The organism is Bradyrhizobium sp. AUGA SZCCT0169 (assembly GCF_018130085.1).
Classification (GTDB): Bacteria; Pseudomonadota; Alphaproteobacteria; order Rhizobiales; family Xanthobacteraceae; genus Bradyrhizobium.
In genome coordinates this window covers 1-57,671 of the sequence record NZ_JAFCMC010000043.1, presented here as the reverse complement: position 1 = coordinate 57,671, position 57,671 = coordinate 1, and the positions used below count along the sequence as shown (strand labels likewise).

Below are 57,671 nucleotides of genomic sequence, written 5' to 3'. Positions count from 1 at the left end.
TAGGCCGCCTCCAGCGCTTCAAACTCCAGCGGAAGCATATCGCACAAGACCTGGACATGCGGAATGATGTTGGCGCCGGCGATGAAGCCGAAATCGAGCTGATCGCGATAGCTCTGCACGGTGATGTTGAGCGCGAGCCCGTGGGTCGAGATCGACACCGGGAAGATATGCAGCAACTCCGCGCCGGCGGCGTACAAAGTCTGTCGCGGTCCCGGCACGTTGGACACCGTGATGTTGGCCGCCGGCGGCAGCACGTTCGAGAGGTCGGAACGGCTGTAGAGCAGCGCCAGGATCTGAACCAGGATCGGCGCGCCCAGCATCGAGATGTTGGAGACCTGCGGCATCAAGGCTCGCAGCGGATGCGACATCTCCTTGGACTTGGTGGATTGCGCGATGATCGCTTCCAGCCGCCCCTTGGGATCCTCGAGGTTGGTGGCAATCGAGCAGATCATGCCGAACACCTGGTTGTTGGCCTCGGTGTTACCTTCCTCGCGCAGCGAAATCGGCACCGCCGCCGTCAGCGACTTGGTCGGCAGCGCGCCCTGCTGCAGCAGATAGCGCCGCACCACGCCGGAGGACAGCGCCAGCACGACATCGTTGAGCTTGCCGCCGGAGGCTTTCGCCACCGCCTTGGCCCGCGACAGCGAGATCGAGGTGCCGGCAAAGCTGCGCTCCGACGAGATCGCCTTGTTCAGGATGGTCGGCGGCGAAACCATGCTGGCGATGCTGTCGCGTGACTTCGGATCGGAAATCTTGCCGACCACTTCGGAAACGCTCTTGAGCATCGTCGGCACGCTGGCGGCGAATTTCACCGCGCTCTCGATCTGGAACATGGCGTTGTCGAACAGGATCGATCCGAGATCGCTCTTGCCCGAGCGCGGCAATTCCAGGCTCTTCGGCGCCGACGAGGAATCCAACGGCTGGCGCCAAAGCTGCTGATAGGAATCGATCAAATTGGCGGCGATGTCGCGCGGCTCCTGCGCGACCTTGCGCGCCGTCGGCGGTTCGACCTGGCGCGGCACCGGAGTCAGATCGTAGATCATGTTGGTGAGCGCCGCACCGGCGCCGCCGTCGATGCAGGCGTGGTGCATCTTGGAATAAAGCCCGATCTCGTTGTCCTTCATGCCCTCGAAGACATAGAACTCCCAGAGCGGACGGGCGCGGTTGAGCAGCTTGGCATGCATCCAGCCGACGATGCGCTCCAGCGTGGCGCGGTCGTAGGGGGCCGGCAGGCTGCCGCGGAAAATGTGGCGGTCGATGTCGAACTGGTCGTCCTCGACCCAGGACGGATGATCGATGTCGAGCGGCGCCTTTTCCAGGCGCGCTTTCAGGATCGGCGCAAGGTGCAGCCGCGAGCCGATCATCGCCTTGAAATCCTCGAAGAAGTTGCCGTTGTAGTTCTCGGGCAGGCGGAAGATCGCCATGCTTCCGACATGCATCGGCATCTCAGGCGTTTCCAGGTACAGAAACGACGCGTCCATCGAAGACAGCTTCTTGGCGTCAGTCATGTTTTCCTCCCGCAGAGATCACGCGACGCCTTGATGGCGCTTCTGGCGTTCAGATGGTCCTGAAGACGGGGGTTGGGTGTCCCCGGTCTTCAACGACATTGGTCAGGATAGTGCATTTTCCGGGGTCCCATATGCAATGGCAAACGGGCCCGAACGATCAAAATGCTTAAATTCGCCTTCCCTTTGCGCCAGCCGGTCGGCCACCGCCCACAAGGCGGCCGGGTTGACGCCTAGGCCGATATGGCTTGCGAGATGCACCTCGATATTTTCGGCCGTGCTGGAGGGGCGCAGCAGGCTGGTACGCCAGTTCACGATGCCATCGGTGCGAGAATAGATCGAGGTCGCGGGCACCGGCAGGTCGCCGGCGATCGCCTCCCTGATCTCCGGGTTGTCGTGGATGCTTTCCCCCGACAGCGCTTCGTACAATCGCGTCGCATTGGTCGCTGTGATGTCGTTGGCGAACGGGCTGCCGAGCGTGATCACCGATCGCACCATGTCCGGCAGTTGCAGCGCGAGATCGCGTGCGTAGACGCCGCCGAGACTCCAGCCAATGATGCTGACCTTTCGTCCCGTGGTCTCGTGGATTCGCTTGACGAGGTCGCGTAACGCACCGCGCTTGCTGGCGACGCCGCCGAAATTGCGGCCCATGTTCCAGGCATAGCTGTCGTAGCCAAGCTCCTTCAGGTAGCGCCGCATCGGCGCCATCGACAAATCGCTGGCGAGAAATCCCGGCAGCGTCAGCACCGGATGACCGTCGCCCTTCGGGGCGCGCATCAACAGCGGCGACAGCAGCAGGCTCGAATTCAGTTCGAACACGCTTCTGGCTTCGGCGAGCATCAGGAACAGGCTCGGCGGACGAAGCTTGCGTTCTGCCGCCGGCGCGCCCTCCGCGACGGCCACTATTTCTTGTCCTTCTTGGCCATGCCGCCGAGACCGGCCATGGTCACGAACATGTCCTGAAAGCGTTCAGCGATCTTGGGGTCGAAGGTGAACCAGGACTGCATCAGCGATTCCGGCGAGACCTTGTCGATGTTGGCCATCATCTGCTGCTGCAACTTGTCCATGACCGCGGTCTGCATCGGCTGAACGTCCGGAAGTCCGAAGAACTGCCGGGCCTCGAGCGGCGTGCAATCAATTTCGACGTTTACCTTCATGGCCGCTCCTTCATTAATGGCTTGCCGCAGTATCACCGTGACCGGCTGAGTCACGCAAGGACAAGACCGCCTTCCGGGCCCCCGTTCGCCCCCTATGGTCAACCAAAACGTTCGACAGCAAAAGGGGTAGTATCGGCAAACGGGGTCTCGCCGGTCATCATTTCCGCCAGCAGCCGGCCGGTTGCAGGTCCGAGCGTCAGGCCGTGGTGCTGGTGGCCGAAATCGAACCACAAACCGGGATGGCGGGGCGCCTTCCCGATCACCGGCAGCATGTCCGGCAAACAGGGCCGCGCCCCCTTCCACGGCCGGGCAGGTGCAGCGCAGCGCCAACGCCGACCATGCCCGCCCCCAACACCAGAACGTCGGCCCTCAGTTCCGCCACCGGCGCTCCAAAAGTTTAATGTAACGAATTCGCGCCCACAGCCTAAGGTAAAGCTAGCCATTGCCGCATCGCGGTGCAAACCGATCCACAGAGAGGGATCGCGCCTGCGCGGCGGCTGGACTTTGGCAACAGGGATCGGCAATATCCGCCGATATTGCGGAATTAGGCTGATCAAAGCGGGGAAATCGAACAAATGTCTTTACGTCGGAGTTTGCTTGCAGCGGCTACGGTTACAATGCTCGGCTTTGCGGTTGCGCCGGCATCGGCCCAGACCCTGCGCTACGCCAATCAAGGCGATCTCAAATCGCTGGATCCATATACGCTTAACGAAAGCACGACCCACGCCCACCTCGGACAGGTCTATGAAGGCCTGATCGCGCGCGACAAGGACCTGAAGATCATTCCAGGACTGGCGGAGCGCTGGGAGACCCCCGAGCCGACCCGCTGGCGCTTTCATTTGCGCAAGAACGTCAAGTTCCAGAACGGCGACCCCTTCACCGCCGACGACGTGGTGTTCTCGGCCGACCGCGTTCGCGCCGCCGGCTCCAACCTGCAGACCCGCATTCCCAAGGATGCGAAGGTCGTCAAGATCGACGACTACACCGTGGATTTCATCCTGACTTCGCCAAATCCCATCCTGAACTCGCAATGGGATACCTGGTACATCATGGACAAGAAGTGGGCCGAGGCGAACAATGTCGTCGCACCGACGCCCGCCGCGGCAACCACGCCGAGCTATGCCTCGCTCAACGCCAACGGCACCGGCGCCTTCAGCATCGAAAGCCACCAGCCCGGCGTCAAGACCGTGTTCAAGGCCAACCCGAACTGGTGGCAGAAGCCCGAACATAATCTGAAGGAAATCATCTTTACCCCGATCGGCTCCGACGCCACCCGCGTTGCCGCGCTGCTGTCGGGTGAAGTCGACGTCATCGAACCGGTTCCGCTGCAGGACATCTCGCGCGTGGATTCAACGCCGACCGCGCAGGTGCTCAAGGGGCCGGAAATCCGCACCATCTTCCTCGGCATGGACCAGGTCCGCGACGAACTGCTGTATTCGAACATCAAGGGCAAGAACCCCTTCAAGGATGTCCGCGTCCGCGAGGCGTTCTTCAAGACGATCGATGTCGAACTGATCAAGACCCGCGTCATGCGCGGCCTTTCGACGCCTTCCGCGCTGATGATCGCGCCGCAGCTCTACAAGCTCGCCGGCGATTTCACCCGTCCGAAAGTCGATCCCGAAGGCGCCAAGAAGCTGCTGGCGGAAGCCGGTTATCCCGACGGCTTCGAAGTTTCGATGGACTGCCCGAACGACCGCTACGTCAACGACGCCGCGATCTGCCAGGCGGTGGTCGGCATGCTGGCTCGCATCGGCGTCAAGGTGAACCTGCTGGCCCAACCCAAGGCGCAGTATTTCGCCAAGGTTCTGAAGCCCGGCGGTTACCAGACGTCGTTCTATTTGCTCGGCTGGACGCCCGGCACCTCCGACGCGCACAATGTTCTGTACGACATCATGGGCTGCCGCGACGACCCGAAGGTCGCGCGCGGTGAGGCCAATCTCGGCGGCTACTGCAACAAGAAGATGGACGAAATCACCGACAAGGTGCTGGTCGAAACGGATACAACCAAGCGCGATCTGCTGATCAAGGAAGCGTTCCAGATCGCGGCCAAGGATTTCGCCTACATCCCGCTGCATCAGCAGGCGCTGGCGTGGGGCGTATCGAAAAAGGTGAAGCTCTCGCAGCGTGCCGACAATCAGGTGCTGCTGTACTGGGCGACCAAACAGGACTAAGCACTTCGTCTATCAAGGTCCCGGCAGCCTGATGCTTCCGGGACCTTTCCTTTCCGGCTGACAGCGACGTCGGCCAAGAAGACGTCGCACCGGAAGAAAGTGAAAGGAATACATGCTCGCTTTCACTCTTCGCCGGGCGATTCAGGCTATCGGCGTCATGATTGCGGTCGGGGTCATCTCGTTCTCGATGTTCCGCTTCGCAGGTGACCCGGTCAACCAGATCGTCTCGCTGGACACGCCCGCCGCCGAACGCGAGGCGGTTCGCAAATCGCTCGGTCTGGACGATCCCGTCGCGGTGCAGTTCGCGCGTTATTTCGGCAATGCCGCCCAGTTCAAATTCGGCGTGTCCTATCAGTTCCGCCAGCCGGTCTCGAGCCTGCTCGCAGAGCGGATGCCCGCAACACTCGAGCTCGCGATCTGCGCCACCATCTTCGCAATGGTGTTCGGCATCCTGATGGGGGTCTATTCGGCGCTCAAACGCGACACCGTGCTTGCCAAGATATTCCAGGCCGTATCGCTGATCGGAATCTCGCTGCCGACCTTCCTGATCGGTATTCTGCTGATCTACCTGTTTTCGGTGACCCTGGGCTGGCTGCCCTCGTTCGGCCGCGGCGAGGTCGTGCGGGTCGGCTGGTGGACCACCGGCCTGCTGACCCTCTCCGGCCTCAAGGCGCTGATCCTGCCGTCGATCACGCTCGGCCTGTTCCAGCTGACATTGATCATGCGGCTGGTGCGCGCCGAAATGCTGGAAGTCCTGCGCACCGACTACATCCGCTTCGCGCGGGCGCGTGGCCTGACCACGCGCGCGATCCATTTCGGTCACGCGCTCAAGAACACGCTGGTTCCCGTCATCACCGTGGCCGGGCTGCAATTTGGCTCGGTTATTGCTTTCGCCATCATCACCGAAACCGTCTTCCAGTGGCCGGGCATGGGGTTGCTGTTCGTGCAGGCAGTGCAAAACGTCGATATCCCGATCATGGCGGCCTACCTGTTGATGGTGTCGCTGATCTTCGTCACCATCAACCTGGTGGTCGATATCCTCTATACCGTCGTCGATCCGCGCCTGCGCTCGACCATCCGCCGTCCGGCTTGAAAGAAGGATCAGAGATGTCCGACGCCGTCGTTCCCCACCGAGCCGAGCCGAGCGCAGCAGTGGCGCGCGCCGGCACGAGCTGGTTCAGGCGCGCGCTCGACAGCGACATCTTCTATTCGTTCCGCCGTTCCAAGCTGACGATGGTGGCGGCAGCCGTCACCATCCTGTTTTTCCTGCTGGCGATCTTTGCTTCGGTGCTTTCGGTGCAGAACCCGTTCGATCCGGCGCAGCTGCAGCTGATGAATTCGCGCATTTCGCCGCTATGGACCGCCGACGGCCAGAGCCCGTTCCTGCTCGGCACCGACGAGCAGGGCCGCGACGTGTTCTCCGCTATCCTCTACGGGCTTCGGATCTCGCTCGTCGTCGGCGTGCTCGGCGTCGTCTTCGCCGGCGCGCTCGGAATTACGCTCGGGCTGATTGCGGGCTATGTCGGCGGCGCGGTCGATGGCCTGATCATGCGTATCGCCGACGTGCAACTCACCTTCCCCGCCATCCTGATCGCGCTCCTCGTCAACGGCGTCGCCAAGTCGGTGTTCGGCAACCGGCTGGACGCCATGAGTACGCTGGTGGTGCTGGTGGTCGCGATCGGACTGAGTTTCTGGGTGCAGTATGCCCGAACCGTGCGCGGCTCCGTCATGGTCGAGAAGAACAAGGATTATGTCGCGGCCGCCCAGTTGATCGGGCTCCCCGCCCCCATCATCATGCTGCGTCACGTGCTGCCGAACACGATGGGTCCGATCCTGGTGATCGCCACCATCAACCTGGCGCTCGCCGTCATTACGGAAGCCACGCTGTCGTTCCTCGGCGCCGGGATGCCCGACACCATGCCCTCGCTGGGCACGCTGATCCGGATCGGCAACAATTATCTGTTCGCTGGCGAATGGTGGATCGTGGCCTTCCCGGGCTTTGCGCTGGCCGGGCTGATCCTTTCCATCAATCTGCTCGGCGACTGGCTGCGCGACGCGCTCAACCCGAAGCTCCGATGACCAGTCCTGTCCTTTCCGTGCGTAACCTCGAGGTGGAGTTCCACACCCGCCGCAGCGTGTTGCACGCCATCAACGGCATCTCGTTCGACATCGCCAAGGGCGAGGTGCTCGGCGTGGTCGGCGAATCCGGCGCGGGAAAATCCGTGACGGGCCTTGCCGTGATCGGCCTGATCGATCCGCCGGGGCGGATCGCAGGCGGCGAGATCCATCTGTCGGGGATGCGGATCGATCATCTGCCGCCGGAAGAAATCCGCCGCATCCGCGGCAAACGCATCGGGATGATCTTCCAGGATCCTCTCACCAGCCTCAATCCGCTCTACAAGATCGGCGACCAGATCGTCGAAACCATCCGGACCCATCTCAATCTCTCGGAGACCGCGGCGCGCAAGCGCGCCATCGACCTGTTGGCGGAAGTCGGCATTCCCGCGCCGGAAAAACGTATCGACGCCTATCCGCATGAATTCTCCGGCGGCATGCGCCAGCGCGTCGTGATCGCGCTTGCGATCTGCGCCGAACCGGATCTGATCATCGCCGACGAGCCGACCACGGCGCTCGACGTCTCCGTGCAGGCGCAGATCATCTCGCTGATCAAACGCCTCGGCCGCGACCATGGCACCGCCGTGATGCTGGTGACCCACGACATGGGCGTGATCGCCGAAACCTCCGACCGCGTCGCGGTGATGTATTCGGGACGGATCGCCGAGATCGGCCCGGTTCAGGACGTCGTACAGAACCCGCTGCATCCCTACGCCAAGGGTCTGATGGGCGCGATCCCGACACTGGCGGGCGAAGACAAGCGGCTGGTGCAGATACCCGGTTCGATGCCGCGGCTGTCGGCGATCCCGAAGGGCTGCTCGTTCAACCCGCGCTGCGGCTTCGTCTTCGACCGTTGCCGCGTCGAGCGTCCGGAGCCGATCGCGCACGGTACGCAGGCCGTGGCCTGTCATCTCTATGATGCCGCGCCCAAGGCCACGATCAAGGAGACCGCGGCATGAGCGCGGCACCCTTCATCGACGTCAGGAATTTACGCCGCGAGTTCGACGTTTCCAAACCGTGGCTCAACCGCGTGCTCGAAGGCGGCCACCTCGAATTCCTGAAAGCGGTCGACGGCGTCACCTTCGGCATCAAGAAGGGCGAGACGTTCGCCCTCGTCGGCGAATCCGGTTCGGGCAAGACCACCGTGGCACGGATGGTGGTCGGATTGCTGCCGCCGAGCTCGGGCGAAGTCGTCATCGACGGCGTCTCGATGACCGATGCGAGGCAGGCGCAGGTGCGGCAAAAACTGCGCCGCCGCATCCAGATGATCTTCCAGGACCCCTATGCGAGCCTCAATCCGCGCTTCCGGGTCGATGCCATCGTCTCCGAGCCGATCCGCGCCTTCGACCTGATCGCGGGCGAGCGCGACATCGCTGCGCGGGTCGGTGAATTGCTGAGCCTCGTCGGCCTGCATGCCGACGACGGCCTGAAATTTCCACATGAGTTTTCCGGCGGCCAGCGCCAGCGCATCGCGATCGCCCGCGCGCTGGCCTCGGAAGCCGAATTCATCGTCTGCGACGAGCCGACCTCGGCGCTCGACGTTTCCGTGCAGGCGCAGATCCTCAATCTGATGCGCGATTTGCAGGACAAGTTTGGCCTGACCTATCTTTTCATCAGCCACAACCTTGCCGTGGTGCGGCATATGGCGAGCCGCATCGGCGTGATGTATCTCGGCCGCATCGTCGAAATCGCGGAAGGGCGCGAACTCTTCAACAATCCACGCATGCCCTACACCAAGATGCTGCTGGGTGCGGTTCCTGATTTGGCGATGTCCGGCCGCCAGCGGATTCCGGTCAAGGGCGAGATTCCCAATCCGATCAACCCACCGCCCGGCTGCGCCTTCAACCCACGCTGCCCGCTGGCCTATGATCTGTGCCGTCAAAAGGCACCCGCGCTGATCAACGGCGTCGCCTGCCACGCCGTCAATTCGCCGGCCGAGGCCGTGCCAGCCTGATCACAGGGATGGGTCAACCAAACGGTTGGCAGCAGGCCTCGCCTGTGGTCAAGTGGCGCACCAAATACCAGCGCAGCACCGGATTTCCATGAGCAACATCAATCCCGATCCGTTCACGACCAGGCCGGAAATCGAAGGCACGTTCGGGGTCGTGACCTCGACGCACTGGGTCGCCACCGCGGTCGGGATGGGAATCCTGGAAAAGGGCGGTAACGCGTTCGATGCGGGTGTTGCCACCGCCTTCACGCTGCAGGTGGTCGAGCCGCATCTCAACGGCCCCGGCGGCGACGTACCGATCATCGTGCATGACACCAAGCGCGGCCGCACCGAGGTGATCTGCGGCCAGGGCCCGGCACCGGCGGGCGCCACCATCGCGCATTATCGCAGCGAGGGGCTGGAGATGGTGCCCGGCACCGGGCTGCTCGCGGCCTGCGTGCCCGGCACGTTCGAATCCTGGATGTTGCTGCTCCGCGATTACGGCACGATGCGGCTGCGCGATGTGCTGGAACCCGCGATCGCCTATGCCCGCGACGGCTATCCCCTGGTGGAGCGCGCCGCGGCGACGATCCAGATCGTCGAAAAGCTGTTCCGCAATCACTGGAAGACCTCGGCCGCGGTCTATCTGCCGAACAATGAAGTTCCGAAACCCGGCACGCTCTTCACCAACAAGCAGCTTTCGGAAACCTACGCCCGCATCCTGAAAGAAGCCGAGAGCGCCGGCGGTGACCGCACAGCCCAGATCGAGGCCGCGCGCAAGGCCTGGTCGCACGGCTTCGTTGCGGAGGCGATCGACAAGTTCTGCCGCACCCAGGACATCATGGACGTCAGCGGTTCGCCGCATCGCGGCGTGCTGCGCGCCGACGACATGGCGCGCTGGCAGCCGACCGTCGAGGCGCCGCTGACCTATGATTACGGCCGCTACACCGTGTGCAAACCCGGTGTCTGGAGCCAGGGCCCTGTCATGCTGCAGCAGCTGGCGTTGCTTAAGGGTTTTGAACTCGACGGGCTCGATCCAACTGGGCCGGAATTCATCCACCTGCAGATCGAATGCGCCAAGCTTGCCTTTGCCGACCGCGAGAAATTCTACGGCGATCCAAAGTTTACCGACATCCCGATCGCGACCTTGCTGTCGGACGCTTACAATGACGAACGCCGCAAGCTGATCTCGAGGGACAAAGCCTCGCTCGATTTTCTCCCCGGCTCGGTGGAAGGTTTTGGTTCGGTCGTCAAGATGCGCCGCGCCGAAGGTCATCGCGAGGCGGTTGGCGCCATGGGCGCGGGCGAGCCGACCGTCGGCCGCTTCGGCGAGGTGCGCGGCGACACCGTGCATTTCGACATCATCGACCAGGCCGGCAACATGATCTCGGCGACGCCGTCCGGCGGCTGGCTGCAATCCTCGCCGGTGATTCCCGAACTCGGCTTCTGCCTCGGCAGCCGCGCCCAGATGTTCTGGCTCGAGGAAGATCATCCCGCGGCATTGGCGCCGGGCAAGCGCCCGCGCACCACGCTGTCGCCGACCCTATGCTACCGCGACGGCGAGCCGTACATGGCCTGGGGCTCGCCCGGCGGCGACCAGCAGGATCAATGGACCACGCAATTCTTCCTGCGCCACGTCCACGCCAATCTGAACCTGCAGGAAGCGATCGACGCACCCGCATGGCACTCCGAACATTTCCCGATCTCGTTCTGGCCGCGCACGGCCCGGCCCGGCGTGCTCGTGGTTGAAAACCGCGTACCGAAGGCAACCATCGACACCTTGAAGAGCCGCGGCCATGTCGTCGAGATCGGCCCCGACTGGTCGGAAGGCCGCCTCACTGCCGCCTCCAAGGTCGGGCGCCGCCGTCGTGCAGCGGCCAATCCGCGGGGCATGCAAGGCTACGCGGCCGGACGGTAGGAGCGCACCAAGATGACTTGTAAGGCTTGAGATGACCTGGTCGATCATCGCCCGCGATCCCGCGACCGGCCAGTTCGGCATCGCGGTCGCGACCAAATTCTTCGCGGTCGGCGCGCGCGTGCCACATATCGTGGCCGGCATCGGCGGCATCGCGACCCAGGCACTGGTCAATCCCTATTACGGCATCGACGGCATCAAGCTGTTGAGAGAGGGTCGTGAACCGGACGACATCCTCAAGACCCTGATCGCCACCGACGACGGCCGAGAAAGCCGGCAATTGCACATCATGGATGCGAGGGGCCGCATTGCCGCGCATACCGGCCGCGATTGCGTCGACTGGTGCGGACACATCCAGGGCGACGGCTTTTCGATCGCGGGCAACATGCTGGCGGGCGCCGCCGTGCTCGACGACACCGCAAAAGCCTATGTCGCCAATGCCGGCCTGCCCTTTCCCCGCCGGCTGATCGCGGCAATGCATGCGGGCGAAGCCGCGGGCGGCGACAAGCGCGGCAAGCAATCCGCGGCACTGCTGATCCACGGCGACGAGGAATGGTCCGAGCTCAATCTGCGCGTCGACGACCATACCGATCCGCTGCGCGAGCTCGAGCGGCTTGAAGAAGTGAGCCGCGAGCGCTGGGTGCATTTCCGCGCATTCATGCCGACGCGCAAGAATCCTGCAGGGATTACCGATCGCGCGACCATCGACGCCGGCATCGAGGCCAGCATCAAAGCGGCGGCTGCAGGCAAGGTATGACTTCAATCCCGCTGATCGAAATCGAGGGACTCCGCGTCGTCTTCCATGGCGACGATGGCCGCGCGACCCATGCGGTCGATGCCGTCGATCTCAGCGTGGCCAATGGCGCGACACTTGGACTGGTCGGCGAATCCGGCTGCGGCAAGAGCGTGACCTCGCTGGCCATCATGGGACTGCTGTCAAAGCATTCGGCGGTAGTCTCCGGCTCGATCCGCTTCGATGGTTTTGATCTGCTCGACGTCCCCGACGAGACCCTGCGCGACCTGCGCGGCAACCGGCTGGCAATGATTTTTCAGGAGCCGATGACCTCGCTCAACCCGAGCTTCACGATCGGCGACCAGATCATCGAGACCATCCTGCGCCATCGCGGCGGATCGAAGCGCCAGGCGCGCGAGCGCGCCATCGAACTGCTGCGCCGCGTCCACATCCCCTCACCCGACAAGCGAATCGACGAATATCCGCACAAGCTTTCAGGCGGCATGCGCCAGCGCGTGATGATCGCGATGGCGCTGGCCTGCGATCCCCGCCTCTTGATCGCGGACGAACCGACTACCGCGCTCGATGTCACCCTGCAGGCGCAGATCCTCGATCTGATGCGCGAGCTGAAAGCTGCGAGCGGCGCCGCTATCATTCTGATCACGCACGATCTCGGCGTGGTTGCCGAAGTCTGCGACGAAGTCGCTGTCATGTATGCCGGCGAAATCGTCGAGCGCGCGCCGGTCGATGAGCTGTTCGCCAATCCGCAGCATCCCTACACCGTCGGCCTGCTCGGTTCGATCCCGCGGCTCGGTCGCCGCGCATCGCACCTCGCGACCATCGAGGGCATGGTGCCGAACATGGCCAATCCGCCGCCCGGCTGCCGCTTCTCGGCGCGCTGTCCTTTTGTCGCCGACATCTGCGTCGCGGCGCCGCCGCCGCTGGCGATCCTCAGCCCCGGCCACGCCTCGCGCTGTATCCGGGCGCCGCTGGAGCGGCTGGTGTCATGACCGCGCTGCTCGAAGTCGAAGGACTCGTAAAACATTTCGTCGCGGGACGTTCGGTGTTCGGCCGCGCCACTGCCTTCGTCAAGGCCGTCGACGGTGTCAGCTTCCGTGTCGAGGCCGGCAAGACGCTGGCGCTGGTCGGCGAATCCGGCTGCGGCAAATCCACCGTGAGCCGGCTGGTGCTGCGGCTGATCGAGCCGGACGCCGGCAGCGTTCGCTTCGAGGGCCGCGATCTCCTCGCGCTGGGCGCCAATGAGCTGCGCAACTTCCGACGCGACGCGCAGATCATCTTTCAGGATCCCTACGCCTCGCTCAACCCGCGCATGACCGTCAGCCAGATCCTGACCGAGCCGCTGGCGCTGCACGATCTGGTGCCGGCGCCACGTCGCCGCGAGCGGGTCGAGGAATTGCTGCGGCTGGTCGGGCTGGAGCCGCGCTTTGCGCGGCGTTATCCGCATGAATTTTCCGGCGGCCAGCGCCAGCGCATCGCCATCGCACGGGCGCTGGCGGTGGAACCGAAATTGATCATCTGCGACGAGCCGGTGTCGGCGCTCGACGTCTCGATCCGCTCCCAGATCCTGAACCTGCTGCGCGATTTGCAGAACCGGCTCGGCCTTGCCTACATCTTCGTCTCACACGATCTTGCCGTCGTAAAACACATCGCCGACCGCGTCGCGGTGATGAATCTCGGCGTCATCGTCGAAACCGCGGAGGCGCAGGCATTGTTCGCCGCCCCGCGGCATCCCTATAGCCGCGCTCTGTTGTCAGCTATTCCCGTACCCAAGCCGCAAGCCAAACGCAGCCGCATCGTGCTGCAGGGCGAAATGCCGAGCGCGCTCGATCCGCCGTCCGGCTGCCGCTTCCATACCCGCTGCCCCTATGTGGTCGAGCGCTGCCGCACCGAAGTGCCGCAGCTCCTGGCCGACAACACGGGGCACGCCACCGCCTGCCACCGGATGGCGGAACTGCCGGCGCCTGACAGCATCGTTCCCTCGGACGGTGGCTTCTCGCCGGTGCTGGAAAAACTGGTCGCCGCCTTTGGACGGGCGGAAGGCGCGGGCCGCAACGGGGTTGATAGATCAGCAACACGACCAACAGCAGTGTAATCAGAGGATGGGTGCGATGAAAATCTTGCGTTTGGCGGTGACCGCGGCGGCTCTGTTGCTGTCGTTCGAGGCGAGTGTGCAGGCCCAGACCACGCTGCGCATTGGCCTGGCCGAGGATCCGGACATTCTCGATCCCACCCTGGCGCGCACCTATGTCGGGCGCATCGTGTTCGCCAGCTTCTGCGACAAGCTGTTCGACATCGATGAGAAGATCAACATCGTGCCGCAGCTCGCGCTGTCGCACCAGACCTCGGCCGACGGCAAGGAGGTCATCATCAAGCTGCGGCCGGGAGTGAAATTCCACGACGGCGAGCCGCTGGACGCCGAGGCCGCAAAATTCTCGCTCGACCGCCACATGACGATGGCGACCTCGTTCCGCAAGCCGGAGCTGGCGCAGCTCGACCGCGTCGAGGTGGTCGATCCCCTCACCATCAAGCTGGTGCTGAAGACGCCGTTCTCGCCGCTGATCGCCCAGCTCACCGACCGCGCCGGCATGATGGTGTCGCCGAAGGCGGCGAAAGCCGAAGGCGATAAATTCGGCCTGAAGCCGGTTTGCGCGGGCCCCTACAAATTCGTCGAGCGCGTGCAGCAGGACCGCATCGTGTTCGAGAAATTCGCCGACTACTGGAACAAGGACGCGATCAAGATCGACCGCATCGTCTATCTGCCGCTGGTCGACGCCACCGTGCGCCTTGCCAATCTCAAATCCGGCGGCCTCGATCTGATCGAACGCCTGCTCGCCACCGACATCAAGGCGGTGGTGAGCGACCCGAAGCTCAAATTGTCCAGCGCCATCGAGCTCGGCTATCAGGGCGTGACGCTGAACGTCGGCAAGGACAAGGCCAAGGGGCCGCTCAGCCAGTCCGCCAAGGTCCGGCAGGCGCTCGATCTGTCGCTCGACCGCGAGGCCATCAACCAGGTGGTGTTCAACGGCGAATTCAAGCCCGGCAACCAATGGGTCAATCCCGATCACCCCTATTACCAGAAGGCCTTTCCGGTCCGTGGGCGGGATATCGCCAAGGCCAAGGCGCTGTTGAAGGAAGCCGGCGTCACGGCGCCCGTCAGCGTCGATTTCATGGTGCCGAAGGGCGCGGAAACCGAAGCAGTCGCACAGGTGATCCAGTCGATGGCTTCCGAAGCCGGCTTCGACATGAAGATCAGGGTCACCGAATTCGCAACCTCGCTGAAGCTGGCTGAATCAGGCGAATACCAGGCCTTCATGCTGGCCTGGAGCGGACGGATCGATCCCGACGGCAATTCCTACGTGTTCCAGAAATCCAACGCGCCGCAGAACTACAGCGCGTGGTCCAATGCCGATGCCGACAAGGCGCTCGACGACGGGCGTCTTGTGACGGATCAGGCGCAGCGCAAGGCCATCTATGAGAAGCTGGCCAAGCTCGTGCTGGAAGAAAAGCCGCTGCTCTACATCTATCACCGCAAGATCCTGATCGCGCACAGTACAAAACTCGAGGGCTACAAGCAGATGCCGGACGGGCTGGTGCGGGTGACCGGGTTGACGCTGAAGTGAGGGTGTTTAGCCGAGCGCACCGCTCTGCTCCCTCCCCCCTTGCGGGGGAGGGTTGGGGAGAGGGGTGCCACAGCGGTGGTGCCGGTGAGTTGCGAGCACCGTTGGCCGATCATGACCCGCTCGCCCGGAGCCACCCCTCTCCCTGTCCCTCCCCCGCAAGGGGGGAGGGAACCGTGCGGCTGGCACCGTCAGCACAATCCAAACTGCCCTTACTCCAGACAACACGGCTGCCATGCTGAACTTCCTCGGCCAGCGTATCCTGCAGCTGATCCCGACGCTGTTCTTCGTGTCGGTCCTGATCTTTTCGCTGCAGCACCTGTTGCCCGGCGATCCCGCGCTGGTCATGGCCGGCGAGGAGCGCGATCCCGAGGTGATCGCGCAGATCCGCGCGCAATACCGGCTCGATCAGCCGATCCCGATCCAGTACGTCTACTGGGTCAAGGGTGTGCTGTCGGGCGATTTCGGCGAGTCGCTGCGCATCAAGGTGCCGGTGCTGAGCCTGATCGCGCAAAAACTGCCGGTGACGATCCAGCTCGGCTCGATGGCGATCGTGATCGCCTTCCTGATCGGCATTCCCGCCGGCATCGTATCGGCTGTAAAGAAAGGCACGGCGTGGGACTACGGCGCCAACCTGTTCGCGCTGTGGGGCATCTCGACGCCGAATTTCTGGCTCGGCATCATGCTGATCTTCCTGTTCTCGATCGAGCTCGGCTGGCTTCCGGCCTCCGGCTATGTGCCGCTGTCGGAAAACTGGCGCGCCAGCCTCGCCTCGACCATCATGCCCGCTTTCGTGCTCGGCAACGCCATCGCCGCGATCCTGATGCGGCATACTCGCAGCGCCATGCTGCAGGTGCTGGAGAGCGATTACGTGCGGACGGCGCGCGCGAAGGGCCTTTCCGAACGCTCGGTGATCCTCAAGCACGCGATGCGCAACGCGCTGACGCCGGTGATCACGCTCGGCGCGCTCGAACTCGGCACGCTGCTGTCGGGTGCGGTGCTGACCGAGCAGATTTTTTCGATTCCGGGTTTTGGAAAATTGATCGTCGACGCGGTGTTCAATCGTGACTATGCGGTCGTGCAAGGCGTCGTGCTGACGACGGCGACGATCTACATCACGCTGAATCTTGTCGCCGATATCGCCTACGTCCTCGTCAATCCGCGGCTGAGGGCGTAACCCATGACCGACGTCGCCCTCGGCCCCCTTCCAAAAGTCGCCTCCGATGAACTGGAGAGTCCGGCGCGGCGTGCGCTGCGGCGGCTGTTCAAGCGCAAGGGCGCCGTGGTCGGCCTCGTCGTCATCGCGCTGTTCGTGGTGCTCTCGCTGTTCGCGCAGCTGATCGTGCCCTATGACCCGATTGCAACCAGCTGGTCGCTGGTGCGCAAGCCGCCGACGTGGCAGCACTGGTTCGGTACCGACGATCTCGGGCGCGATATCCTGGCCCGCGTGGTCTATGGCGCGCGGGCCTCGCTGATGGCCGGCGCGATCTCGGTCGGGATTGCGCTCGGCATCGGCGTGCCGCTCGGCTTGCTGTCGGGCTATCGTGGCGGTTTCATCGACAGCCTGATCAGCCGCATCACCGATGCGATGCTGGCCTGCCCGTTCCTGATCCTCGCCATTGCGCTGGCGGCATTTCTCGGCCCGAGCCTCGGCAATGCCATGATCGCGATCGGCATCTCGGCGACGCCGATCTTCGTGCGGCTGACCCGCGGCCAGGTGATGAGCGTCAAGGTCGAGGATTATGTCGAGGCGGCGCGCGCGATGGGCAATCCGCGCTGGCGCATCGCGCTGTTCCATATCCTGCCGAACATCATGCCGGCGCTTTTGGTGCAGGCAACGCTGTCGATCGCGGCCGCCATCATTGCCGAAGCGGCACTGTCGTTCCTCGGCCTCGGCCAGCAGCCGCCCTCGCCGTCCTGGGGCAGCATGCTCAACGCCGCGCAACGTTTCCTGACCAACGCGCCCTGGATGGCGATCTGGCCGGGCCTGGCGATCTTCCTCGTGGTGCTGTCGTTCAACCTGGTCGGCGACGGCCTGCGCGACGCGCTTGATCCAAGGGAGCGGTAGGTACACCGCTCTAACCCCGTCATTGCGAGCGTAGCGAAGCAATCCATCTCGCGGCGTAACGGATGGATGGATTGCTTCGTCGCAAGAGCTCCTCGCAATGACGGCAGAACTCGACCCCTAAATCACCAGCTCCCGCAACACCCTCCGGCAATCCATCTCATACTCGAGATCAATCACGGGCGGCCTTGCAAAATGCCAGGTCAGGCCCGAACGCGCGGCGCCGCGGCGGACCAGCTCTTCGGCAAACACCGGATGGAAGTCGTGGATCGTGTAGGTCTGCGCCGCCGTCGCGTCCTTCCAGCCGAAGCCGAATTCGGCCATGCGCTTTTCCATGGCGCCGACCACGTAGCTCACTTTCTCCTTCAACCCGTCGGGGCTGAGGTCGCGGTAACGCACGGTGCGCTCGGCATAGGTCGCACCGCCTTCGAGTGACTCACCGCTGCCCGCGATCACGAAGCTCGGCGTCGTGTTCCCGCTCGGGCGCGTGAACGAGAAGGCATGGAACGACGGCTCGGCGGGCGGGTCGATCTCGGGACAGACATTGCTGCGCGCCACGGGATTGGTGGTGCCGTCATAGATGTCCCATTCGGCGAGCGTCTTGACGTAGTGCAGGTTGAAGTTCCGGAATCCTTCATCGGTGAAGGCGGCCGGCGAACGCAGCTCGCAGGCGCAGAACGACGTCAACGGCCTGCCCTCGGCCTGAATGTATTTGGCAATCTGCGAAAAGCCTTCGGCCAGCGCCACCGGTTTGTCGAACCGCACCCGCTCGATCTCGAAACCGGGGTTGGCCGCAGCCCCGGCCGAATACTGAAACACCGCCGGGATGAACCGGTAGTTGCCCGCCACAAAATCGGTCGTCATGTCCGCTCTCCGTTTCCGGTTATTCCAATTGCATGCGGACGCCCTTGGCGCCGTTGAGCAGCCGCTTCAAATGAAAGCCGGCGAGCGCATCGTCGGCATGCGCGCCGACCAGCGCCGCAAAGGCCGGCATTGCCGCCGGGTCACCGGCCTCGAGCTTGGCGAAGGCTTCGGAATATTGCGACGTCGCTGGGCTCTCAAACGCCGCTGCCGTCAACGGCTCATAGGCGCGCAGCGGCTCGCTGCGACCGCGCAGCACGAGGTCGCCGACCGGCCGGCCGCGGAAATCTCCGGCGCCATCAGCGACGACCGCGCTGACGCAAATCCGCGTGCCCAGGTGCTTGTTGGCGGCCTCCAGCCGCGCCGCGGTGTTGATGGTGTCACCATAGGCGGTGTAATCGAAAAACCTGCTGCCACCGAAATTGCCGACCAGCGCGGAACCGGCGTGGACACCGACGCGCGTGGCCCCGAAACTCACACCCTTTTTCTTCCAGCGCAGACGGAATTCCTGCGCCCAGCTATCGAGATCGTGGGCGCAGGCGATCGCGCGCCTGGCGTAATCAGGCTGATCCCCCGGCGCGTTGAACAGAACCTGGATCGCATCGCCGATGATCTTGGCAACCGTCCCCTCATGCGCGAACACCACATCGGTCATGCCGCCCACATAGTCGCCGAGCAGCGTCCCCAGCACGTCGGGTGCGGCGGTTTCGACCAGCGAGGTGAAACCGGTGATGTCGGTGAAGATCGCCGCGACCTCGCGCCAATGCACCTCCATGCCGTCGCTGTCGCCGATGGCGGCAAGACGGCTCGCAATCTGCGGCGAGAAATAGCGCGACAGCGAAGCGTGCGCGCGCTCGGCCTCGGCCTGGCGGCGGCGCGCCTCGCGCATCATCTCGACATGGCGGATGGTCTTGTCGATCGTCATTTCCAGATCGCCGAAATCGATCGGCTTGGTCAGGAAATCGAACGCGCCGCGGTTCATCGCGGTACGGATGTTGCTCATGTCGCCATAGGCGGACACGATGATGGTGGATTTCTTGTCTTCGGCCTCCTGCAGCTTGGCGAGCAGCGACAGGCCGTCCATGCGCGGCATGTTGATGTCGGATACCACCATGTCGACATGCGGGTTCTGCTCGATCGAGGCCAGCGCTTCGATTCCGTCATGGGCGAACACAAAGGTCACGCTGCCGTCGCGGATCTGGCGACGGAATTTCTGCAGCACCAGAGCCTCGAGATCGGGCTCGTCGTCGACGACGAGGATCGTTGCGGTCATGCGGCTTGCCCGAGCCGGGTATCGATCTCGTGGCGCAGCAGCGCAAAATCGATCGGCTTGGTCAAGAGGCCGATCGCGCCGCGCTCGATCGCCTTGCGGCGGGTTTCGGCATCGCCATAGGCGGTGATCATGATGACGGGCACATCAGGCCGCGCCGCGCGCACCTTCGGCAGCATTTCAAGCCCGCTCATGCCGGGCATGTTGATGTCGGACAGGATCAGGATCAGCGACGGGTCACGAACTTCCGCAGCACGCTCCAGTGCCGCAGGCGCCGACGGCGCAAATTCCATGGTAAAGCGACCGGACTTGAGATCGCGCCGGAACTGCTGCCGAAACAGCGCTTCGACATCGGGCTCGTCATCCACAACGAGGATGTAAACGCTCAATTTTTGCCTCCAGTATCGTTGGGCATGATCTTATCCGAAAATCGGTCTCCAGTTTTCGGGATCATGCCAGCGCTACGCCTTTTCGCGGCAGCGTAATAATGAATTCGGTGAATACATCAGGCTCCGTCCGTACGTCGATCTTGCCGCCATGCTGTTTCACCACGATGTCGTGACTCATCGACAATCCGAGCCCGGTTCCCTCGCCAGCGGGTTTCGTCGTGAAGAAGGGATTGAACATTTTTTCCTTCACTTCCAAGGGGATACCGGTGCCGTTGTCGCGAATCCGGATTTCCACCTTGTTGCCGAGGTTTTTCGTCGTCGCCGTCAGAACAGGCTCGAAGCCCTCCTCGCCCTTCTCCTTGCGCTTGGTCGCGGCGTAAAAGCCGTTCGAGATCAGGTTGAGGAATACCCGCGTGATTTCCTGCGGATAGAGATCGATCATGCCGGCCTCGGGATCCAGATCGCGCTTGAGCGTGATGTTGAATCCGGATTTTTCCGCCCGCGCGCCGTGATAGGCGAGGTTGAGGCTTTCCTCGATGATCGCATTGATGTCGGCGGACCGGACTTCGCCTGATCCCTCGCGCGAATGCAGCAGCATGTTCTTGACGATCGAGTCGGCGCGCTTGCCGTGCTGCACGACCTTTTCGAGATTGCCCTTCAGCATATGGGTGAGTTCGTCGATCTCCTCGCGGGTCTTGCCGTCGAGCGCGGCGGGCTTCAGCACATCGTTCAGCTCGTCGATCAGTTCCGCCGACAGCGCCGAGAAGTTGTTGACGAAATTGAGCGGGTTCTTGATCTCGTGGGCGATCCCGGCGGTGAGCTGGCCGAGCGAGGCCAGTTTCTCGGTCTGTATCAGGCGGTCCTGCGCGGTGCGGAGATCGTCGAGAGACTCGCTCAGATCCTTGGTACGTTCGCGCAATTCTCGGAGCAGCCGCGTATTCTCGATGGCGATCACGGCCTGGTTGGCGAAACTGCTGACAAGCGCGATCTGCTTGTCGGTAAACGGCCGGACCTCCTGGCGATAGATCGCAATCGTTCCGATCAACTCGTTTTCCTTGAGCAGCGGAACGATGACAATGGTTCGGGCCCCCGCAAGATCGGACATCGCAACAACGGCTGGATGGCCTTCGAGATAGGGCTGTTGTGTCCGAAGATCCTCTATTTGGACCGCCTGATGCGTTCTTACTATCATGCCAAGACCGCTCTTCGGGTGCGGATAGATCGGCTCATCCGCCTGCGCGACATATGCTTGCGGTACGTTGAAGAGTGCAACGTTGCGGAAGCAGTTGCCGTCGTACTGATTCATCGTGCCAAAATGCGCGCCGCAGATATGGGTGGCGTTTTCGAGCATCTTCTGGAACACCGGATCCAGTTCGCCCGGAGATGAGCTGATGACTTCCAATACTTCCGATGTCGCGGTTTGCTGTTCGAGCGTCTCTCTCAGTTCCGCAGTCCGTGTCTCGACCTTCTTCTCCAGGTCGGCATAGGATTCCTGCAGCCGCGCGCCCATGTCGTTGAACTGGTTGGCGAGGCCTTCGAGTTCGTCGCCGGTCTTGATGGTGATGCGCTGGGCGAAATCGCCGCCGCCGATGCGTTCGGCGCCGGCCCGCAATGCCTGGATCGGGCCGACCATGCGGCGTGCCAGGAAGATTCCGGCGAGCACCGCAAGGATCGATGCCGCCGCGAGCAGCAAGGCAAGCCGCTGCAGCGCCTGGTACAGCGAGGCGTAGGCTTCCTTGACCGGCAGTTCGACGAACATCGTCCATCCCAGCGGGGCGATCGGCGCGGATGCCGTCAGCACCTCCTGCCCCTGGATGTTCAGCGCGCCCTGCAATTCAACGGCTTCGCTGGTTCTGCCGGTGCGGGCGGCCTGCACTTGGCTGAGCTTCGACATGTCGGTGTTGCGCAGCACCAGGCTGATATCGGGATGGGCAATCAGGCGTCCCGTCGGGCCGACGACATAGGCGTGGCCGCGTTCGCCGACCTTGATCTGCGAGACCACGTCCCAGATCAGCTTCAGATTGACCTCGGCGATGCTGACACCGGCATCCTTGCGGGTGCCGGCCAGCGATAGCGTCATGTAGGGCTCGGACTCCCGGCGAAAATACACCGGCCCGTAAAACACCTTGTTGGCGACGGCTTCCGTGAATTTCGGGTCTTTGGAAAGGTCGAGGCCGGAGTCGACGACATCCATTGCCAGCCGCGACACCCGCAGGCGTTCCTTGCCGGCGGAATCGATCTGCGACAGTTCGGTGATCGCCGGCACCTGCCGCAGCAGGCGGAGCGCGTCGAACCGGCGATCCTGCAGCGATCCGGCCGACCAGGGCAACTGGGTGGTCCAACCCAGCTGGCTTTCGATTTCCTTGATGAACTGGCCGATCTTGGCCGCGGCGGCTTCGGCCTGCTCGTGCTGGATCCGGATCAGGGAAGTTTTGTGCTCCCGATAGTAGAAGAAAACCTCGAAAATCCCGTTGGAAAGCAGCGCGACGCCCACCACGGCAACGAACAGCGCGACGTATTTGGTGAACAGCCGGTTGCGGGTTCTGGTCCCGGGCGCCCCCTGCGCGGGCACAGCATTCTCCGCGGGCGAAGCAGCCGCCAGCGTGCGCCCCTCTGGGGTGCCGGGATGCAGGGAAATGCTCATGCCGGCCAAGCTATCAAGAAGCCTTGAGCTTGTCTCTTGCCGCACTGCGGCAAGCCGGCCGGAGCTCATAACGAAAACGGCGGCGATCAGGACCGCCGCCGACTTCGTCCTATTCGCCCGCCATGCTCAGGTCGGTTTGAGCCCAGGCGTTCCCAGATCGAAATCCGCGATTTCCTTCGTCCGCTGCGAGCCGGCCTTGGCCTGGTGGTCGGTCGCCATCCAGACATAGACCGCCGGCAGCACGAACAGCGTGAACAGCGTACCGATCGACATGCCGGAGACCACGACGAGACCAATCGAGAAGCGGCTCGCCGCACCTGCGCCCGTTGCGGTCAGCAGCGGGATCAGGCCGGTGACCATCGCCGCCGTCGTCATCAGGATCGGACGCAGCCGGATCCGGGCCGCCATCTCGATCGCCGAACGCTTGTCGAGGCCTTCCTTGAGCTGCAGTTCGTTGGCGAACTCCACCATCAGGATGCCGTGCTTGGTGATCAGGCCGACCAAGGTCAGCAATCCGACCTGGGTATAGATGTTGATCGTCGCTACGCCGAAGAACAGCGGGATCAGCGCGCCGACGATCGCCATGGGAACGCTGATCATGATCACCAGCGGATCGCGCAGGCTTTCGAACTGCGCCGCCAGCACCAGGAAGATGATGATCAGCGCGAAACCGAAGGTGATCGCGAGCTGGTTGCCTTCCTGCACATATTGGCGGGAATCGGCCAGATAGTCGTGACCGAAGCCGGCGGGCAGCTTCTTGGCTTCACCTTCGAGGAAGTCCACCGCCTGCCCAACCGTCACACCCGGCATCGGCACCGCCTGGAAGGTCGCGGAGTTCAGCTGGTTGTAATGCGTCAGCGAATTTGGATCGGTCGCGGTCTCGATCGACACGATGGTCGACAGCGGCACCAATTGCCCGGTGTTGGTCGGGACGTAGTAACCGCCGAGCGATTCCGGCGACAGCCGCATGCCGCGGGGCACCTGCGGGATCACCTGATACGAGCGCCCCTCGAGGTTGAAGCGATTGACGTAATTGCCGCCCAACAGAGTCTGCAACGTGGCGCCAACCTGCGCCATGTTGATGCCGAGATCGCTTGCCTTGGAACGGTCGATGTTGACCCGCACCACCGGCTGATTGAAGTCGAGGTCGCTGTCGGAGACGATGAACAGGCCGCTCTTGCGCGCCGCGTCCTTTAGCTTGTTCATCTCCTCATAGACGGCCTGGAAGCCGGCGGTCGAATTGATCACCATCTGTATCGGCAAGCCGCCGGGCCCGCCCGGGAGCGGCGGCAGGTTGAACGCGAACGCCTGGACACCTTCGATCTTGCTGATCTCCGCCTGTACCAGCGGCTTCAGCTTGATCGAGGAACGTTCACGCTCGTCCCACGGCTTGAGCAGCATGCCGGCGATGCCGCCCTGCGGCCCATTGATGCCATTCAGGACGAAGCGCAGGTCGGTTTCGGGAAATTTGGCAAACGCCTTGTCGAGCTTGTCGCCGTAGAAGTCGACATAGTCGATGTTGGCGTATTTCGGCGCCTTGGTCACCGAGAACACGATGCCCTGGTCCTCTTCGGGCGCAAGTTCCTTGGCCGTGTTCATATACAGGAACCCGACCAGACCGAGGATCGTCAGCGCGAACACGCCGGTGATCGGACGATAGTCGAGCGAGCGATCGAGTTGCCTTCCGTACCAGCGCGTCATCGCGCCGAACACCCGGTTGACGATCCTGGCGAAACGCCCCTCTTCGGCGCTCTTGAGCAGCACCGAGCACATCATCGGCGACAGCGTCAGCGCAATCACGCCGGACACGATCACCGAGCCCGCGAGCGTGAAGGCGAATTCGCGGAACAGCGAGCCGGTCAAGCCGCCGAGGAATCCGATCGGGGCATACACGGCCGCCAGCGTGATCGTCATCGAGATCACGGGACCGACGATCTCACGCGCACCCTGCAGTGACGCCTGTACCGGTGTTTTTCCCTCTTCCAGATGGCGATGGATATTCTCGACCACCACGATGGCGTCGTCGACCACGAGCCCGATGGCGAGCACCATCGCCAGCAGCGTCAGCAGGTTGAAGCTGAAGCCCAGCGCCAGCATCAGGCTGCAGACGCCGATCAGCGACAGCGGAATTGTGACGACGGGAATGATGACCGAACGGAACGATGCCAGGAACAGGAAGATCACGACCACGACGATCAGCATCGCCTCGATCAGCGTGTTCTGCACCTCGTCGATCGATGACTGAATGAACTTGGTGGAATCGTAGGCCACCTTCATCTTCATCGAAGGCGGCAAGTTGCGTTCCAGTTCCGGAAACAGCGCACGCACGCCCTTGACCAGCGTCAACGGATTGCCTTGCGGGGTCGCCTGCACGCCGATGAAGATCGCGCGCTCGCCGCTGAACGCGACACTCGCGTCGGTGCTTTGCGCCGCCAGCTCGACGGTCGCGATATCCTCGACCCGAACAAAGCCGCCGTCCTTGGACTTGACGATCATCCGCTTGAACTGATCAAGGCTCCGCAGGTCGGTATTGGTCGTAATGTTGGAGACGATGAAGTAGCCCTTGGCCTGGCCGGCGGCAGCCTGGAAGTTGTTGGCCTGGATCGCCGCCTGGACATCGCTCGGCGATACGCCGCGCCCGGCCATCTTGACCGGATCAAGCCACAGCCGCATCGCAAATGTCTGGCCGCCCAGAATGTCGGCCGACGCCACGCCGTCGACGGTCGACAGCACCGGCTGGACCACGCGCGTCAGATAGTCCGAGATCGCCGAACCGGACAACTCCTCGCTGGAGAAGCCGAGATACATCACGGCCGTTGTCTGACCGGTTGTCTTGGTCACGATCGGATCGTTGGATTCTTTCGGGATCAGATATTTGACCGAGTTCGTCTTGGCGAGAACTTCGGTCAGCGCCTGGTTCGGATCGAAATTCAGCTTGATGTAGACCTGGATCGTGCTCGTGCCCTGCACCGACGACGACGTGATGTAGTCGACACCTTCGGCGGAGGCGATCGCCTGCTCGATCGGCGTCGTGATGAAGCCCTGAATCAAATTCGCCGACGCGCCCGGATAGACGGTGGTGACGTTGATCACCGTGTTCGACAGCTTCGGATACTGCCGGATCGGCAAGACGCTGGCGGCCCGCAGACCGAGCAAGAGGATCAGCAAACTAACGACGACCGACAAAACCGGGCGCTTGATGAAGATATCAGTTAAGGCCATCGCTGGTTATCCAGTTCAAACGTATGGGCACGGTCCCTCCACGAGACCGACGCCTGAATCCTGATGTTGCAACGCGGCCCTGCGGCCGCGTCACGTTCAATAGCGCGGCGGCTTCGCCGGAATCACAGGCGCCGGATCGGCCGAAACCGTCACCGCCGCACCCGATTGCAGCTTGAGCTGTCCGACCGCAACGACACGATCGCCGGGCTTCAGCCCCTTCAGGATCTCGGCACGCCCGTCGATGCGGTTGCCGGTCTGCACGAAGGTGCGCACCGCCGTCAGGCTGGTCTTGCCGTCATCCTCTTTCTTCTCGGTCAGGAGATAGACGGAGTCGCCATACAGCGTGTAATCGACCGCGGTCTCGGGAATGGTGATGACCGGCGGCTTGTCCGGCAGCACCACCGTGGTGGTCGCGAACATGCCCGGCTTGAGGATGCGTTCGGGGTTGTCGATCGTCGCCTGCACGCGAATGTTGCGCGTGTCGGTAGCGATCTGCGGCTCGATGGTCGTGATCTTGCCCTCGAACTTGCGGCCCGGATAGGCGTCGACCCCGATACGAACGATCTGTCCGACCTTGAGCGCGCCTGAGTCCTTCTCCGTCACGGTGAAGTTGGCAAACAGCCGCGACAGATCGGTCAACGAAACGATCTGCGTTCCCGCCGTCAGGTACTGACCGACCTCGACCCTGCGAACGCCGAGTTCGCCGTCGAACGGAGCCCGCACCTGCTTTTGCGAGATGATGGCCTGGGTCTTGGCGATGCCGGCATTGGCCTGGTCGAACGCCGATTGCGCCTGGTCGACGGTTGCCTGCGGCCCGAACTGGCGGCTTGCCAGTTGCTTGGCGCGCTCGAGCGAGAGCTGCGCCATCGTCGCCTGCGCCTTGAAGCTGGCGAGGTCGGCCTGCTCGGGACCATCGAACAACTGCACCAGCGGGGTGCCTTCCTTCACGGTGCTGCCCGCGGTGAACATGATCTCGGTGATACGGCCGTTCAAATCCGAGGTGACATTGACCTGATGCACGGCGGCCAGATCGCCGACCGCGGTCAACAGGTTGGGTATGACTTCGGACTTCGCGTCGGCAACGCTGACGCTGGTCGGCGGCGGTTTGTTGTTGGCAAAGAACTGCGCGATCATCTTGCCGCGGAAATAGTTGAACCAGACCAGGCCGCCGACCAGCAGGCTCAGCAACAGCCCGACGACGATGAACCAGCGCACCATCCGGACCGGACGCTTGCGCGCCTTGTCGCCGATCGGCTGACCCTTGAGGTGGCTTTCGGTTACGATATTCATTTCATGCACTTTCTGCAGTTACCGATTGTCCCGAATTCGGCGACGGCTCGTGGTCCAAATGCCTGGTGATTGCAGCCTCGTTTAGTCCGATGCCGCGAAGGATGAATTGGCAAAGCTGCCGTTCGACATCGGCGGCGTTGCCGTAGGTGAGACAGGGCACCGCAGGAAGCCGCGACAGCGCGGCCATCAGCACGGTGTGATGCGCAAACCAGAACAGGTTGAGCGGCTCGCTGCCGATCTTCGACGCGTCCCCCGCGGCAATCGCGCTTTCGAGCGAGGCGGTGAACACCGAGCCGATCAGCTCGCTGACCTTGGCGTAAAGCAGCCGGGCGAATTCGCCGTCGTCGAGATGGCTCGTCGTCATCAGCCGCAGCCGCTGCGCCTCTTCCTCGTCGGGGCCGTCAGAGACCTGCATGAAGTGCCCGACCATGCCCTTGATCAGTTCGACCAAGGTCGCGGTCGACGGCGCCTGGCCCAGCAGATGCACCAGATCCGGGTCGGCCTCGCACTCTTCCGCCAGGATTTCCGCATAGAGCGCCGCCTTGGAGGGGAAATGCTTGAACAGCAGCCCTTCCGAAATGGCAGCCGCCGCCGCCACGCTCTTGGTCGTGGTGCCGGCAAAGCCATTGCGGGCGAAGCACCGCTTGGCGGCGCTCAATATCAATTGACGCCGTAAATCACTCGTCATGCGAAGGCTGGACATGGGCGTGTGAGTAATCACTCACCTTGACCAAGTCAAGGTTTTATTGCAGCGCAAACCGGACATTTCGGCCCAGATCGGCTGCAATCCCAACGCGCCGCGAAGGCGATAATGAAATCGGCATCCCGGCTGAAGCTACCGCTCCAGATTGGCGCCGTCGCTCAGCGCGGCGTTCGCATTCACTCGGGGCGCGGGAGCGCTTTGGGCTGGACGGTACACGGCACGCCGCCTGCCAAAGGCGCGAAAACCGTGCAACGGCTTCAATTGGAGTTGACCCCGGCCCGGGGACGGAGTTTAAATTAGTTGCAACTGCGACTAATTTAAACTGACGCGACCGCGCCAGTCTTGTCCACCTTCGCAAAGAGCATGACGCGCCATGAATTGGGATGCACGGGAGCTGTCGGCGAATTTCGATCTGGAGAGACTGACGCCGGACTTCTATGCCAACCCTTATCCGACCTATCGGGCCCTGCGCGAGAACGAGCCGGTCAAGCGGCTGCGCAACGGCTCCTACTTCCTGACCCGCTATGACGATCTGGTCGCGGCCTACAAGGCGACCAAGGTGTTTTCGTCCGACAAGAAGAAGGAGTTTCTTCCGAAATATGGCGACAGCCTGCTCTACGAGCACCACACCACCAGCCTCGTCTTCAACGATCCGCCCGCCCACACCAGGGTGCGGCGGCTGATCATGGGCGCGCTGTCACCGCGGGCGATCGCCGCGATGGAGAGCGACCTGATCGGGCTGGTCGACGGGCTGCTCGACGGTCTCGCCGCCAAGGAAAGGGTCGACCTGATCGACGACTTTGCCGCCGCCATCCCGATTGAAGTGATCGGCAACCTGCTCGACGTCCCGCATGAGGAACGCGAGCCGCTGCGCGACTGGTCGCTCGCCATTCTCGGCGCGCTGGAGCCCGTGATCAGCAGGGAAGTGTTTGCGCGCGGCAACAAGGCGGTGAAGGATTTTCTGAGCTATCTCGAAATCCTGGTCGAGCGCCGGCGCGCGAACCCCGGCAACCCCGAACGCGACGTGCTGACGCGGCTGATTTTTGGCGAGGACAATGGCGAGCGGCTGACCTCGAAGGAACTGCTGCACAATTGCATCTTCCTGCTCAATGCCGGCCATGAGACCACCACCAATCTGATCGGCAACGGGCTGGTGGCGCTGTCGCATTACCCGCACCAGAAGACGCGGCTGATCGAAAATCCCGCCATGATCAAGACCGCGGTCGAGGAGATGCTGCGGTTCGAAAGCTCGAACCAGCTCGGCAACCGCATGACGGTCGAGCCGGTCGAACTCGGCGGCATCGCAATGCCGTCAGGCACGCCGGTGACGCTGTGCATCGGCGCCGCCAACCGCGATCCTGCCCAGTTTGCCGATCCCGAAAACCTCGATATCGGCCGCACGCCGAACCGGCATCTCGCCTTCGGCACCGGGGCGCATCAATGCGCCGGGATGGCGCTGGCGCGGCTGGAGGGCGCGATCGCGATCTCGCGCTTCCTGGCGCGGTTTCCGGACTATGCGCTGAACGGCGAGCCGGTGCGCGGCGGCCGGGTCCGCTTCCGCGGATTTCTGAGCGTGCCGTGTCAGGTCGGCGAAACCACGCGGGCGTCGTAGGGGGCAGCCTGCTTATGCCGTCGCCGGTTCGCCTGCGATCGCGCGGTCGATCGCATCAATCAACACCTGCATCTCCAGGAATTTGGCGCGCGCCCGCTCGGCCTTGTCGCGGTCGAACGGCGCCGCGAGCACCTTGGCGTGCGCATCGCGGTCTTCAAGCATGCGATCCCTCGCCTTCTTCAAATTGTCCAGTCGGTCGCTCATGCGGGCTCGCTTTGCTGTTGGGGTATCAGGCTTTGCCGGGAATCGCTGCGTGACCTTACGGCATGGCGAGCCCGCTTCCGTGAAATAAATCGGGTTTGGCCGAAGCGGCCCTGTATCTATCTTTCGGCAAATCGCTACCGTCAGAGCCGCTTAACATCATCAAATCGACGGGAGACCGGCATGGCCAAGGGTGAGCAACGCAGCAATCGCGAAACCAAGAAGCCGAAGAAGGAGAAGATCAAGACCATCGCCGCGGCGCCAAGCCAGAAGGGCGTCGGCAACCTGCAGTCGGGCTTTGCCTCGGGCAAAAAGAAATAGCTTTCGGATCCGTGTGACGGGCTTCTGACCAAGGAGGTCCTGAACGGAAAGGGGGCGGCTCTGTCCGCCGCTCGGGTTCCCGCCTGTCGCCTGCATCGGGCCGGTAATTAACCCCCGGTTTACCATGTTTGCGTACCTTTTTCGCGACCAGCGTTTCGAAAAAGGGCCTCCCGTATGGCGTACCGCGCAAATCAGCAGCTTCGTGAGGACATCTGGGATTACCGCTACCCTTCCGCGCCCGCCCCGCTGCCCGACGAAGAAGAGAAAGTCGTCAGTTTTGCCCGGCAACCCGCGAAAGGACCCGGCACCACCGCGCTCAGCCTGATGCAGCAGGCCACCGAGATGTTCGAGGGCATCGAAAATCAGGCCCGCGAGACCGAAGCCCGCGCCCAGTCGCTGTGCAAGAGCGCCACCGAGCGACTGCGGCTGGCCGAGAAGCAACGCGACGCTTCCGAGCGCTCGCGCCGCGACCTGATCAATGACTTCAACGCCCGGCTCGAGGAAATGGCAAAAGCCATGCAGCGGGCCGAAAAACGTATCGTCAGCGCCGAGGATCATGCGATCGCCGCCGAGTTCCGCGCGCAGGCCGCCGAGGCCCAGCTTCACAAAGCCAACCGCGAACTCGCCGCCATCGAGGACATGATCCGCAAGCGGCTGGTTTGAGGGTTTGGATTACCCTCTCTCACCGTCGTCCCGGCGAAGGCCGGGACCCATAACCACAGGCTTTCGTGGTTAGACCAAGCTGGCGCTCCAGCCTTTCTCAACAATCAACATTCGTGGCTATAGGTCCCGGCCCCCGTGCGCGATTGCGCACTAGGCCGGGACGACATAAACCTAAACCACCGACCGGTGCCGCTCGATGCAGGTCTGCAGCACCTCATCCATCGGCTTGCTCCACCACTCCTCCGAAAAAATCTCGATCTCGGAATAGCCCGCAAAGCCCTGCGCCTCGACGGCTGATCGCACCGACTTGATGTCGATCACACCGTCACCCATCATGCCGCGGTCGTTGAGGATGTCCTTGGTCGGCACCAGCCAGTCGCAGACGTGGAACGCCAATAGCCGATCTTTGCCGGCGCGCGCGATCTGTGGCAGCAATTCCGGATCCCACCAGATGTGATAGACGTCGAGCGCGACGCCGAGCGCGCCTGATCGCTTCGGATCGAGCGCGTCGCAGATATCGAGCGCCTGTTTGGTGGTGTTGACGCAGGCGCGGTCGCCGGCATAGGCGGGATGCAGCGGCTCGATCGCCAGCGGCATGTTGGCGCTATCAGCATATTCCATCATCTCGGCGATGCCGTCGTGAACCTGGCTGCGGGCCGCCAAAATATCCTTTGAGGCCGCGCTGCCCGGCCGCGAATATTGCGGCAGTCCGCCGACGACCAGCACGATGCAGGGCGCGCCCAGCGCCTTGGCTTCATCGACGGCGCGGCGGTTATCGTCGCGCGCCTCGATGCGATGCGCGGCATCCGACGTGAACATGCCGCCGCGGCAATAGCCTGTCAGTTCCAGCCCCGCGTCGCGCACCGCACGCGCGGCACGCTCGAGGCCGACGGCGGCGACCTGATCGCGCCACGGGTCGATGGCGCGGATGCCATGCCGCGCGCAGGCCTCGATGATCGCAACGAGGTCGCCCTGCTTGCGGACCGTTGCGGTGTTCAGCGACAGCCAGCGGTGATCCTTCGAAAAATCCCGCATCAGGGCTCGACACCCCGTGTCGCCAGCACCGTCTTCATGCGCCGGGTCGCCAGTTCCGGATTGGCGAGCAGCCCTGCCTGGTCGGCCAGCCGGAACAATTCAGCCAGGTGCAGCGTCGAGCGCGTACTCTCCTGCCCGCCCACCATGGTGAAATGATCCTGGTGGCCGTTGAGATAGGCCATGAACACGATTCCCGTTTTGTAGAACCGCGTCGGCGCCTTGAAGATATGCCGCGACAGCGGCACCGTCGGCCCCAGCACGTCGTGGAAGCCGGCCTCATCCCCGGCCGCCAGCCGCGACAGCGCGTAGGACGCCGCCGGCGCAATCGCATCGAAGATGCCGAGCAGCGCGTGCGAAAACCCCTTGTCGTCGCCGGCGATCAGTTCGGCATAGTTGAAGTCGTCGCCGGTATACATCTTCACGTTTTTATCGAGCCGGCGGCGCATGTCGATCTCGCGCTGCTTGTCGAGCAGTGAGACTTTTACGCCGTCAACCTTGGCCGCGTTGGCGTTGATGATGCCGACCGCAATGTCCATGGCTTCATCGAGGCTGGATGTGCCCCAGTAATTCGCCAGCGCCGGATCGAACATGTCGCCGAGCCAGTGGATGATCACGGGCTCGCGGACCTGCGACAGCACGCGGTTGTAAACCTTGGCGTAATCGTCGGCATTGCGGCCGATCTTTGCGAGTGCGCGCGAGGCCATCAGGATGATGCGCCCGCCGGCCTTTTCAACAGCGGCGATCTGCTCTTCGTAAGCGCGGATCACGTCGTCGATGCTCTTGGCATCCTCGACCGCGAGGTGGTCGGTGCCGGCGCCGGAAAACACCAGCGCATTGCCCCTCGCCTTGGCCGCCTTCACCGAACGCTGGATCAATTCCAGCGAGGTCGGCCAGTCCAGCCCCATGCCACGCTGTGCGGTGTCCATCGACTCGGCAACGCCGAGACCGAGGTCCCAGATATGTTCGCGGAACGCGATGGTCTTGTCCCAGTCGATCGCCGCCGTCAGCCACGGATCATTGTCGGCAAAGGGATCGGCCACCACATGCGCCGCCGAGAACGCCACGCGGTTCAGCGTGCCTTCGAGCCGCGCCGGGAAGACCCGCGACGCTGCCAAGCGATAAGTTTCGATGTTGCCGTTCGGGGTCGGCAGTTTCAGCGACAGCGACGAGACAGGCATTACCGGCTTGTTCATGGCCTTAACCTCACACCTTGATCGGAGCGACGTCGATCCAGCGCCGTTCGCGCCAGCTTTGAAGTGCGCATTCGGCAAGCTGCACGCCCTTGGCGCCTTCCAGCAGCGTATACTTGTAGGGCGCGTCCTCGCAAACGTGGCGAATGAACATTTCCCACTGCTCCTTGAAACCGTTGTCGTAGACGACGTTCTCGGGGAGCGTCTGCCAGTCGGCGTAGAAATCATGCGTGCGCTTCTCGTCCGGATTCCACACCGGTCGTGGCGTCGCCTGCCGCGCCTGGATGACGCAATCGGTCAGCCCCGCCACCGCCGAGCCATGGGTGCCGTCGACCTGGAAGGTGACGAGGTCATCGCGATAGACCCGCGTCACCCAGCTCATATTGATATGCGCAATCACCCCGCCCTTGAGGCGGAAGGTGGCGTAAGCGGAGTCGTCGGCGGTCGCCTTGTACTGCTTGCCCTTCTCGTCGAAACGTTCGAGGATATCAGTGGTGCCGGTGCAGCTCACGCTCTCGACCTCGCCGAAGAGATTGTCGAGCACGTAACGCCAGTGGCAGACCATGTCGAGGATGATGCCGCCGCCATCCTCGCTGCGGTAATTCCAGGACGGCCGCTGCGCCTCCTGCCAGCCGCCTTCGAACACCCAATAGCCGAACTCGCCGCGCACCGAGAGCATCCGGCCGAAGAAGCCGGAGTCGCGCAGGAAGGCGAGCTTCTTGAGGCCCGGCAGGAACAGCTTGTCCTGCACCGTGCCGTGCTTGACGCCTTTTGCAGCAGCGAGGCGCAGCACCGCAACGGCCTCATCGAGATTGGTCGCGATCGGCTTTTCGCAATAGACGTGCTTGCCGGCATTGATCGCCTTGGTCAGCAGCGTGGGCCGCGCCTGCGTGGTCGCGGCGTCGAAGAAGATGGTGTCGTTCTTGTCGGCCAGCGCCTTGTCGAGGTCGGTCGACCAGCGCTCGACGTTGAAGCGCCTGGCGAGACGTTCCACTTTATCTGCATCACGGCCGATCAGGATCGGGTCCGGCATCATGCGGTCGCCATTGCCAAGCACCACGCCGCCCTGGTCGCGGATCGCGACGATCGAGCGGATCAGATGCTGGTTGAGCCCCATGCGGCCGGTCACACCGTTCATGATCAGGCCGAGGCGTTTGGTCGTCATATCGCTTGCTCCTGCAAGGTTCTTGCTTTTGGTTGTTGGAGCGGCGGCAACTCCGACCACTCCGGATGTACTGATGTCGCGAAGCCCGGCGCTGCCAGCGATCCCGTCAGCAGATCGCCGTCGTGAATCGACAGGCGGATGATATTGCCGTCGCGGATGTAGAGATCGGGATGCGCGACCAGAAACGCGTCGGCCTCGGCAGCGGGCGTCTCGGCAAATCCATCGACATAATGGTGGCCGTTGCGCTCGGCATGGGTGACGCCGATCAGCGCTCCCAGCGCCAGATCCTGCTGGACACCGAGCCCGGCCTGACAGGTCAGGTCCTCGCCCGAGATGAAATACCGTCCGCCGTCGGCGCTCCATTTGGCCGCGCGAGCGGCGTTGATGACCGACTTGTAGATGCCCTTGCAGGACTTCGAGGAGATACCGCGATAGCCCAGCGCGCGGGCGGCCGGGAAGGCGTCGTAGGAATCGTCGGCTTCGTCGATGATGAAATCGCGGCCGGTGAGCGCACCGAGCGGCGACTGCCGCGTGATGTCGCGCGGCATCGGCTGCTCGATATACAGAAGTTTTTCCGCGATCGGCTTCAACGCGCTGTCACGGTCGAGGCGCTCGACCAGCGCGCCCAGCGCGTCGAGATCGGCATATTGCTCGTTGGCGTCCAGCGTCACCTTGTACGCATACGGCAGCTTCGCAAGTTCATTGCCGATCCGGATCAGGCGCGCCGCATCCGCCGCGGGATCGCCGTTCAGCTTGAGCTTAAAATAACGCGCGCCGGCGTTTTCGTGTGCGTCGGCGACGCCGCCCTCGCCTTCGACCGTGTCGTCCATGCCGACCGTGTGCCGGATCGCGACGCGCTCCAGCCGCCGGCGTCCTGCCAGGAATTGCGCGATGGCGTCATCCCCCAGATCGGGCGCCAGCCGCGCATCGATCCCGGCCACATTTGCGGCCATGCCGTCAAAGAAATTGGCGCCCAGCCCGCGCAGCAGCGCATCCAGGATCGCCTTGTCGATCTCGGCCGGCCCAAAGCCGGCAGCGAGCGGCGGGATATCCTCATTCGCACAGGCCTCCACCTGGGCCGCGATGATGGCGGCGTGGTGTCCGAACGCGGTGTCAAGGCCGGATCGCGCCAGATAAAGCTCGCGTGCGATCGCAAGCGCGCGGCGCAATCCGTCGATGGTTTGTTGCGGCGAAAGATGCGCGCGCTTGTCGAACCATTTCGAGGCCATCATTTCGGCGCCGGCGCCGATCGAAGCGCCCTTGCCTTCGATCTCGATTTCGGCGCGCACGAAAACCTGCACCGACGACGTGATCACCACGCTGCCGAACCGGAACGGCTTCGCGAACGGGATCGGCCGCTCGAAGAACGAAATATCCCGCACGGCAATGCGAGGAGGCATGGCGGTACCCCCTTAGTCCAGCGCGCTTTGGGTGAAGAAGTGCTTGCGGATCCGCTGCACCAGTTCGGTGAAGGCGGGATCGGCCATCGAATCCAGGGAACGCGGGCGCGGCAGCGGCACGTCGTAGATCGCCGCGATCGCGCCGGGGCGTTCGGTCATGACCAGCACGCGGTCGGCCAGGAACACCGCTTCCGGTATCGAATGCGTGATCAGCAGCACGGTCTTGCCGGTCTCGCGCTGGATCCGCATCAGTTCGACATTCATCTTCTCGCGCGTCATGGCGTCGAGCGCGCCGAACGGCTCGTCCATCAGCATGATTTTTGGATCGTGCACCAGCGCCCGGCAGATCGAGGCGCGCTGCTGCATGCCGCCCGAAAGCTGCCAGGGCAGCTTCTTCTCAAAACCTTCGAGCCCGACCATCTTGAGCAGCGCCTTGGCGCGCACGAGATATTCCTCGCGCGGCAGCTGCTTCATGTCGATCGGCAGCATCACGTTGCCGAGGATATTGCGCCACGGCAGCAGCAGCGCGTTCTGGAACACGATGCCGACATTGCCGTGCGGTTTTGTCACCTGCTCGCCTTCGACCAGGATTTCCCCGGTCGACGGCGCCAGCAGGCCCGAGATCATCTTCAGCAGCGTGGACTTGCCGCAGCCGGACGGACCGACCACGACAAAGAACTCGCCCTCGTTGATATGAAAATCCAGCGGCTTCAGCGACGGCACATCGCCGTCGCGCGAGCGATAGGTCTTCGACACACCCGACAGCGTGATCCCCGGCGTGCCAGCGCCTGCCCGATCGGACACCAGCCGCAGATGCGCGGCGGGCTGATCGGCGTTGGTTGCTTTGGTGGCTGCGCTCATTCAGTTAATTCCGTTCGAATGCAGTGGGAGCCGTTCGTCATTGCGAGGAGCAAAGCGGCGAAGCAATCCATACTTGCTTTGCGGCACCATGGATTGCTTCGCTTCGCTCGCAATGACGAGATCAGGACCCACCCTTCGGCAGATAATCATTGGTATAAAACGCCTTCGGATTGTCCTTGGCCTTGGCTTCGAGGCCGCCATACTCGACCATCAGATTGACCGTGTCGGTCATGTTCTGGTCGGTCACCTCGAACGGCCGCTTGCCCTTGGTTTCCGCCGTGCGATAGAGCGGGATCGTCAGTTCAAAGCCCTGCGTCAGCGTTTCGATCTTGCCGCCCTTGGGGTTGGCGTCGAGGATCGATTGTGCTGCACCCTTGGCATCCTTCTCGGCGGCTTCGACGGCCTTGGTGGTCGCCGACATGAAACGCTTGACGAGGTCGGGATTGGACTTGACGAACTCGGTGTTGGCGACGACGCCCGAGCAGACCATGTTGATGCCGTAGTCGGCGAACTTGATCGCGTTGACGTCCTTGCCGGTGGCGTCCTTGATCTTCATCGACTGGTCCATGACGTAGCCGAGCAGCAAATCAGCCTGGCCGTTGATGACGGCGTTGAGCTTGGTCTGGCCGTCGCCGGCGACCGTCTGGAAATCGCTTTCCTTCAGGCCGGTCTTCTTCAGGAACAGCGGCCAGATCTGGGTCATGGAATCGGCGGGCGTGATCGCCACCGTCTTGCCCTTGATGTCCTCGGGCTTCTTGATGTTCTTCTCGACGAAACCCATCGCCGACATCGGGCTGGTCTGCAGCAGCACGCCGGTAGCGACGATCGGCGCGCCCTTGACCGCCGCGCGCATCATTGTCGGCACGTCGACATAGCCGAAATTGGCGGTCTTGGCCGCAACGGCCTGCGTGGTCGCCGCCGAACCGCGGCCTTCCTGGATTTCGAGATCGATGCCCTCGGCGGCATAGATGCCCTTGGCCTTGCCGTAATAGAACGGCGCGTGCTCGCCATAGACGTACCAGTTCAGCATCAGCACCACCTTGTCGGCGGCGGATGCAGGAAGCACTGAAAGCGCGGTCCAGATCAACGCGGCCGAAACCGCAGTCATAGCTCGTATCATTGTCGTCCTCCCGTTGGTGTTGGCTTGCGGCCCTTGGATGGGTCGCTTCTTTTTGGGTTACAGTTTACGAAGCAAAGATGATGTCCTCGCGCTGGCTGACATGCCAGGGAATGACGAGGCTTTCGATCCGGTCGACGATCCAGAACAAGATCACGCCCATCAGCGCGAGAATCACCAGCGCAGCGAACATCGTCGGCAGATCGAAGGTGCCGATCGAGCGCTGCAGCACATAGCCGATCCCGGAATTGGAGCCGACGAACTCACCGACCACGGCGCCGACCACGGCCAGCGTAATCGACACTTTCAGGCCGGAGAAAATCGCCGGCATCGCATGCGGCAGGTTAACGGCGCAGAATACCCTGAAGCGGCTGCCCTGCATCGCGCGCGCCAGATCGACCATATCAGGGTCGACCGATTTGAAGCCCTGCACCGCCGACACCACCACCGGAAAGAATCCCAACAGAAACGCCGAGATCACTTTCGGGATGATGCCGAACCCGAACCAGACCACGAACAGCGGCGCGATCGCGATCTTCGGCACGGACTGGGAGAACACCAGCAGCGGATAGACATAGCTTTCCACCGTCTTCGATCCCGCGATCAGCATGGCGACGGGAATACCGAACACGGCCGACAGCAGGAACCCGCAAATGGTGGCGTAGGTGGTGGGCCAGGCCTGCCGCAGCAGTTCCGGCCAGTCGGTCCACAGCACGGCGACGACATCGCCGGGCGCCGGGATCTGGTAGGCCGGAATCCGGAACACGCGGATGGTCAGGTCCCAGATCACGACGATGAAAATCAGGAACAAAAACGGCCGCACCCACGCCGCGTTAAGCGCTTTGGTCACGCCGCTGGGGCCCTTCGGTTCGGCCACGTCTCGCTCCCTGATCAGGTTCTTGTCGGAGAGAAATTAACCCGTTGGATAAATACTGTCCAGTGGCTTCCCTGTGACATTTTGAGGCTCGTCCCGCGGTCATTCCCCGATGCGGAATTGCGCATCTGAGGGCGCGCCACTTGGCGCGAGCCACGGAATGACAGCCAAATTTGACGCTGCCCTCTCCTCGTCATTGCGAGCGAAGCGAGGCAATCCATGGCGCGCCCAGCCGAGGAATGGATTGCTTCGCTCCGCTCGCAATGACGGCTGAGTGCGACATTCTGACCCGACGGGCAAATCACTTCCGATTTACGGAAATCGCGTCAAGCCCCAAAGTAAAAAATATTTCTGTTTACCAGAATGAAAATCAGGTGCATATCTTTCGCCATCCCGTCCCACTCAGAGGGCGTCGGCCGTCGTCACGGACGTTGGGCGGGTTGCGGTGGACGCTGACGTTGCGAAGACGTAACGCGACAGAGGCGTACGGCAAAACCGTGTGGTCCTGGCACCCGTTGCCGGTGTCAAGCTGTCGGAGAAGCGCAAGCGGAAACGGCAGTGACGGAGTCAACCAAGAACTCGTCTCCGGGGAGAGCACGGCATAAGCCGTAAAGCCATTGCGCAGGGAAGGCCGGGTGTTCTCCGCTGCCCTGTATGCTCGTGTGCAGCCTACTTAGTGCAAACCGCACACGGGACCGCGGGTGCAGCGCGCACCCGGTCTTCCCTGCGCCCTCTCTATGAAAGGGCGGGAAGTTTCTGGCAAAGCTCGGGCGCAAGGCGTCGCGAGAACGCGAAAGTGCGTTTTGGATGATAGTGCCAACAACAAACACAGCCGTCGTCCCGGGCTTGACCTCAGATGCGCAATTGCGCATCGGGGGACCCATACGCCGCGGCCCATCGGTGAGAGCGCTGACGTTAGATACCTTCCGTTACAATAACCGCCGCGGAGTATGGGTCCCGGCGTTCGCCGGGACGACAAAAAGCTCACACCGGCTGATGAGCCGCCGTCCGCACCCCCGCCGCCTTGACCTTGCCGAAATCGGCAGTCGATTTCCCCGTCAGCGCCGCCAGCACCAATGCCACCATGTGTGCGAGGCGCTCGTCCCGCGCTTCCTTCTTCAGGAGGTCGCGGCCGAAGATCACACTGAGCGTCGCGCTGTTCGACAGGTAGAAGAAGCACAGACCCGCGATCGAGATATAGAGCTGGACCGGATCGACCGCGACGCGGAAGTCGCCGCTCTCGACGCCGCGGTTGACCACCGTGCGGATCATCTCGACGAACGGCGAGTGCATCGATTTGACCTTGGTCGAGCGTTTGAGGTGGCGCGCTTTGGCCACGTTCTCGGTGTTGAGCAGTGCCAGGAATTCCGGATTGCGCAGAAAATAGTTCCAGGTGAAATCGATCAGCCGCTCGATGGCATCAGGCGGATCGAGATGTTCGAGATCAAGCCCGCGCTCCTCGGCGCGGATCTGCTCATAGGCGCCTTCGAGCACTTCGAGGTAGAGGTCTTCCTTGTTGCCGACGTGATAATACAGCATGCGCTTGTTGGCGCCGGCATTGGCCGCGATCCGGTCGACGCGCGCCCCGGCGAGGCCGTGGGCGGCGAATTCCTGCTTGGCGGCCTCGAGAATACGGATCCGCATCCCCTCGGGGTCGCGCTGCCATTTCAGAACACGTTTTGCCTTGGCCAAATCAATCGCTCGATGATCGCATGGATCAGATTTAGCATGCTATCCCCGTCATTGCGAGGAGCGTCAGCGACGAAGCAATCCATGCATCCCCAGCGGCGGCATGGATTGCTTCGCTTCGCTTGCAATGACGTCGAATCAATCGGGCGCGCCCGGCTTCACCGACGGCTGTACCAGCAGCGTCGGCACGCCGCAGGTGCCGTTGCGCACGGTCATCACCCGGGTCCCCGGCTTGCGGCCGGTGCGGACCTCGGAGACGTCGACACCGGCCGCGACCAGCCGCGCATGGGTGGCGTCGATGTCGGCGACGCGCCAGCACAACCCGCGCAGACGGTCGTGTTGCTCCTGCGTGCCAGCTGCCGGCTTGCCCGGCCGGTGCGTGACCTCGACGATGAGATCGCCGCAGCGGAAGAACATCAGCCGGCCCCAGTCCGGATGCGAGCGGTCGAGCGCCATGTCGAGCCCGAGCCGCGCCCCATACAGCGCGGCGGCCCGCTCGGGATCCGGCGTCGAGACCACGACATGATCCATCGCGGTGATCGAGGCCGGCCCGGTTCGCACCGACAGCGGGCGCTCCCTTGCCAGTTCGAGGAAAAACATCCGGATGCCACGCGTCGCATCGGACGCGGCGCGGGTGCGCTTCCACGACAAGGTTGCCTCCGTGACCGCGTCGCGGCTTTCGACCTCGGCGACCGGCTCCGGCTTCAGGGTCAGCCGGTCGAGCCTGCGGTGCAATTTCGTGATGTCGTTGGTGCGAAAACAAAGGCTCGCCAGCCCCTCACCCTGCGCCGCCAGCACGGTGCGAATTCGCGACGCAGCCTCACCGTTGCCATCAGGCGCCATCAATTCCAGCGTCACGTTATCGAGCGTGAACAACACGCGCTCGGCGCCGTCGCCGCTGTTGCGCCAGGCCGGGCTCCGTCCAAACAGCGACTGATAGGCCGCTTCGCCCGCCGATATATCGCCGGTGAGGACGACCACATGATCAAGGCCTGTAATCACGGGAAAAGCCCTCCCCTTTTGTCGCACCGTCCGGAACCCCGGGCAGCCGTCAGCCGTTATGGCCGGCATACTGATGATCCCTCAAGGACGGTCCTAGTCCCCTGACATCCCCTTCTCAAGCCGCAAAGACGGCACGGTTGCGAATAATTTCAGCGAATGCGTCCGACAAGCGGTGTTAATGTAGCGCGCCGGACCGGACCACCCTTCAGCCCAACACTCTGAAGTACAATGACGGAAAACGAATGCAGGCCCTCTTCATCGGACAGACCTATATCGACGTTACCTTCATCACCGACCACATGCCGACCGGCGACGAGAAACACGTGGCTTCGGCCTACGCCGTGTCGTTTGGCGGCAACGCGGTCACGGCGGCGTTCTGCTGCGCCAAGCTCGGAATCGTCCCCGATCTGATTGCGACCGTCGCCAACGACTGGCTCGGCCGCATGTTTCAGGACATGAGCGCGAAGTACGGGATCTCGATCCATCCGCGCAAGGTCAACGCCTCCTCGCTGTCCTTCATCATGCCCAAGGACGGCAAGCGCGCCATCGTGCGTTGCCGTGACGACGAGCATATCCATCCGTTTCCGATCCTCAATCTGAAAGGCTGCCGCGCGCTGCACATCGACGGCCATCAGCCCGACGCTGCCATCCACTACGCCAAATTGTGCCGCGAGGCCGGCATCCTGACCTCGCTCGACGGCGGCGGCCTGCGCACCAATACCCATGAGCTGCTGGAGTTCATCGACGTCGCCATCGTCGCCGAGCGTCTCTGCGAGCAAATGGACAAGACCCCGGAAGCGATGCTGGATTATCTCAAGAGCCGCGGCTGCCGGGTCGGCGGCGTCACGCTCGGCGAAAAAGGCTTGCTGTGGTACGACGAGACGGGATCGGTCCGCAGCCTGCCCGCGCTGCCGATTCCGCGTGAGCGTGTGATCGACACCAACGGCGCCGGCGACGTCTTCCACGGCGCCTACGTCTATTCCTATCTGAGCAACCCCGCCAAAGGCTGGCATGATCATTTCGAATTTGCGCGCGCGGCCTCGACCTTCAAGATCCAGCGACTCGGCAACGAGGCCGGATTGCCGACACTCCCCGATATTGACGCCGTCAAGCAGGAGTTCGCGGTCGGGGCCTGACCGCGTGGTGTGGGGATGAAAATGGGACGCGTCTTCGTCGGCGGCAGCATCAACATGGATGTGGTGGCGACCGCCGACCGGCATCCGCTTGTCGGCGAGACCGTCGCCGGCAAAGCAGTATTGTATTTCCCCGGCGGCAAGGGCGCCAACCAGGCTGTGGCGGCCGCCAAGCTCGGGGTATCAACCACGCTGATCGGCCGGCTGGGAACAGATGCCTTCGGGCAGCAATTGCGGACATTTCTCGCCGCACAAGGCGTCGATCTCGCCTTCGTCAAGGACACCGCCGGGGCCCATACCGGAACGGCGCTCATCACGATTGCCAATGCCGACAACACCATCGTCGTCGTGCCCGGCGCCAATGCGCTAGTGAGTGCCGAGGATGTCGGCACGCCGATCCTCGCCAAAGGCGACATTGCGGTCAGCCAGTTCGAAATCCCGCTGCCCACGATCATGGCGTTCTTCAATCGCGCCCGCGCTGCCGGTGCGACCACGATACTCAACCCCGCGCCCGCGACCCGCTTCGGACGCGAACTGCTCGATCTCGTCGACATCCTCGTTCTCAACGAGACTGAGCTCGGTCTGCTCGCCGGCACCGAGCTTCGCGATACCGACGATGACAACAGCTTCATCGAAGCGGTCCGGTTGCTGCCGTCAAACCGTGATCAGATCGTCTGCGTGACACTGGGCAGCCGCGGCGTGCTTGCGATGATCGATGGTCAGCCGTCGGTCATCCCCGGCCGCAAGGTGAAGGCGGTGGACACCACCGGCGCTGGCGATTGCCTTGTCGGCGCGCTCGCGGCGCAGTTGGCGGATGGAAAAGCCATCCGCGACGCCCTCGCTTATGCCAATGCCGCGGCATCGATCTGTGTGCAACGGATGGGCGCAGCGCCCTCGATGCCGACGGCCGCGGAAGTGGCGGCGATCATCTGAGCCATCTCCGTTACGTTCGCGTCGGGGCTATCGAAACGCCGCCCTTACTTCAGCGATTGCAATTCGTCGTATTGCGCCCGCGTCCATCCGGCGCCGGCCGCGGCATCATTGTGCAGCGGCACCGCTGCGTTCCGGAATGCCGCGCGATCCGGCTCGACCACGGTCATGCCGAGCTTCTTGAGCTGTGTCGCCAAAACCCGCTCGGAAGCCTCGATCGCCTCCGTCGCTTTCGCGGCGGCTTCCTGCATCGTATCGGCAAACAGCTTGCGGTCGTCCGGCGTCAGCTTGTTCCAGACGTGACTGCCGATAACTGTCACCATCGATTCCGTGATGTGGCCCGTCAGCACGATGTGGCTCTGCACCTCGTAGAATTTCTTGGCCATGATCGTGGGCAGCGGATTCTCCTGACCGTCGACCAGCCCTTGCCGGAGCGCATTGTAAACGTCGGAGAATGCGATCGGCGTTGCGTTGGCGCCGACGGATCTGGTGAACATCAGGACCAGCGGCGCCGGCGGCACGCGCAGCTTCATGCCCTTCATGTCCTCGGGCTTGCTGATCGGCTTGTTGGCGGTGACATGACGCTGCCCGTAATAGGTCAGCGCGACGATCTTGTGCCGGGTCTTGTCTTCATAGTCCTTCGCAAGGTCGGCAAACAGCTTGCTGGCGCGATAGGCCTTCCAGTGGTCGAAATCACGCAGCATGAACGGCGCGCCGGTGATGCCGAGCGGTTTGTAGGTTGCCGCGACGAAGTTGGTGCCGACATAGACGATATCGACGGTGCCGAGCCCAAGCCCCTCATTGAGCTGGTTCTCGTTGCCGAGCCGGGAAGCCGGAAACACCTCAATATCGAATTTGCCGTTGCTGCGTTTCCTGATCTCGCCCGCCGCCCACAGCGCTTCGGTGTGGTAGGGCTCGGTGATCTCGTAGACATGCGCCCATCGCAGCTTGGTCTGGGCCGAGGTCGGGCTGGCCATGACCGTGGCTAGGATGATGGCACTGCATAGCATCAGACAGCGTGTCCAGGCGGACATGCTACCCTCCCCGATTGACTCACCGAAGCCTCTGGCGGGCCTGCAGCAGCGTTGCCGAAATGGTCCGCCGATGCAAGTGGACCGGTGGCAAAGTCACTCCGACTTAAGTCAGCGCGCTCTTCAGATCGAAGCTGCTATCAGCTGCCTGCTCCGGCCCGATCGAGCCGTTGGCCGCCAGCAGGCGCCGTCCGAACATGTGATCCCCGGCGCGGTTGACGGATTCGATCCCGACGAGTTGCCCGGACTTGTAGCAGAAGACGGAGAACGCCCCCTGCCCGCGATCGCCGCGCACCACCACCTGGTCATAGCCCGTCGTCAAACCTGCGATCTGAAGCTTGTGGGGACCCTGGTCGCTCCAGAACCACGGCAGCCCGTCATAGACTTTGGCATCCCCGGTGAGCCGCGCCGCGACACAGCGCGCGTGATCGGTCGCGTTCTGCACGGATTCCAGCCGCAGCGATCCGCCAAAGCGCGGGCTGGCATAGAGCGCGCAATCACCGACCGCCGAGATATCCGGATCGGCCGTCAGCAAATGTTCATCGACGATGATGCCCGCCGCCACCGGCAGGCCGGCTTCGGCCGCCAGTTCGACATTCGGCAGCACACCGACCCCGACCACCACGAGATCGGCAGGCATATGCCGGCCGTCACTGAGGCTGACGCCGGTGACGTTGCTGCCGTGGCTCTCGATGCTCGTGACCTGCACGCCGAGATGTATGCGAATGCCGGCCGCGGTGTGGCTCGACTGGAAGAATTCGGAGATTTCCGCGGTCACCGCGCGCGCCATCACGCGGGTGCCGAGTTCGACCACGTCGACTTCCAGGCCCTTGCCCCGGGCGGTCGCGGCGAATTCCAGTCCGATGAAGCCGGCGCCGATCACGACGACGCGCTGGCCGGATCCGATCCGGTGCCGCAACGCCTCGCTTTCGTCGAGGGTGCGCAAATAGCGCACGCCCTCCAGATTGGCGTTGGGGATGTCGAGCAGGCGATTGCGCGCGCCGGTCGCCAGCACCAGATGGCCGTAGTCGAGGAAGGAACCGGAGCCGAGCAACAGTTTATGCGCCCTGCGGTCGATCGACACCGCACGGTCGGAAATCAGGTCGATCTTCTGGTCGGAGAAGAATTTTCCCGGCCGGAACATCAGGCTGTCAGGCCCGCCGGTTCCCTTCAGATAGGCCTTGGACAAAGGCGGCCGCTGGTATGGCAGATGGCCCTCATCGTTCAGAAGCGCGATACGCTCGGCAAAGCCGTGCTGGCGAAGCGAGGCCGCAACCTGAAAGCCGGCATGTCCGGCGCCGACGATGATGACAGGCCCTTGCACGACAGGCCCTTGCAAAACCGGTCCTTGCGTCATCGGGACAACCCAATTGCAGGCGCACAGGAATTACCCATGTCGTCTCCTCTCACTGCTGATGTTGGCTTTCGCCTCGTGAGAGCGGCGCTCGTGTCCGCGTCCCGAACGATGGGCACCCCTATTAAGCCCAAAGCTTTCGGATCGCGCAAGGGCGTCCCTCAGCTGGAACAGCCTCAGGTCTACGCCCACCAATCCGGCCCGGGATTGTCACCCCCCGCCTTCTGCTATTTAAATGCCCCGCAACCGTCCGATCGGAGGTAATTTCGATGTCGACGCAAGATCATACCGCTCCCTCTTCCGACGAGCCGGCACGGCTCACGATCGAAGGTCCGATCGCGACCATCACCCTCAACCGCCCCGCGGCGTTCAACTCCATCAACCTGTCGATCGCCCAAAAATTGGAGCAGCTCGGCGCCGAGGTCGAGGCCAATAACGCCATCAGGGTGTTGGTGATCCAGGGCGAAGGCCGCGCCTTCAGTGCCGGCGGCGATCTGCAGACCATCGGTGCTGCCGCGGCCGCCGATACCATTGCGCCTGTGGTCGGGGAGCTGCTGAAGCACTATCACGCCTTCATCGAGACCATCCGGCGGATGCCGAAGATCGTGCTGTCGAGCGTCCATGGTTCGGCCGCCGGCGCCGGCATGGGGCTCGCCTTCGTGACCGATCTTTGCATCGCCGCTGAAGACGCCCGCTTCACGCCGGCTTACGCCAAGATCGGCGTGTCGCCGGACGGCGGCAGCACCGTCGGCATGGTCGGCACCGTCGGTACCCGCCGCGCGCTGCAGCTGTTTCTCGCTGAAGACAGTTTTTCGGCGCAGCAGGCTTACGATTGGGGCTTGGTCGCCCGGGTGGTTCCCGCGGCCGAGCTGAAGGCGGCGACGCAAAAATTCGCCGAGCGATTGGCGCAGAACCCGCCGGCGGCGATCAGCGGCACCAAATCACTGGTCTACCAGGCCGCGGTGACGCCGGTCAGGCAGCAGCTCGATGCCGAGGAAGAGAAGATCATCGACGCGATGCACACCGACGATTTCCGTGTTGCGGTGAAGAAGTTCACCAGCAAGGGGAAGTAGAGGCGCCGAACGAATCCTAGCCCTTGCCCTCGCCGCGCATGAAATCGAAATCGCAGCCTTCGTCGGCCTGCAGGATGGTCTCGTTGAACAGATGCGCGTAACCGCGCCTGGCCCAATCGGGTGTCGTCGGCGGCGCCAGCGCGGCGCGGCGTTTTTCGAGTTCGGCATCGTCGACCAAGAGATCGATGCTGCGTTTGGCGACGTCGAGCCGGATCATGTCGCCGTTCCTCACCAGCGCCAGCGGACCGCCGACGGCGGATTCCGGCGTGATGTGCAGCACGATGGTACCGAACGCCGTCCCGCTCATGCGCGCGTCGGAAATCCGGACCATGTCCTTGACGCCCGCACGGCCGAGCTTCTTTGGAATCGGCAGATAGCCCGCTTCCGGCATGCCCGGTGCGCCTTTCGGCCCGGCATTGCGCAGCACCAGCACGTCGTCGGCGTTGACGTCGAGCGCGAGATCGTCGACCCGCAGCGTCATGTCTTCAACGGACTCGAACACGACCGCGCGGCCGGTATGTTGCAAGAGCTTGGGGCTCGCCGCCGAATGCTTGATTACGGCACCGCGCGGCGCGAGGTTGCCGTGAAGTACCGCCATCGCACCTTCCGGCTTGATCGGATTGCTGCGGGGACGGATCGCGTCCTGCCCCGGCACTTCCTCGGCGTTGGCCACGACATCGCGCAGCGTCGCGCCGGTAATGGTTTTGGCATCGAGATCGATGAGGTCGCCGAGCTGCGCCATCAGCTTCGGCAGGCCGCCGGCATGATGGAAGTGCTCCATGTAATGCTCACCCGACGGCTTCAGGTCGATCAGGACAGGCACTTCGCGGCCGAGCTTGTCGAAGCCTTCGAGATCGATCCGATGCTTGGTGCGGTTGGCGATCGCGGTCAGATGGATGAGGCCATTGGTCGAGCCACCGATCGCCTGCAGCACCACTTGCGCATTCCGGAACGACGACGCGGTCAGAAACTCGCTCGGACGCGGCCCCTTCGCCTTGGCCAACGCGGCGGCGACCTTGCCGCTCGCTTCCGCGGAACGGAAGCGTTCGGCGTGTGGCGCCGGAATCGTCGCGCTCATCGGCAGCGACAGGCCCAGCGCTTCGGTGATGCACGCCATTGTGGACGCCGTGCCCATCACCATGCAGGTGCCAACCGATGGCGCGAGGCGGCCGTTGACGGCTTCGATCTCGACATCGTCGATTTCACCGGCGCGGTATTTTCCCCACAGCCGCCGGCAATCCGTGCAGGCGCCCAGCACTTCGCCCTTGTGATGCCCGACCACCATGGGTCCCACGGGAATGACGACGGTCGGCAGATCCGCACTGACCGCGGCCATGATTTGCGCCGGCAGGGTCTTGTCGCAACCGCCGATCACGACAATGGCGTCCATCGGCTGGGCGCGGATCATCTCCTCGGTATCCATCGCCATCAGGTTGCGGAGATACATCGAGGTCGGATGCGAAAAACTTTCGGCGATCGAGATGGTCGGGAACACCATCGGCATCGCGCCGGTCAGCATCACGCCGCGCTTCACCGACTCGATGATCTGCGGCACGCTGCCGTGGCAGGGATTGTAGTCGCTGTAGGTGTTGGTGATGCCGACGATCGGGCGGTTGAGCGCATCGTCGGAATACCCCATCGCCTTGATGAAGGCCTTGCGCAGGAACAGCGAGAAGCCAGCATCGCCATAACTTGCCAGTCCCTTGCGAAGTCCATCATCAGCCATCTTGTTCTTCCCTATCGCTGCAGGCTCGCACTAAAGGAGTCCGCGTTATTATTGTCAATATTTGATATTCGGCGCCGAAAGCTGCGCTATTCGCCACCAATCATGCGCTATTATTGACAATAATATCCATGCGTGCTGACTTCCAGCGATGATCGGAAGCGAGCATCCATGAACAAGCCGTTCCGCATTGGCCTTATCGGCGCCGGCATGGTGAGCCGCCACCATCTGATCGCTTGGGCCGGTATAGCAGATCAGGCGCGCGTTGTGGCGGTCGCCGACCCCTCGGCCGACAACGCCGCACGCCGTGCAACCGAATTCGAGATACCCAAGATCTACGCCAGCGCCGAAGCGATGCTGGCGGAGACCGATGTTGACGCCATCGACATCGCGGCGCCACGCGAGATGCACGCGCCGCTGGTCCGGCTCGCGGCAGCCAAGCACCTGCCGGTGCTGTGCCAGAAGCCGCTGGCGCCGAACCTGCAGCAAGCGACCGACCTCGCTGCCGAGGTCCGCGACCTGACGCGGCTGATGGTGCACGAGAACTGGCGCTTTCGCGGATATTATCGCGACGCCGCGGCCTGGCTGCGCGAGGGCCGCATCGGCAACGTCAAGCAGGCGCAGCTCACGCTGCTGACGTCGGGCGTACTGCCGGGACCGGACGGGCTGTGCCCGGCGCTTGAGCGGCAACCCTTCATGCGCCGCGAAAAGCGCATGCTGGTCGCGGAAGTCCTGATCCATCACCTCGACACGTTGCGGATGCTGCTCGGGCCGCTGCGCGTGACGGCGGCTGCGCTTTCGCGCTCGAGCGAGCAACTCGTCGGCGAAGACGGCGCGGTGATCCAGTTCCAGGCTGGCAACGGCGCCGGCGTCACGGTGTTTGCGAGCTTTGCCGCGCACGGGCATCCGGCCACCCAGATCGACCGGCTGGAAATTCTCGGCGACAAGGGCGCCATCAAGCTCGACGGGCCGCAGCTCATCTGCTCGGGTGCTTCGCCCCAAGAAAGGGTCTACGATCTCGCCACCGAATATCAGGGGTCTTACAACCGGACGATTGCGCACTTCGTACAATCATTACGTGACAACACGCCGTTCGAGACCGCGCCGCAGGATAATCTCGAGACGTTGCGGCTGGTCGAGGATTGCTATCGCCTGTCAGGCTGGGAGGCTTTGCAATGAAGCCACAGGAAGCATTGACCGAAATTTCCGCGCTGACGCGAGAGGAAGAGCAGGCGGAAGTGATCCGTCGGCTGGAAGAGGACATCATCTTCGGCCGCTTCGCGCCGGGTTCGCGGCTGGTCGAAGACACGCTGATGACGCGCTACCGCGCCAGCCGGCATTTCGTGCGCCAGGGCCTGTTTCAGCTCGAGCGCCAGGGCATCGTGCTGCGCGAGAAGAATATCGGCGCGACCGTGCGGTTCTATTCGGCCGAGGAAGTGCGGCAGATCTACGAGGTCCGGGAAATGCTGACGCGGCAGGCAGCATTGATGATCACGCTGCCCGCACCCGCAAGCCTGATCGAGCAGTTGAGCGAGTTGCAGCGGCAATATTGCGCCAGGGCCGACGCCCAGGACCTGCGCGGCATTCACGAAGCCAACGACGCCTTTCACGTCGCGCTGTTTTCCGCCTGCGGCAATCCCTATCTGGTGCGCTCGCTGCAGGACTACATGAACCTGACGCTGCCGATGCGTGCCAAGAATCTGGCCGACAGAGAGGGGCTGGCGCTGTCACGGCGCCAGCACGAATTCATGATCGAACTGCTGAAAGGCCGCGACAACTGGGCGCTGGCGCAGCTCTGCGTCGATCACATGCAGTTCAGCAAGTCGGATTATCTCGACCGCATCGCGGGGGATGAGGGCGAAAACTAACGGCCGTCATTCCGGGGCGCGCGAAGCGCGACCCCGGAATCTCGAGATTCCGGGTCTGGTCCTTCGGACCATCCCGGAATGACCATCGAGGCTATTTCCAATCCACGATCCTGCTCTTGTCGCCGTCGAACTCCATGCCGCAAAACGTGCCGCCCTGGTAGAAATCGCTGACCAGATCGGGCTTAAGCTTGGCCTGCTCGGTCATCGCATGCTCGCGATGGTCTTCGCCGCGGCCGGTCGGGCGATAGCCGAGTTCGTAGGCGCGATGATTATCCCACCACGCGCGCTCGTTGTAGGACGCGCCGTAGAAGATCTCGAAATGAATGTCGGGGTGATCGAGCCCGATCCGGCAAAGCTGCACCAGATCCTCCGGCTTCAGCCAGATCGCGAGCCGGCGGTGATCCAGCGGCTTTTCGCCGAAATTGCCGATGCGCAGGCAGGTCACCCCAAGCCCATGCTTGTCGGCATAGAGCGAGCCAACCGCTTCTCCAAAAACCTTGCTGACGCCGTAACGGCTGTCGGGACGCGCGGTGACGTCGGTGCCGATCCGGTGGTGGCGGGGGTAGAAGCCGACCGCGTGATTGGATGAAGCGAACACCACCCGCTTGACACCCTTCTTGCGCGCCGCCTCGAACAGATTGTAGCAGCCGATGATGTTGGATTGCAGGATCTGTTCCCACGGGCCTTCGACCGAATAGCCGCCGAAATGCAGGATGCCGTCGACGCCCTCGCAGATCGCCTCGACCTGTGTGGGATCGGCAAGATCGGCCGCCTTGAATTTCTCATTGGCACCGAGATCCGCGGGCGTTGTCAGGTCGCTCAGCAGCAGATCCGGATAGATCGGCGGCAACAGTTTGCGCAGGCTGGTGCCGATTCCACCGGCAGCGCCGGTCATCAATATGCGTGGCATTTCTTTCCTCTTACTTACGAGCGATTTGCGGTCGCTGGCCGACAATGATAGCAAAACATTCTGCGAGGAAACGCAACAGCAACGAGAACAGCAAATGTCCGAGGCAACACCCCGCGCCGCCTGGCAGCCGGCGAGCTATTATCCCGATCCGGCGATCCACGCGCTCGATCCGAGGTTTGAGAAATACTGGCTCAAGCTGTCGGCGGTGGAACGGCTGGCCACCGGCATGCGCTGGGCCGAGGGACCGGTGTGGTTTGGCGACGGGCGCTATCTGCTCTGCAGCGACATTCCCAACAACCGCATCATCAAATGGGAAGAGGAGACCGGCGCGGTCAGCCACTACCGCAAGCCGTCGAATTTCGCCAACGGCCACACCCGCGACCGCCAGGGCCGCCTGATCAGCTGCGAGCATGGCGGCCGCCGTGTCGTCAGAACCGAATATGACGGATCGATCACGGTGCTGATCGATTCCTTTGGCGGCAAGCGGCTGAATTCGCCGAACGACGTCGTGGTGAAATCGGACGGCTCGATCTGGTTCACCGATCCGATCTTCGGCCTGCTCGGCAATTACGAGGGCTACAAGGCCGAGCCTGAACTCGACATGAATGTCTACCGGATCGATGGCGGAAGCGGAAAGGCCACCATCGTCGCCGAAGGCATTCTGGGACCGAACGGACTTTGCTTTTCGCCGGATGAGAAGATTCTCTACGTTATCGAATCCCGGGGCGTGCCGACCCGCAAGATCCTCGCCTACGACGTCTCGCCCGGCGGCGACACGCTTTCCGACAAGCGCGTGTTCGTCGATGCCGGCCCCGGCACGCCCGACGGCATGCGTTCCGACACCGACGGCAATCTGTGGTGCGGCTGGGGCATGGGCGATCCCGAACTCGACGGCGTTGTCGTGTTCGCGCCCGACGGCGTGATGATCGGTCGTATCGCCCTGCCCGAACGCTGCGCCAATCTCTGTTTCGGCGGCTTGAAGCGCAACCGGCTGTTCATGGCCGCGAGCCAGTCGATCTACGCGCTGTATGTGAACACGCAAGGCGCGCTCGGGGGATAGTCTACGCCATCCCCTCGCCGCGCCGGATTCAACCCTTCTTTTCCTGCGCAGCGGCGGTCTGCTTGGCCAGTCCCTCCTCGAACGCCTTTTCCAGCGTCGCGGCATAGGCGTTGAATTCACCGGGATTGACGAACGGATTGGGCGCGCCATCGGCGAGCTTGGCGCGCTTCTCCTGCATCTTGTACATTTCCGGATGCGGCGCGAGCAGCACATCCACCTTCATGTCCTTGGCCCGCGCGAACGTCTTGCGGTAATCGGCGACGATCCCGGGATACGTCGGGTTGGTCACGAGGCGGTTCAGCGCCACGGTGCCGCTGCAGAAGATCAGCACCGAGCGCGTCGCGTCGCCGTCCTTCACCGAAAATTCCCAGCTGGTGCAGCCCGGCGAGTGGCCGGGCGTTTCGCGCGCCGTGATCTTCACGTCACCAAGCGTGACCGTATCGCCCTCGCGCACCGTGCGGTCCACCTTGACCGGCGGGAAATTCAGCACGGTTTCCTCCCGCGCGCCCGGATAGTAACCGCCTTCGAGCAGCGGCTTGTCGGCCTCACCGGCGACAAGCTGGGCGCCGCTCGCCGCCTTCATTTCGGCAAGACCCCCTGTGTGATCGATATGGGCGTGGGTGTTCAGCAAATATTTGATGTCAGTGATCTTGAAGCCGAGTTTCTCGATATTGCCTTTGATCTGCGAGGTCGCCTCCGGCATGACCGTATCGACCAGGATGTGACCTTGCGGCGAGGTGATCAGATAGGATGACAGGCCGTTGGTGCCGACATAATAGACGTTGCCGATCATCTTGAACGGCTCTGTCGGTTCGTTCCATTTCACGAGCAGCGTCGCGAGCAGATCCTTGAGGCTCTGCGCCTGCGCTGCGCCAGTCAACGGAATCAGCGCGACAAGCGCAATGGCCAGTTTCCTCATATCCGATCTCCCCTTTTTTGTTTTTTTCTTCGCGTCATTGCGGCCGCGCGTTGATGCAAGCCTCGACCATGCACTCTAACGACAATGCCGGCTGCTTTGGGGCAGCCGGCATTGTTTTGAATAGACCGCGTTAGCAGCGCCGCATCAGCTTACGCGGCGTTGTAGCCGGCGACCGCCTTCGCTTCGAGATATTCTTCCAGGCCGTACTTGCCCCACTCGCGGCCGTTGCCGGACTGCTTGTAGCCGCCGAACGGTGCGGTCCGCTCGTTCGGAACGCCCTGCAGGTTGACGTTGCCGGCGCGGATCTGTCGACCGACCCGGCGCGCGCTTTCGACGGTGTCACCGGTGACGTAACCGGCCAGACCGTAGGGCGTGTCGTTGGCGATCTTGACCGCTTCGGCTTCGTCCTTGGCGCCGAGAATCGTGAGCACCGGCCCGAAGATTTCCTCGCGCGCGATGGTCATGTCGTTGGTGACGTCGGCGAAGATGGTCGGGCGCACGTAGAAGCCCTTGTTGACGCCTTCGGGGAGACCTGGACCACCGGCGACGAGCGTTGCGCCCTCGTCGATGCCCTTTTTGATCAGCGCCTGGATCTTGTCCCACTGAATGCGGGACACCACGGGGCCAATGGTGGTGCCGTCGGCGCGGGGATCACCGGCCTTGGTCTTGTCGGCGACCGCCTTCGCGATAGCGGCGACTTCCTTCATTTTCGACAGCGGCACGATCATCCGCGACGGCGCGTTGCACGATTGTCCGGAGTTGTTGAACATGTGCATGACGCCGCCGGTGACGGCCTTGGTGAGGTCGGCGCCTTCGAGGATCACGTTCGGCGACTTGCCACCGAGCTCCTGGCTGACACGCTTCACGGTCGGCGCGGCGCGCTTGGCGACATCGACGCCGGCGCGGGTCGAGCCGGTGAACGAGATCATGTCGATATCCGGATGCTCGCTCATTGCGGCGCCGACCTCCGGGCCAAGGCCGTTGACGAGGTTGAACACGCCCTTCGGCACGCCGGCTTCATGGAGGATCTCGGCGAAGATCAGCGCCGAGGTCGGCGTGAATTCCGACGGCTTCAGGATCATGGTGCAGCCGGCGGCAAGCGCGGGCGCGACCTTGCAGGCGATCTGGTTCAGCGGCCAGTTCCACGGCGTGATCATGCCGATGACGCCGACCGGCTCACGCAGCACCGTGGCGGTGCCGATGTTTTCCTCGAAATGATAGTTCTTCAGCACTTCCAGGGTGGAAGCGATATGGCCGAGGCCGGCGCCGGCCTGCAGCCGCTCTGCCATCGGCAGCGGCGCGCCCATTTCGTCGGATACGGCAGCGCCGATGTCCTTCATGCGGGTCTTGTAGATCTCGATGATCTTCTCCAGCAGCGCGACACGCTCCTCGCGGCTGGTCTGCGAATAGGTCACGAAGGCGCGCTTGGCGGCCGCGACGGCCTTGTCGAGGTCGGCCTTCGAGCCGAGCGCAACCTCATACATCGCCTCTTCGGTCGCCGGATTGACGACGGGCGTGGACTTCTTGACGGCGGGATCGACCCAGGCGCCGTCGATGTAGAATTGCATACGGTTGACCATCGGAAACCTCGTTATTTCACAGGGCGGAAGGATTAAGGGAACGGGGGCGTTCGGCAGGCATCCTTGCACGAAAATCCCGGCAATTGAACCCGCCATATGCGGGATGCCGCGTTGCGGCGGGCACCGGATATAAGGTCAGTGGTGTGGCGGTGGCAAGACGGTAACCGTCGCCCCGGCGAAGGCCGGGGCCCATACGCCGTGAACTCTCATTACTCTGGCCGACACCTTTTAACACAACGACTGCCGCGGAGTATGGGCCCCGGCCTTCGCCGGGGCGACGACTACACCGCCATCTTCCTGTGCCGCACCGGGGCCCCGACGGTGAGGCTTTCCGCCGCATCGATGATGGAATTGGCGTCCATGCCGTGGTGGCGGTAGAGGTCGGCAATGGTGCCGGTCTGGCCGAACTGCTCGACGCCCAGCGCCTCCACCCGGTGGCCACGCACGCTGCCGAGCCAGCCCAGTGCGGCCGGATGGCCGTCGATCACGGAGACAATGCCGCAGTCGCGCGGCAGCGGCGCCAGCAATTGTTCGATATGGCTGAGATGCTGAACGCCGCGACGGTCGCGGCGCAGCTTTCGCGCCGCGGTCCAGCCTGCATGCAGCCGGTCCGCCGAGGTCACCGCCAATAGTCCGACATCCCGGTGGCTCTCCCCGATGAAGCCGACCGCCTCGATCGCCTCCGGCGCGACCGCGCCGGTATAGGCGATCACGACGTCGCAATTCGCACCCGGCTTGCGCAGCCAATAGGCGCCGTCGGTGATCTCGCGCTGCAGGTCCGGCGTCATGATCCGCTGCGGCTGGTCGATCATCCGCGTCGAAAGCCGCAAATAGACCGACCCGCCCTCACCCGCTTCATGCTGCATGTGCTGAAAACCCCAGCCCATGATCACGGAGAGTTCATCGACAAAGGCCGGCTCGAACGAGGCGAGGCCATCCTGTGCGATGCCGATCAGCGGCGTTGCGATCGACTGATGCGCGCCGCCTTCCGGCGCCAGCGTGATGCCCGACGGCGTCGCCGCCACCATGAAGCGCGCGTCCTGGTAGCAGGCATAGTTCATCGCATCGAGGCCGCGCTGGATGAAGGGATCGTACAGCGTGCCGATCGGCAGCAGCCGTTCGCCATTGATCTGATGCGACAGACCGAGCGCCGAAAGCATGATGAACAGGTTCATCTCGGCGATGCCGAGCTCGAGGTGCTGTCCCTTCGGCGAAAAATCCCAGTTGAAGGTCGAGGGGATTTTCTCCTGCCGGAACAGATCGTGGTTTTCCGCCTTCGCAAACAGCCCGCGCCGGTTGACCCAGGCGCCGAGATTGGTCGACACCGTCACGTCAGGCGACGTGGTGACGATGCGCGAAGCCAGTTCGGTGTCGCCGCGCGCCAGTTCGTTGAGCACCAGGCCAAAACCCTGCTGGGTCGACATCTGCGCCGCCGGCTTGAAGGCGAGCCGCTCGGGCATCTCGATCACGGGTGCGGTCAGGCGACGGCGGCCCTCGGCGTTGAACGGCGCTTGGGTGAGGAACGCTTCGAGATCAGCCGGGTCCTGGGACAACCCTTCGAACTTTTCCCATTCATGACCGGGACGGATGTTCTGCGCCGCACGCCATTTTTCCATCTGCGCGACCGTCATCAGGCCCGCATGGTTGTCCTTGTGGCCCTGCATCGGCAGCCCGACGCCCTTGATGGTGTAGGCGATGAAGCAGACCGGCCGATCATGGTCGATCGCTTCGAACGCATCGATCATGCTGGTCATGTCGTGGCCGCCGAGATTTGACATCAGCGCCAGGAGTTCCTCGTCGCTGCGCCGGTCGATCAGTTGCGTCACCTGTCCCTGATCGCCGATGTCATCCTGCAGATGTTTTCGGAACGCGGCACCGCCCTGGAAGCACAGCGCTGCATACATCTGGTTCGGGCAATTATCGATCCAGCGCCGCAGCGCCTCGCCGCCGGGTTCGGCGAACGCCGCCTGCATCAGCGTGCCGTATTTCACGATTCTGACGTCCCAGCCGAAATTGCGGAACATCGATTCGAATTTTTCCCAGAGCCCTTCCCGCACCACGGCGTCCAGGCTCTGGCGGTTGTAGTCGACGACCCACCAGGTGTTGCGCAGCCCGTGCTTCCAGCCCTCGAGGAGCGCCTCGAAGATATTGCCTTCATCCATTTCGGCGTCGCCGACCAGCGCGATCATGCGCCCCTCGGGACGATCTTTCATCCAGCCATGGGACTTGACGTAATCCTGCACCAGCGAGGAGAACAGGGTTTGCGCCACGCCGAGCCCAACTGACCCCGTCGAGAAATCGACGTCGTCGGCATCCTTGGTGCGCGACGGATAGGATTGCGCGCCCTTGAAGCCGCGGAAATTTTCCAGCTTCTCGCGGGTCTGATGCCCGAACAGATACTGGATGGCGTGGAACACCGGGCTCGCATGCGGCTTCACCGCGACGCGGTCCTGCGGCCGCAGCACCGAGAAATACAGCGCCGACATGATGTTGGCGAGCGAGGCCGAGGAGGCCTGATGGCCGCCGACCTTCAGGCCGTCGGCATTGGGCCTGATGTGATTGGCGTGGTGGATGGTCCACGACGACAGCCAGAGCACTTTTCGCGACAGCGCGGACAACAGTTCCAGGCGTGCGGGCTCGATGGGCATGGCGTTGCTCCGTAAGGATTCTAGCCAAATTTTACCGGGACTGGCCTCCCCAGAAATTTCAATTTCCCGCGACATACCGTCCCAAATTGGGATAAAACACCAATCCGAACCCCATTATCCAGAGTTCATTCCAATGCACGCCCTCGACGCCATCGACCGCAAGATCCTCAGCCTGCTGCAATCCGACAGCCGCATGACCATGCAGGAGCTCTCCGAGAAGGTCGGGCTCTCGGTATCGCCCTGCCACCGCCGCGTGAAATTGCTCGAAGAGCGCGGCGTCATCACCCGCTATATCGCCACCGTCGACCAGAAATCGCTCGGCCTGCATGTCAGCGTCTTCATCTCGATCAAGCTCGCGCGACAGAAAGAGGAGGACCTCAACCGGTTTGCCAAGGCGATCTCGAAATGGGACGAGGTGCTGGAATGCTATCTGATGACGGGCAATCGCGATTACCTGCTGCGCGTCGTCGCCGCCGATCTGTCGTCCTATGAGGCGTTTTTGAAAAACAAGCTGACGCGGCTGGATGGGATTGCGTCGATCGAGTCGAGTTTTGCGCTGAGCCAGGTGAAGTACTCGATCGCGCTACCGGTGTGAGGAAAGATCTATCTTTCGTCGTCCCGGCGAAGGCCCTAGGGCATGCACACATCTGATGTCGGGGATTCCCGAATCGGCATTTTGTGTGATTCATATTGTGACACTTCGG

At 63.0% G+C, this 57,671-nt stretch carries 49 protein-coding genes and 1 pseudogene (1 of these 50 running past the window's edge); 22 read left to right on the top strand and 28 right to left on the bottom strand.

Annotated features, from left to right (window positions below):
* The 4 genes and pseudogenes from JQ609_RS30800 to JQ609_RS30785 all read right to left on the bottom strand — a co-directional run.
* Nucleotides 1–1,508, bottom strand: the 5' portion of a protein-coding gene (locus tag JQ609_RS30800; RefSeq protein WP_212276457.1) for a wax ester/triacylglycerol synthase family O-acyltransferase. Its footprint begins 37 nt before the window's first position; 1,508 of the gene's 1,545 nt are visible here — the first part of the coding sequence; it begins with the start codon at nt 1,506–1,508; its stop codon lies off the left edge, out of view.
* 102 nt (nt 1,509–1,610) lie between these two features.
* The gene (locus tag JQ609_RS30795) at nt 1,611–2,345 is read right to left on the bottom strand and encodes an esterase/lipase family protein (protein WP_249128586.1); all 735 of its coding nucleotides are present in this window, start codon (nt 2,343–2,345) and stop codon (nt 1,611–1,613) included.
* Between the two features lie 62 nt (nt 2,346–2,407).
* Nucleotides 2,408–2,662 carry a DUF6489 family protein gene (locus tag JQ609_RS30790; protein WP_209843454.1) on the bottom strand — a complete coding sequence of 85 codons (255 nt, stop codon included), beginning with the start codon at nt 2,660–2,662 and terminating at the stop codon, nt 2,408–2,410.
* 98 nt (nt 2,663–2,760) lie between these two features.
* Nucleotides 2,761–2,970, bottom strand: a pseudogene (locus tag JQ609_RS30785) (NAD(P)/FAD-dependent oxidoreductase); the annotation flags it as partial.
* 267 nt (nt 2,971–3,237) lie between these two features.
* Here JQ609_RS30785 and JQ609_RS30780 point away from each other — a divergent pair.
* The 12 genes from JQ609_RS30780 (at nt 3,238) to JQ609_RS30725 (ending at nt 17,232) form a co-directional block, all read left to right on the top strand.
* Nucleotides 3,238–4,833, top strand: coding sequence for an ABC transporter substrate-binding protein (locus JQ609_RS30780; protein ID WP_212276455.1), 1,596 nt, complete (start codon nt 3,238–3,240; stop codon nt 4,831–4,833).
* 112 nt (nt 4,834–4,945) lie between these two features.
* Nucleotides 4,946–5,926 (top strand): ABC transporter permease, encoded by a 981-nt coding sequence (locus tag JQ609_RS30775; RefSeq protein ID WP_212210584.1) that lies wholly within the window; start codon nt 4,946–4,948, stop codon nt 5,924–5,926.
* Between the two features lie 14 nt (nt 5,927–5,940).
* Nucleotides 5,941–6,912 carry an ABC transporter permease gene (locus JQ609_RS30770; protein ID WP_212276454.1) on the top strand — a complete coding sequence of 324 codons (972 nt, stop codon included), beginning with the start codon at nt 5,941–5,943 and terminating at the stop codon, nt 6,910–6,912.
* Nucleotides 6,909–7,907 (top strand): ABC transporter ATP-binding protein, encoded by a 999-nt coding sequence (locus tag JQ609_RS30765; protein ID WP_212276453.1) that lies wholly within the window; start codon nt 6,909–6,911, stop codon nt 7,905–7,907. The genes JQ609_RS30770 and JQ609_RS30765 overlap by 4 nt, the downstream gene beginning before the upstream one ends.
* The gene (locus tag JQ609_RS30760; protein ID WP_212276452.1) at nt 7,904–8,902 is read left to right on the top strand and encodes an ABC transporter ATP-binding protein; all 999 of its coding nucleotides are present in this window, start codon (nt 7,904–7,906) and stop codon (nt 8,900–8,902) included. The genes JQ609_RS30765 and JQ609_RS30760 overlap by 4 nt, the downstream gene beginning before the upstream one ends.
* 88 nt (nt 8,903–8,990) lie before the next feature.
* Nucleotides 8,991–10,796 carry a gamma-glutamyltransferase family protein gene (locus JQ609_RS30755; protein ID WP_212276451.1) on the top strand — a complete coding sequence of 602 codons (1,806 nt, stop codon included), beginning with the start codon at nt 8,991–8,993 and terminating at the stop codon, nt 10,794–10,796.
* A gap of 31 nt (nt 10,797–10,827) precedes the next feature.
* Nucleotides 10,828–11,550, top strand: coding sequence for a DUF1028 domain-containing protein (locus tag JQ609_RS30750; protein WP_212276450.1), 723 nt, complete (start codon nt 10,828–10,830; stop codon nt 11,548–11,550).
* Nucleotides 11,547–12,536 carry an ABC transporter ATP-binding protein gene (locus JQ609_RS30745; protein WP_212276449.1) on the top strand — a complete coding sequence of 330 codons (990 nt, stop codon included), beginning with the start codon at nt 11,547–11,549 and terminating at the stop codon, nt 12,534–12,536. Before JQ609_RS30750 ends, JQ609_RS30745 begins: the two co-directional genes overlap by 4 nt.
* A complete protein-coding gene (locus JQ609_RS30740) occupies nt 12,533–13,639 on the top strand; it encodes an ABC transporter ATP-binding protein (RefSeq protein ID WP_212276448.1) in 1,107 nt (368 codons plus the stop codon). The genes JQ609_RS30745 and JQ609_RS30740 overlap by 4 nt, the downstream gene beginning before the upstream one ends.
* A 16-nt stretch (nt 13,640–13,655) precedes the next feature.
* Nucleotides 13,656–15,167, top strand: a complete 1,512-nt coding sequence (locus tag JQ609_RS30735) for an ABC transporter substrate-binding protein (RefSeq protein WP_212210567.1) — start codon at nt 13,656–13,658, stop codon at nt 15,165–15,167.
* A gap of 232 nt (nt 15,168–15,399) precedes the next feature.
* Entirely contained in the window at nt 15,400–16,341 is a 942-nt protein-coding gene (locus JQ609_RS30730; protein ID WP_192737237.1) for an ABC transporter permease, read from the top strand.
* Between the two features lie 3 nt (nt 16,342–16,344).
* Nucleotides 16,345–17,232, top strand: a complete 888-nt coding sequence (locus JQ609_RS30725; protein ID WP_212276447.1) for an ABC transporter permease — start codon at nt 16,345–16,347, stop codon at nt 17,230–17,232.
* Nucleotides 17,233–17,349: 117 nt separating this feature from the next.
* On the opposite strand, the gene JQ609_RS30720 is transcribed toward JQ609_RS30725, so the two are convergent.
* The 7 genes from JQ609_RS30720 to JQ609_RS30690 form a co-directional block, all read right to left on the bottom strand.
* A complete protein-coding gene (locus tag JQ609_RS30720) occupies nt 17,350–18,093 on the bottom strand; it encodes a hypothetical protein (RefSeq protein WP_212276446.1) in 744 nt (247 codons plus the stop codon).
* A gap of 19 nt (nt 18,094–18,112) precedes the next feature.
* Nucleotides 18,113–19,363: an adenylate/guanylate cyclase domain-containing protein gene (locus tag JQ609_RS30715; RefSeq protein ID WP_212276445.1), complete on the bottom strand. Its 1,251-nt coding sequence runs from the start codon at nt 19,361–19,363 to the stop codon at nt 18,113–18,115.
* Complete coding sequence (locus JQ609_RS30710) at nt 19,360–19,749, bottom strand: response regulator (protein WP_212210558.1); 390 nt, start codon at nt 19,747–19,749, stop codon at nt 19,360–19,362. Before JQ609_RS30710 ends, JQ609_RS30715 begins: the two co-directional genes overlap by 4 nt.
* Before the next feature lie 61 nt (nt 19,750–19,810).
* Nucleotides 19,811–22,393 (bottom strand): ATP-binding protein, encoded by a 2,583-nt coding sequence (locus tag JQ609_RS30705; RefSeq protein ID WP_212276444.1) that lies wholly within the window; start codon nt 22,391–22,393, stop codon nt 19,811–19,813.
* A 126-nt stretch (nt 22,394–22,519) separates the two neighbouring features.
* Entirely contained in the window at nt 22,520–25,615 is a 3,096-nt protein-coding gene (locus JQ609_RS30700) for a MexW/MexI family multidrug efflux RND transporter permease subunit (RefSeq protein ID WP_212276443.1), read from the bottom strand.
* Nucleotides 25,616–25,711: 96 nt separating this feature from the next.
* Complete coding sequence (locus JQ609_RS30695; RefSeq protein ID WP_212210552.1) at nt 25,712–26,905, bottom strand: efflux RND transporter periplasmic adaptor subunit; 1,194 nt, start codon at nt 26,903–26,905, stop codon at nt 25,712–25,714.
* A 1-nt stretch (nt 26,906) separates the two neighbouring features.
* Nucleotides 26,907–27,608 (bottom strand): TetR/AcrR family transcriptional regulator, encoded by a 702-nt coding sequence (locus JQ609_RS30690; RefSeq protein ID WP_212210549.1) that lies wholly within the window; start codon nt 27,606–27,608, stop codon nt 26,907–26,909.
* Between the two features lie 373 nt (nt 27,609–27,981).
* On the opposite strand from JQ609_RS30690, the gene JQ609_RS30685 reads away from it, so the two are divergent.
* Nucleotides 27,982–29,220, top strand: a complete 1,239-nt coding sequence (locus tag JQ609_RS30685; RefSeq protein ID WP_212276442.1) for a cytochrome P450 — start codon at nt 27,982–27,984, stop codon at nt 29,218–29,220.
* Nucleotides 29,221–29,232: 12 nt separating this feature from the next.
* On the opposite strand, the gene JQ609_RS30680 is transcribed toward JQ609_RS30685, so the two are convergent.
* Nucleotides 29,233–29,424 carry a hypothetical protein gene (locus JQ609_RS30680; protein ID WP_211997564.1) on the bottom strand — a complete coding sequence of 64 codons (192 nt, stop codon included), beginning with the start codon at nt 29,422–29,424 and terminating at the stop codon, nt 29,233–29,235.
* 180 nt (nt 29,425–29,604) lie between these two features.
* Here JQ609_RS30680 and JQ609_RS30675 point away from each other — a divergent pair, with 180 nt between their 5' ends.
* Together JQ609_RS30675 and JQ609_RS30670 are read left to right on the top strand one after the other, a co-directional pair.
* Entirely contained in the window at nt 29,605–29,742 is a 138-nt protein-coding gene (locus JQ609_RS30675; RefSeq protein ID WP_211997565.1) for a hypothetical protein, read from the top strand.
* A 174-nt stretch (nt 29,743–29,916) separates the two neighbouring features.
* Nucleotides 29,917–30,405, top strand: coding sequence for a hypothetical protein (locus JQ609_RS30670; RefSeq protein WP_212276441.1), 489 nt, complete (start codon nt 29,917–29,919; stop codon nt 30,403–30,405).
* A 171-nt stretch (nt 30,406–30,576) separates the two neighbouring features.
* Here the strand turns inward: JQ609_RS30670 and JQ609_RS30665 are convergent, their stop codons facing one another.
* The 9 genes from JQ609_RS30665 to JQ609_RS30625 form a co-directional block, all read right to left on the bottom strand.
* Nucleotides 30,577–31,440: a sugar phosphate isomerase/epimerase gene (locus JQ609_RS30665; RefSeq protein ID WP_212276440.1), complete on the bottom strand. Its 864-nt coding sequence runs from the start codon at nt 31,438–31,440 to the stop codon at nt 30,577–30,579.
* Nucleotides 31,440–32,633 (bottom strand): dihydrodipicolinate synthase family protein, encoded by a 1,194-nt coding sequence (locus JQ609_RS30660; protein WP_212276439.1) that lies wholly within the window; start codon nt 32,631–32,633, stop codon nt 31,440–31,442. Before JQ609_RS30660 ends, JQ609_RS30665 begins: the two co-directional genes overlap by 1 nt.
* Nucleotides 32,634–32,643: 10 nt before the next feature.
* Nucleotides 32,644–33,795: a Gfo/Idh/MocA family protein gene (locus JQ609_RS30655; RefSeq protein ID WP_212276438.1), complete on the bottom strand. Its 1,152-nt coding sequence runs from the start codon at nt 33,793–33,795 to the stop codon at nt 32,644–32,646.
* Nucleotides 33,792–35,195: a mandelate racemase/muconate lactonizing enzyme family protein gene (locus JQ609_RS30650; protein WP_212276437.1), complete on the bottom strand. Its 1,404-nt coding sequence runs from the start codon at nt 35,193–35,195 to the stop codon at nt 33,792–33,794. Before JQ609_RS30650 ends, JQ609_RS30655 begins: the two co-directional genes overlap by 4 nt.
* A gap of 12 nt (nt 35,196–35,207) precedes the next feature.
* Nucleotides 35,208–36,056, bottom strand: coding sequence for an ABC transporter ATP-binding protein (locus JQ609_RS30645; protein WP_212276436.1), 849 nt, complete (start codon nt 36,054–36,056; stop codon nt 35,208–35,210).
* A 121-nt stretch (nt 36,057–36,177) separates the two neighbouring features.
* Nucleotides 36,178–37,176, bottom strand: coding sequence for an ABC transporter substrate-binding protein (locus JQ609_RS30640; RefSeq protein ID WP_212210533.1), 999 nt, complete (start codon nt 37,174–37,176; stop codon nt 36,178–36,180).
* 64 nt (nt 37,177–37,240) lie between these two features.
* On the bottom strand, nt 37,241–38,050 hold the full coding sequence (locus tag JQ609_RS30635; RefSeq protein WP_192737218.1) for an ABC transporter permease: 810 nt from the start codon (nt 38,048–38,050) through the stop codon (nt 37,241–37,243).
* Between the two features lie 981 nt (nt 38,051–39,031).
* Complete coding sequence (locus tag JQ609_RS30630) at nt 39,032–39,739, bottom strand: TetR/AcrR family transcriptional regulator (protein WP_212276435.1); 708 nt, start codon at nt 39,737–39,739, stop codon at nt 39,032–39,034.
* A 135-nt stretch (nt 39,740–39,874) separates the two neighbouring features.
* Nucleotides 39,875–40,738, bottom strand: coding sequence for a VOC family protein (locus JQ609_RS30625; protein WP_212276434.1), 864 nt, complete (start codon nt 40,736–40,738; stop codon nt 39,875–39,877).
* A gap of 242 nt (nt 40,739–40,980) precedes the next feature.
* Here JQ609_RS30625 and JQ609_RS30620 point away from each other — a divergent pair, with 242 nt between their 5' ends.
* Both JQ609_RS30620 and JQ609_RS30615 read left to right on the top strand, forming a co-directional pair.
* Complete coding sequence (locus JQ609_RS30620) at nt 40,981–41,874, top strand: sugar kinase (protein WP_212276433.1); 894 nt, start codon at nt 40,981–40,983, stop codon at nt 41,872–41,874.
* Between the two features lie 21 nt (nt 41,875–41,895).
* A complete protein-coding gene (locus tag JQ609_RS30615; RefSeq protein ID WP_212215147.1) occupies nt 41,896–42,804 on the top strand; it encodes a ribokinase in 909 nt (302 codons plus the stop codon).
* A gap of 44 nt (nt 42,805–42,848) precedes the next feature.
* Here the strand turns inward: JQ609_RS30615 and JQ609_RS30610 are convergent, their stop codons facing one another.
* Nucleotides 42,849–43,835: a sialic acid TRAP transporter substrate-binding protein SiaP gene (locus JQ609_RS30610; protein ID WP_212276432.1), complete on the bottom strand. Its 987-nt coding sequence runs from the start codon at nt 43,833–43,835 to the stop codon at nt 42,849–42,851.
* A gap of 103 nt (nt 43,836–43,938) precedes the next feature.
* The gene (locus tag JQ609_RS30605) at nt 43,939–45,189 is read right to left on the bottom strand and encodes an NAD(P)/FAD-dependent oxidoreductase (RefSeq protein WP_212276431.1); all 1,251 of its coding nucleotides are present in this window, start codon (nt 45,187–45,189) and stop codon (nt 43,939–43,941) included.
* A 266-nt stretch (nt 45,190–45,455) separates the two neighbouring features.
* Here JQ609_RS30605 and JQ609_RS30600 point away from each other — a divergent pair, with 266 nt between their 5' ends.
* Nucleotides 45,456–46,259: an enoyl-CoA hydratase/isomerase family protein gene (locus JQ609_RS30600; protein ID WP_212276430.1), complete on the top strand. Its 804-nt coding sequence runs from the start codon at nt 45,456–45,458 to the stop codon at nt 46,257–46,259.
* Nucleotides 46,260–46,275: 16 nt separating this feature from the next.
* Here JQ609_RS30600 and JQ609_RS30595 read toward each other — a convergent pair whose 3' ends face one another.
* Nucleotides 46,276–47,985: an IlvD/Edd family dehydratase gene (locus JQ609_RS30595; protein ID WP_212276429.1), complete on the bottom strand. Its 1,710-nt coding sequence runs from the start codon at nt 47,983–47,985 to the stop codon at nt 46,276–46,278.
* 168 nt (nt 47,986–48,153) lie between these two features.
* On the opposite strand from JQ609_RS30595, the gene JQ609_RS30590 reads away from it, so the two are divergent.
* Together JQ609_RS30590 and JQ609_RS30585 are read left to right on the top strand one after the other, a co-directional pair.
* The gene (locus JQ609_RS30590) at nt 48,154–49,161 is read left to right on the top strand and encodes a Gfo/Idh/MocA family protein (RefSeq protein WP_212276428.1); all 1,008 of its coding nucleotides are present in this window, start codon (nt 48,154–48,156) and stop codon (nt 49,159–49,161) included.
* Nucleotides 49,158–49,850, top strand: coding sequence for a GntR family transcriptional regulator (locus tag JQ609_RS30585; RefSeq protein WP_212215138.1), 693 nt, complete (start codon nt 49,158–49,160; stop codon nt 49,848–49,850). Before JQ609_RS30590 ends, JQ609_RS30585 begins: the two co-directional genes overlap by 4 nt.
* A 91-nt stretch (nt 49,851–49,941) precedes the next feature.
* On the opposite strand, the gene JQ609_RS30580 is transcribed toward JQ609_RS30585, so the two are convergent.
* Complete coding sequence (locus JQ609_RS30580) at nt 49,942–50,760, bottom strand: NAD(P)-dependent oxidoreductase (RefSeq protein WP_212215136.1); 819 nt, start codon at nt 50,758–50,760, stop codon at nt 49,942–49,944.
* 94 nt (nt 50,761–50,854) lie between these two features.
* On the opposite strand from JQ609_RS30580, the gene JQ609_RS30575 reads away from it, so the two are divergent.
* Nucleotides 50,855–51,820 carry an SMP-30/gluconolactonase/LRE family protein gene (locus JQ609_RS30575; RefSeq protein ID WP_212276427.1) on the top strand — a complete coding sequence of 322 codons (966 nt, stop codon included), beginning with the start codon at nt 50,855–50,857 and terminating at the stop codon, nt 51,818–51,820.
* A gap of 28 nt (nt 51,821–51,848) precedes the next feature.
* On the opposite strand, the gene bla is transcribed toward JQ609_RS30575, so the two are convergent.
* From bla to JQ609_RS30560, 3 genes are all read right to left on the bottom strand, one after another.
* Entirely contained in the window at nt 51,849–52,739 is an 891-nt protein-coding gene (bla, locus tag JQ609_RS30570) for a subclass B3 metallo-beta-lactamase (protein WP_212276426.1), read from the bottom strand.
* Nucleotides 52,740–52,888: 149 nt separating this feature from the next.
* The gene (locus JQ609_RS30565; RefSeq protein ID WP_212276425.1) at nt 52,889–54,319 is read right to left on the bottom strand and encodes an aldehyde dehydrogenase family protein; all 1,431 of its coding nucleotides are present in this window, start codon (nt 54,317–54,319) and stop codon (nt 52,889–52,891) included.
* A gap of 281 nt (nt 54,320–54,600) precedes the next feature.
* Nucleotides 54,601–56,967, bottom strand: a complete 2,367-nt coding sequence (locus JQ609_RS30560; RefSeq protein ID WP_212276424.1) for a transketolase — start codon at nt 56,965–56,967, stop codon at nt 54,601–54,603.
* Nucleotides 56,968–57,100: 133 nt separating this feature from the next.
* Between JQ609_RS30560 and JQ609_RS30555 the strand changes: the two genes are divergently transcribed.
* Entirely contained in the window at nt 57,101–57,562 is a 462-nt protein-coding gene (locus JQ609_RS30555) for an Lrp/AsnC family transcriptional regulator (RefSeq protein WP_192734786.1), read from the top strand.
* Nucleotides 57,563–57,671 lie beyond the last annotated feature (109 nt).

Coding starts and splice junctions, on each gene's coding strand:
- JQ609_RS30675 (WP_211997565.1), top strand. CDS start 29,605: ATGGCCAAGGGTGAGCAACGCAGCAATCGCGAAACCAAGAAGCCGAAG.
- JQ609_RS30705 (WP_212276444.1), bottom strand. CDS start 22,393: ATGAGCATTTCCCTGCATCCCGGCACCCCAGAGGGGCGCACGCTGGCG.
- JQ609_RS30755 (WP_212276451.1), top strand. CDS start 8,991: ATGAGCAACATCAATCCCGATCCGTTCACGACCAGGCCGGAAATCGAA.
- JQ609_RS30760 (WP_212276452.1), top strand. CDS start 7,904: ATGAGCGCGGCACCCTTCATCGACGTCAGGAATTTACGCCGCGAGTTC.
- JQ609_RS30580 (WP_212215136.1), bottom strand. CDS start 50,760: ATGCCACGCATATTGATGACCGGCGCTGCCGGTGGAATCGGCACCAGC.
- JQ609_RS30775 (WP_212210584.1), top strand. CDS start 4,946: ATGCTCGCTTTCACTCTTCGCCGGGCGATTCAGGCTATCGGCGTCATG.
- JQ609_RS30670 (WP_212276441.1), top strand. CDS start 29,917: ATGGCGTACCGCGCAAATCAGCAGCTTCGTGAGGACATCTGGGATTAC.
- JQ609_RS30795 (WP_249128586.1), bottom strand. CDS start 2,345: ATGCTCGCCGAAGCCAGAAGCGTGTTCGAACTGAATTCGAGCCTGCTG.
- JQ609_RS30560 (WP_212276424.1), bottom strand. CDS start 56,967: ATGCCCATCGAGCCCGCACGCCTGGAACTGTTGTCCGCGCTGTCGCGA.
- JQ609_RS30790 (WP_209843454.1), bottom strand. CDS start 2,662: ATGAAGGTAAACGTCGAAATTGATTGCACGCCGCTCGAGGCCCGGCAG.
- JQ609_RS30645 (WP_212276436.1), bottom strand. CDS start 36,056: ATGAGCGCAGCCACCAAAGCAACCAACGCCGATCAGCCCGCCGCGCAT.
- JQ609_RS30600 (WP_212276430.1), top strand. CDS start 45,456: ATGTCGACGCAAGATCATACCGCTCCCTCTTCCGACGAGCCGGCACGG.
- JQ609_RS30565 (WP_212276425.1), bottom strand. CDS start 54,319: ATGGTCAACCGTATGCAATTCTACATCGACGGCGCCTGGGTCGATCCC.
- JQ609_RS30585 (WP_212215138.1), top strand. CDS start 49,158: ATGAAGCCACAGGAAGCATTGACCGAAATTTCCGCGCTGACGCGAGAG.
- JQ609_RS30725 (WP_212276447.1), top strand. CDS start 16,345: ATGACCGACGTCGCCCTCGGCCCCCTTCCAAAAGTCGCCTCCGATGAA.
- JQ609_RS30730 (WP_192737237.1), top strand. CDS start 15,400: ATGCTGAACTTCCTCGGCCAGCGTATCCTGCAGCTGATCCCGACGCTG.
- JQ609_RS30615 (WP_212215147.1), top strand. CDS start 41,896: ATGGGACGCGTCTTCGTCGGCGGCAGCATCAACATGGATGTGGTGGCG.
- JQ609_RS30555 (WP_192734786.1), top strand. CDS start 57,101: ATGCACGCCCTCGACGCCATCGACCGCAAGATCCTCAGCCTGCTGCAA.
- JQ609_RS30780 (WP_212276455.1), top strand. CDS start 3,238: ATGTCTTTACGTCGGAGTTTGCTTGCAGCGGCTACGGTTACAATGCTC.
- JQ609_RS30735 (WP_212210567.1), top strand. CDS start 13,656: ATGAAAATCTTGCGTTTGGCGGTGACCGCGGCGGCTCTGTTGCTGTCG.
- JQ609_RS30680 (WP_211997564.1), bottom strand. CDS start 29,424: ATGAGCGACCGACTGGACAATTTGAAGAAGGCGAGGGATCGCATGCTT.
- JQ609_RS30750 (WP_212276450.1), top strand. CDS start 10,828: ATGACCTGGTCGATCATCGCCCGCGATCCCGCGACCGGCCAGTTCGGC.
- JQ609_RS30685 (WP_212276442.1), top strand. CDS start 27,982: ATGAATTGGGATGCACGGGAGCTGTCGGCGAATTTCGATCTGGAGAGA.
- JQ609_RS30640 (WP_212210533.1), bottom strand. CDS start 37,176: ATGATACGAGCTATGACTGCGGTTTCGGCCGCGTTGATCTGGACCGCG.
- JQ609_RS30610 (WP_212276432.1), bottom strand. CDS start 43,835: ATGTCCGCCTGGACACGCTGTCTGATGCTATGCAGTGCCATCATCCTA.
- JQ609_RS30660 (WP_212276439.1), bottom strand. CDS start 32,633: ATGAACAAGCCGGTAATGCCTGTCTCGTCGCTGTCGCTGAAACTGCCG.
- JQ609_RS30665 (WP_212276440.1), bottom strand. CDS start 31,440: ATGCGGGATTTTTCGAAGGATCACCGCTGGCTGTCGCTGAACACCGCA.
- JQ609_RS30695 (WP_212210552.1), bottom strand. CDS start 26,905: ATGAATATCGTAACCGAAAGCCACCTCAAGGGTCAGCCGATCGGCGAC.
- JQ609_RS30650 (WP_212276437.1), bottom strand. CDS start 35,195: ATGCCTCCTCGCATTGCCGTGCGGGATATTTCGTTCTTCGAGCGGCCG.
- JQ609_RS30590 (WP_212276428.1), top strand. CDS start 48,154: ATGAACAAGCCGTTCCGCATTGGCCTTATCGGCGCCGGCATGGTGAGC.
- JQ609_RS30745 (WP_212276449.1), top strand. CDS start 11,547: ATGACTTCAATCCCGCTGATCGAAATCGAGGGACTCCGCGTCGTCTTC.
- bla (WP_212276426.1), bottom strand. CDS start 52,739: ATGAGGAAACTGGCCATTGCGCTTGTCGCGCTGATTCCGTTGACTGGC.
- JQ609_RS30605 (WP_212276431.1), bottom strand. CDS start 45,189: ATGACGCAAGGACCGGTTTTGCAAGGGCCTGTCGTGCAAGGGCCTGTC.
- JQ609_RS30700 (WP_212276443.1), bottom strand. CDS start 25,615: ATGGCCTTAACTGATATCTTCATCAAGCGCCCGGTTTTGTCGGTCGTC.
- JQ609_RS30715 (WP_212276445.1), bottom strand. CDS start 19,363: ATGACCGCAACGATCCTCGTCGTCGACGACGAGCCCGATCTCGAGGCT.
- JQ609_RS30595 (WP_212276429.1), bottom strand. CDS start 47,985: ATGGCTGATGATGGACTTCGCAAGGGACTGGCAAGTTATGGCGATGCT.
- JQ609_RS30655 (WP_212276438.1), bottom strand. CDS start 33,795: ATGACGACCAAACGCCTCGGCCTGATCATGAACGGTGTGACCGGCCGC.
- JQ609_RS30740 (WP_212276448.1), top strand. CDS start 12,533: ATGACCGCGCTGCTCGAAGTCGAAGGACTCGTAAAACATTTCGTCGCG.
- JQ609_RS30770 (WP_212276454.1), top strand. CDS start 5,941: ATGTCCGACGCCGTCGTTCCCCACCGAGCCGAGCCGAGCGCAGCAGTG.
- JQ609_RS30575 (WP_212276427.1), top strand. CDS start 50,855: ATGTCCGAGGCAACACCCCGCGCCGCCTGGCAGCCGGCGAGCTATTAT.
- JQ609_RS30765 (WP_212276453.1), top strand. CDS start 6,909: ATGACCAGTCCTGTCCTTTCCGTGCGTAACCTCGAGGTGGAGTTCCAC.
- JQ609_RS30690 (WP_212210549.1), bottom strand. CDS start 27,608: ATGTCCAGCCTTCGCATGACGAGTGATTTACGGCGTCAATTGATATTG.
- JQ609_RS30720 (WP_212276446.1), bottom strand. CDS start 18,093: ATGACGACCGATTTTGTGGCGGGCAACTACCGGTTCATCCCGGCGGTG.
- JQ609_RS30620 (WP_212276433.1), top strand. CDS start 40,981: ATGCAGGCCCTCTTCATCGGACAGACCTATATCGACGTTACCTTCATC.